The 54,817-nt window shown below is 66.8% G+C and carries 61 protein-coding genes and 1 pseudogene (1 of these 62 cut by a window edge); 24 read left to right on the plus strand and 38 right to left on the minus strand.

Features of this window, described 5'->3' with window-relative positions; genetic code table 11:
* The 14 genes from Q0Q23_RS09535 to umuD all read right to left on the minus strand — a co-directional run.
* The coding region (locus tag Q0Q23_RS09535; protein ID WP_295122442.1) for a hypothetical protein at nucleotides 1-234 on the minus strand (234 nt) is incomplete at its 3' end.
* On the minus strand, nucleotides 231-1,100 hold the full coding sequence (locus Q0Q23_RS09540; RefSeq protein ID WP_295122444.1) for an ArdC-like ssDNA-binding domain-containing protein: 870 nt from the start codon (nucleotides 1,098-1,100) through the stop codon (nucleotides 231-233). The genes Q0Q23_RS09540 and Q0Q23_RS09535, both read right to left, overlap by 4 nt.
* 338 nt (nucleotides 1,101-1,438) lie before the next feature.
* Entirely contained in the window at nucleotides 1,439-1,732 is a 294-nt protein-coding gene (locus Q0Q23_RS09545; protein WP_295122447.1) for a hypothetical protein, read from the minus strand.
* Between the two features lie 25 nt (nucleotides 1,733-1,757).
* Complete coding sequence (locus tag Q0Q23_RS09550; RefSeq protein WP_295122449.1) at nucleotides 1,758-2,081, minus strand: hypothetical protein; 324 nt, start codon at nucleotides 2,079-2,081, stop codon at nucleotides 1,758-1,760.
* A 365-nt stretch (nucleotides 2,082-2,446) separates the two neighbouring features.
* Entirely contained in the window at nucleotides 2,447-3,922 is a 1,476-nt protein-coding gene (locus Q0Q23_RS09555; RefSeq protein ID WP_295122451.1) for a ParB/RepB/Spo0J family partition protein, read from the minus strand.
* A gap of 77 nt (nucleotides 3,923-3,999) precedes the next feature.
* Entirely contained in the window at nucleotides 4,000-4,386 is a 387-nt protein-coding gene (locus Q0Q23_RS09560) for a DUF3846 domain-containing protein (protein ID WP_295122454.1), read from the minus strand.
* A 406-nt stretch (nucleotides 4,387-4,792) separates the two neighbouring features.
* Nucleotides 4,793-5,422, minus strand: coding sequence for a DUF6349 family protein (locus Q0Q23_RS09565; protein ID WP_295122456.1), 630 nt, complete (start codon nucleotides 5,420-5,422; stop codon nucleotides 4,793-4,795).
* Nucleotides 5,419-5,778 carry a hypothetical protein gene (locus Q0Q23_RS09570; protein ID WP_295122458.1) on the minus strand — a complete coding sequence of 120 codons (360 nt, stop codon included), beginning with the start codon at nucleotides 5,776-5,778 and terminating at the stop codon, nucleotides 5,419-5,421. The genes Q0Q23_RS09565 and Q0Q23_RS09570 overlap by 4 nt, the downstream gene beginning before the upstream one ends.
* 57 nt (nucleotides 5,779-5,835) lie before the next feature.
* On the minus strand, nucleotides 5,836-6,147 hold the full coding sequence (locus Q0Q23_RS09575) for a hypothetical protein (protein WP_295122460.1): 312 nt from the start codon (nucleotides 6,145-6,147) through the stop codon (nucleotides 5,836-5,838).
* Nucleotides 6,148-6,812: 665 nt separating this feature from the next.
* A complete protein-coding gene (locus Q0Q23_RS09580; RefSeq protein WP_295122462.1) occupies nucleotides 6,813-11,807 on the minus strand; it encodes an SNF2-related protein in 4,995 nt (1,664 codons plus the stop codon).
* Entirely contained in the window at nucleotides 11,783-12,307 is a 525-nt protein-coding gene (locus Q0Q23_RS09585; protein WP_295122464.1) for a hypothetical protein, read from the minus strand. The genes Q0Q23_RS09580 and Q0Q23_RS09585 overlap by 25 nt, the downstream gene beginning before the upstream one ends.
* 339 nt (nucleotides 12,308-12,646) lie before the next feature.
* A complete protein-coding gene (locus Q0Q23_RS09590; protein WP_295122467.1) occupies nucleotides 12,647-13,216 on the minus strand; it encodes a hypothetical protein in 570 nt (189 codons plus the stop codon).
* A gap of 153 nt (nucleotides 13,217-13,369) precedes the next feature.
* Nucleotides 13,370-14,635: a Y-family DNA polymerase gene (locus Q0Q23_RS09595; protein WP_295122469.1), complete on the minus strand. Its 1,266-nt coding sequence runs from the start codon at nucleotides 14,633-14,635 to the stop codon at nucleotides 13,370-13,372.
* Nucleotides 14,632-15,015 (minus strand): LexA family transcriptional regulator, encoded by a 384-nt coding sequence (gene umuD / locus Q0Q23_RS09600; protein WP_295122594.1) that lies wholly within the window; start codon nucleotides 15,013-15,015, stop codon nucleotides 14,632-14,634. The genes Q0Q23_RS09595 and umuD overlap by 4 nt, the downstream gene beginning before the upstream one ends.
* A gap of 169 nt (nucleotides 15,016-15,184) precedes the next feature.
* Here umuD and Q0Q23_RS09605 point away from each other — a divergent pair, with 169 nt between their 5' ends.
* Nucleotides 15,185-15,535: a hypothetical protein gene (locus tag Q0Q23_RS09605; RefSeq protein WP_295122471.1), complete on the plus strand. Its 351-nt coding sequence runs from the start codon at nucleotides 15,185-15,187 to the stop codon at nucleotides 15,533-15,535.
* 18 nt (nucleotides 15,536-15,553) lie between these two features.
* On the opposite strand, the gene Q0Q23_RS09610 is transcribed toward Q0Q23_RS09605, so the two are convergent.
* Both Q0Q23_RS09610 and Q0Q23_RS09615 read right to left on the minus strand, forming a co-directional pair.
* A complete protein-coding gene (locus Q0Q23_RS09610; protein ID WP_295122473.1) occupies nucleotides 15,554-15,823 on the minus strand; it encodes a hypothetical protein in 270 nt (89 codons plus the stop codon).
* Nucleotides 15,824-15,972: 149 nt separating this feature from the next.
* A complete protein-coding gene (locus Q0Q23_RS09615) occupies nucleotides 15,973-16,386 on the minus strand; it encodes an FHA domain-containing protein (protein WP_295122475.1) in 414 nt (137 codons plus the stop codon).
* A gap of 249 nt (nucleotides 16,387-16,635) precedes the next feature.
* On the opposite strand from Q0Q23_RS09615, the gene Q0Q23_RS09620 reads away from it, so the two are divergent.
* Nucleotides 16,636-16,794, plus strand: coding sequence for a hypothetical protein (locus Q0Q23_RS09620; RefSeq protein ID WP_295122477.1), 159 nt, complete (start codon nucleotides 16,636-16,638; stop codon nucleotides 16,792-16,794).
* Between the two features lie 26 nt (nucleotides 16,795-16,820).
* On the opposite strand, the gene Q0Q23_RS09625 is transcribed toward Q0Q23_RS09620, so the two are convergent.
* A complete protein-coding gene (locus Q0Q23_RS09625) occupies nucleotides 16,821-17,066 on the minus strand; it encodes a hypothetical protein (protein WP_295122479.1) in 246 nt (81 codons plus the stop codon).
* A gap of 349 nt (nucleotides 17,067-17,415) precedes the next feature.
* Between Q0Q23_RS09625 and Q0Q23_RS09630 the strand changes: the two genes are divergently transcribed.
* Nucleotides 17,416-17,679 carry a hypothetical protein gene (locus Q0Q23_RS09630; RefSeq protein ID WP_295122481.1) on the plus strand — a complete coding sequence of 88 codons (264 nt, stop codon included), beginning with the start codon at nucleotides 17,416-17,418 and terminating at the stop codon, nucleotides 17,677-17,679.
* Between the two features lie 31 nt (nucleotides 17,680-17,710).
* On the opposite strand, the gene Q0Q23_RS09635 is transcribed toward Q0Q23_RS09630, so the two are convergent.
* From Q0Q23_RS09635 to Q0Q23_RS09645, 3 genes are all read right to left on the minus strand, one after another.
* Nucleotides 17,711-17,962 carry a hypothetical protein gene (locus Q0Q23_RS09635; protein ID WP_295122483.1) on the minus strand — a complete coding sequence of 84 codons (252 nt, stop codon included), beginning with the start codon at nucleotides 17,960-17,962 and terminating at the stop codon, nucleotides 17,711-17,713.
* A gap of 62 nt (nucleotides 17,963-18,024) precedes the next feature.
* The gene (locus Q0Q23_RS09640) at nucleotides 18,025-18,570 is read right to left on the minus strand and encodes an RES family NAD+ phosphorylase (RefSeq protein ID WP_295122485.1); all 546 of its coding nucleotides are present in this window, start codon (nucleotides 18,568-18,570) and stop codon (nucleotides 18,025-18,027) included.
* Nucleotides 18,571-18,629: 59 nt separating this feature from the next.
* On the minus strand, nucleotides 18,630-19,208 hold the full coding sequence (locus Q0Q23_RS09645; RefSeq protein ID WP_295122487.1) for a hypothetical protein: 579 nt from the start codon (nucleotides 19,206-19,208) through the stop codon (nucleotides 18,630-18,632).
* 176 nt (nucleotides 19,209-19,384) lie between these two features.
* Here Q0Q23_RS09645 and Q0Q23_RS09650 point away from each other — a divergent pair, with 176 nt between their 5' ends.
* Together Q0Q23_RS09650 and Q0Q23_RS09655 are read left to right on the plus strand one after the other, a co-directional pair.
* Entirely contained in the window at nucleotides 19,385-20,011 is a 627-nt protein-coding gene (locus Q0Q23_RS09650; RefSeq protein ID WP_295122489.1) for a hypothetical protein, read from the plus strand.
* 120 nt (nucleotides 20,012-20,131) lie between these two features.
* Complete coding sequence (locus Q0Q23_RS09655; protein WP_295122491.1) at nucleotides 20,132-20,662, plus strand: hypothetical protein; 531 nt, start codon at nucleotides 20,132-20,134, stop codon at nucleotides 20,660-20,662.
* Here Q0Q23_RS09655 and Q0Q23_RS09660 read toward each other — a convergent pair.
* Together Q0Q23_RS09660 and Q0Q23_RS09665 are read right to left on the minus strand one after the other, a co-directional pair.
* Nucleotides 20,659-21,510 (minus strand): HNH endonuclease, encoded by an 852-nt coding sequence (locus Q0Q23_RS09660; RefSeq protein WP_295122493.1) that lies wholly within the window; start codon nucleotides 21,508-21,510, stop codon nucleotides 20,659-20,661. The genes Q0Q23_RS09655 and Q0Q23_RS09660 overlap by 4 nt on opposite strands.
* 68 nt (nucleotides 21,511-21,578) lie before the next feature.
* Nucleotides 21,579-21,869 (minus strand): hypothetical protein, encoded by a 291-nt coding sequence (locus Q0Q23_RS09665; RefSeq protein ID WP_295122495.1) that lies wholly within the window; start codon nucleotides 21,867-21,869, stop codon nucleotides 21,579-21,581.
* Nucleotides 21,870-21,935: 66 nt separating this feature from the next.
* Between Q0Q23_RS09665 and ligD the strand changes: the two genes are divergently transcribed.
* Nucleotides 21,936-23,813, plus strand: coding sequence for a non-homologous end-joining DNA ligase (gene ligD, locus Q0Q23_RS09670; protein WP_295122498.1), 1,878 nt, complete (start codon nucleotides 21,936-21,938; stop codon nucleotides 23,811-23,813).
* Here the strand turns inward: ligD and Q0Q23_RS09675 are convergent.
* The 8 genes from Q0Q23_RS09675 to Q0Q23_RS09710 all read right to left on the minus strand — a co-directional run bounded on the left by Q0Q23_RS09675 (nucleotide 23,810) and on the right by Q0Q23_RS09710 (nucleotide 31,258).
* Nucleotides 23,810-24,298 carry a hypothetical protein gene (locus Q0Q23_RS09675; RefSeq protein ID WP_295122500.1) on the minus strand — a complete coding sequence of 163 codons (489 nt, stop codon included), beginning with the start codon at nucleotides 24,296-24,298 and terminating at the stop codon, nucleotides 23,810-23,812. The genes ligD and Q0Q23_RS09675 overlap by 4 nt on opposite strands.
* Nucleotides 24,298-24,960, minus strand: coding sequence for a ParA family protein (locus tag Q0Q23_RS09680; protein WP_115697622.1), 663 nt, complete (start codon nucleotides 24,958-24,960; stop codon nucleotides 24,298-24,300). Before Q0Q23_RS09680 ends, Q0Q23_RS09675 begins: the two co-directional genes overlap by 1 nt.
* A 343-nt stretch (nucleotides 24,961-25,303) precedes the next feature.
* A complete protein-coding gene (locus tag Q0Q23_RS09685) occupies nucleotides 25,304-26,695 on the minus strand; it encodes a hypothetical protein (RefSeq protein WP_295122504.1) in 1,392 nt (463 codons plus the stop codon).
* Between the two features lie 835 nt (nucleotides 26,696-27,530).
* Nucleotides 27,531-27,785, minus strand: a complete 255-nt coding sequence (locus Q0Q23_RS09690; protein WP_295122506.1) for a hypothetical protein — start codon at nucleotides 27,783-27,785, stop codon at nucleotides 27,531-27,533.
* Nucleotides 27,786-27,941: 156 nt separating this feature from the next.
* Complete coding sequence (locus Q0Q23_RS09695) at nucleotides 27,942-29,075, minus strand: S9 family peptidase (RefSeq protein ID WP_295122508.1); 1,134 nt, start codon at nucleotides 29,073-29,075, stop codon at nucleotides 27,942-27,944.
* Complete coding sequence (locus Q0Q23_RS09700) at nucleotides 29,072-30,034, minus strand: hypothetical protein (RefSeq protein WP_295122510.1); 963 nt, start codon at nucleotides 30,032-30,034, stop codon at nucleotides 29,072-29,074. Before Q0Q23_RS09700 ends, Q0Q23_RS09695 begins: the two co-directional genes overlap by 4 nt.
* Nucleotides 30,034-30,570 (minus strand): hypothetical protein, encoded by a 537-nt coding sequence (locus tag Q0Q23_RS09705; RefSeq protein WP_295122512.1) that lies wholly within the window; start codon nucleotides 30,568-30,570, stop codon nucleotides 30,034-30,036. The genes Q0Q23_RS09700 and Q0Q23_RS09705 overlap by 1 nt, the downstream gene beginning before the upstream one ends.
* A gap of 4 nt (nucleotides 30,571-30,574) precedes the next feature.
* Nucleotides 30,575-31,258: a helix-turn-helix transcriptional regulator gene (locus tag Q0Q23_RS09710; RefSeq protein WP_115697629.1), complete on the minus strand. Its 684-nt coding sequence runs from the start codon at nucleotides 31,256-31,258 to the stop codon at nucleotides 30,575-30,577.
* 88 nt (nucleotides 31,259-31,346) lie between these two features.
* On the opposite strand from Q0Q23_RS09710, the gene Q0Q23_RS09715 reads away from it, so the two are divergent.
* The 12 genes from Q0Q23_RS09715 to Q0Q23_RS09770 all read left to right on the plus strand — a co-directional run bounded on the left by Q0Q23_RS09715 (nucleotide 31,347) and on the right by Q0Q23_RS09770 (nucleotide 45,290).
* Nucleotides 31,347-31,796: a hypothetical protein gene (locus Q0Q23_RS09715; protein ID WP_115697630.1), complete on the plus strand. Its 450-nt coding sequence runs from the start codon at nucleotides 31,347-31,349 to the stop codon at nucleotides 31,794-31,796.
* Entirely contained in the window at nucleotides 31,793-32,587 is a 795-nt protein-coding gene (locus tag Q0Q23_RS09720) for a hypothetical protein (RefSeq protein WP_295122515.1), read from the plus strand. Before Q0Q23_RS09715 ends, Q0Q23_RS09720 begins: the two co-directional genes overlap by 4 nt.
* Before the next feature lie 213 nt (nucleotides 32,588-32,800).
* Nucleotides 32,801-35,455, plus strand: coding sequence for a hypothetical protein (locus Q0Q23_RS09725; protein ID WP_295122517.1), 2,655 nt, complete (start codon nucleotides 32,801-32,803; stop codon nucleotides 35,453-35,455).
* Nucleotides 35,456-35,526: 71 nt separating this feature from the next.
* Nucleotides 35,527-36,714: an ATPase, T2SS/T4P/T4SS family gene (locus Q0Q23_RS09730; protein WP_295122519.1), complete on the plus strand. Its 1,188-nt coding sequence runs from the start codon at nucleotides 35,527-35,529 to the stop codon at nucleotides 36,712-36,714.
* Nucleotides 36,711-37,817, plus strand: coding sequence for a type IV pilus twitching motility protein PilT (locus Q0Q23_RS09735; protein WP_295122522.1), 1,107 nt, complete (start codon nucleotides 36,711-36,713; stop codon nucleotides 37,815-37,817). Before Q0Q23_RS09730 ends, Q0Q23_RS09735 begins: the two co-directional genes overlap by 4 nt.
* A 105-nt stretch (nucleotides 37,818-37,922) precedes the next feature.
* Complete coding sequence (locus Q0Q23_RS09740; RefSeq protein ID WP_295122524.1) at nucleotides 37,923-39,083, plus strand: type II secretion system F family protein; 1,161 nt, start codon at nucleotides 37,923-37,925, stop codon at nucleotides 39,081-39,083.
* Complete coding sequence (locus Q0Q23_RS09745; RefSeq protein WP_295122526.1) at nucleotides 39,076-39,576, plus strand: prepilin peptidase; 501 nt, start codon at nucleotides 39,076-39,078, stop codon at nucleotides 39,574-39,576. Before Q0Q23_RS09740 ends, Q0Q23_RS09745 begins: the two co-directional genes overlap by 8 nt.
* 70 nt (nucleotides 39,577-39,646) lie before the next feature.
* A complete protein-coding gene (locus Q0Q23_RS09750; RefSeq protein WP_295122528.1) occupies nucleotides 39,647-40,048 on the plus strand; it encodes a hypothetical protein in 402 nt (133 codons plus the stop codon).
* 58 nt (nucleotides 40,049-40,106) lie between these two features.
* Complete coding sequence (locus Q0Q23_RS09755; protein ID WP_295122530.1) at nucleotides 40,107-40,916, plus strand: hypothetical protein; 810 nt, start codon at nucleotides 40,107-40,109, stop codon at nucleotides 40,914-40,916.
* On the plus strand, nucleotides 40,913-42,526 hold the full coding sequence (locus Q0Q23_RS09760; RefSeq protein WP_295122532.1) for a hypothetical protein: 1,614 nt from the start codon (nucleotides 40,913-40,915) through the stop codon (nucleotides 42,524-42,526). The genes Q0Q23_RS09755 and Q0Q23_RS09760 overlap by 4 nt, the downstream gene beginning before the upstream one ends.
* A complete protein-coding gene (locus tag Q0Q23_RS09765) occupies nucleotides 42,523-44,550 on the plus strand; it encodes a hypothetical protein (RefSeq protein WP_295122534.1) in 2,028 nt (675 codons plus the stop codon). Before Q0Q23_RS09760 ends, Q0Q23_RS09765 begins: the two co-directional genes overlap by 4 nt.
* Nucleotides 44,547-45,290, plus strand: a complete 744-nt coding sequence (locus Q0Q23_RS09770; protein ID WP_295122536.1) for a hypothetical protein — start codon at nucleotides 44,547-44,549, stop codon at nucleotides 45,288-45,290. The genes Q0Q23_RS09765 and Q0Q23_RS09770 overlap by 4 nt, the downstream gene beginning before the upstream one ends.
* Before the next feature lie 111 nt (nucleotides 45,291-45,401).
* On the opposite strand, the gene Q0Q23_RS09775 is transcribed toward Q0Q23_RS09770, so the two are convergent.
* Together Q0Q23_RS09775 and Q0Q23_RS09780 are read right to left on the minus strand one after the other, a co-directional pair.
* Nucleotides 45,402-46,658, minus strand: coding sequence for a hypothetical protein (locus Q0Q23_RS09775; protein WP_295122538.1), 1,257 nt, complete (start codon nucleotides 46,656-46,658; stop codon nucleotides 45,402-45,404).
* Nucleotides 46,659-46,781: 123 nt separating this feature from the next.
* Nucleotides 46,782-47,003: a hypothetical protein gene (locus Q0Q23_RS09780; protein ID WP_295122540.1), complete on the minus strand. Its 222-nt coding sequence runs from the start codon at nucleotides 47,001-47,003 to the stop codon at nucleotides 46,782-46,784.
* Between the two features lie 164 nt (nucleotides 47,004-47,167).
* Between Q0Q23_RS09780 and Q0Q23_RS09785 the strand changes: the two genes are divergently transcribed.
* Both Q0Q23_RS09785 and Q0Q23_RS09790 read left to right on the plus strand, forming a co-directional pair.
* Nucleotides 47,168-47,386 carry a hypothetical protein gene (locus Q0Q23_RS09785; RefSeq protein WP_295122542.1) on the plus strand — a complete coding sequence of 73 codons (219 nt, stop codon included), beginning with the start codon at nucleotides 47,168-47,170 and terminating at the stop codon, nucleotides 47,384-47,386.
* A 191-nt stretch (nucleotides 47,387-47,577) separates the two neighbouring features.
* Nucleotides 47,578-49,656, plus strand: a complete 2,079-nt coding sequence (locus tag Q0Q23_RS09790) for a cell wall-binding repeat-containing protein (protein ID WP_295122544.1) — start codon at nucleotides 47,578-47,580, stop codon at nucleotides 49,654-49,656.
* Here Q0Q23_RS09790 and Q0Q23_RS09795 read toward each other — a convergent pair.
* From Q0Q23_RS09795 to Q0Q23_RS09815, 5 genes and pseudogenes are all read right to left on the minus strand, one after another.
* The gene (locus Q0Q23_RS09795; RefSeq protein WP_295122546.1) at nucleotides 49,635-49,787 is read right to left on the minus strand and encodes a hypothetical protein; all 153 of its coding nucleotides are present in this window, start codon (nucleotides 49,785-49,787) and stop codon (nucleotides 49,635-49,637) included. The genes Q0Q23_RS09790 and Q0Q23_RS09795 overlap by 22 nt on opposite strands.
* Nucleotides 49,788-49,794: 7 nt before the next feature.
* Nucleotides 49,795-50,229 (minus strand): annotated as a pseudogene (locus Q0Q23_RS09800) (single-stranded DNA-binding protein); the annotation flags it as partial.
* 14 nt (nucleotides 50,230-50,243) lie between these two features.
* Nucleotides 50,244-50,630 carry a hypothetical protein gene (locus Q0Q23_RS09805; protein WP_295122550.1) on the minus strand — a complete coding sequence of 129 codons (387 nt, stop codon included), beginning with the start codon at nucleotides 50,628-50,630 and terminating at the stop codon, nucleotides 50,244-50,246.
* An 11-nt stretch (nucleotides 50,631-50,641) separates the two neighbouring features.
* Nucleotides 50,642-50,905 (minus strand): hypothetical protein, encoded by a 264-nt coding sequence (locus tag Q0Q23_RS09810; protein WP_295122552.1) that lies wholly within the window; start codon nucleotides 50,903-50,905, stop codon nucleotides 50,642-50,644.
* The gene (locus tag Q0Q23_RS09815) at nucleotides 50,902-51,027 is read right to left on the minus strand and encodes a hypothetical protein (protein WP_295122554.1); all 126 of its coding nucleotides are present in this window, start codon (nucleotides 51,025-51,027) and stop codon (nucleotides 50,902-50,904) included. Before Q0Q23_RS09815 ends, Q0Q23_RS09810 begins: the two co-directional genes overlap by 4 nt.
* 197 nt (nucleotides 51,028-51,224) lie before the next feature.
* On the opposite strand from Q0Q23_RS09815, the gene Q0Q23_RS09820 reads away from it, so the two are divergent.
* The 3 genes from Q0Q23_RS09820 to Q0Q23_RS09830 are packed head-to-tail and all read left to right on the plus strand — an operon-like array spanning nucleotide 51,225 to nucleotide 53,988.
* Nucleotides 51,225-52,022 carry a DUF2637 domain-containing protein gene (locus Q0Q23_RS09820; protein WP_295122556.1) on the plus strand — a complete coding sequence of 266 codons (798 nt, stop codon included), beginning with the start codon at nucleotides 51,225-51,227 and terminating at the stop codon, nucleotides 52,020-52,022.
* Nucleotides 52,019-52,783: an RNA polymerase sigma factor gene (locus tag Q0Q23_RS09825; RefSeq protein WP_295122558.1), complete on the plus strand. Its 765-nt coding sequence runs from the start codon at nucleotides 52,019-52,021 to the stop codon at nucleotides 52,781-52,783. Before Q0Q23_RS09820 ends, Q0Q23_RS09825 begins: the two co-directional genes overlap by 4 nt.
* Nucleotides 52,783-53,988 (plus strand): hypothetical protein, encoded by a 1,206-nt coding sequence (locus Q0Q23_RS09830; protein ID WP_295122560.1) that lies wholly within the window; start codon nucleotides 52,783-52,785, stop codon nucleotides 53,986-53,988. Before Q0Q23_RS09825 ends, Q0Q23_RS09830 begins: the two co-directional genes overlap by 1 nt.
* Here the strand turns inward: Q0Q23_RS09830 and Q0Q23_RS09835 are convergent.
* Nucleotides 53,978-54,307 (minus strand): hypothetical protein, encoded by a 330-nt coding sequence (locus tag Q0Q23_RS09835; protein ID WP_295122562.1) that lies wholly within the window; start codon nucleotides 54,305-54,307, stop codon nucleotides 53,978-53,980. The two genes, Q0Q23_RS09830 and Q0Q23_RS09835, sit on opposite strands and share 11 nt — an antisense overlap.
* 108 nt (nucleotides 54,308-54,415) lie before the next feature.
* Here Q0Q23_RS09835 and Q0Q23_RS09840 point away from each other — a divergent pair, with 108 nt between their 5' ends.
* Nucleotides 54,416-54,817, plus strand: the 5' portion of a protein-coding gene (locus Q0Q23_RS09840) for a hypothetical protein (protein ID WP_295122564.1). 207 nt of this gene lie beyond the right edge of the window; 402 of the gene's 609 nt are visible here — the first part of the coding sequence; its start codon is at nucleotides 54,416-54,418; its stop codon lies off the right edge, out of view.

A 54,817-nucleotide genomic window follows, 5' to 3' on the forward strand; every position in this document is an offset into this window, starting at 1 on the left:
GTCGTATTCGTCTCCGAGCCCGACCAGTCGGATGCAGCGGACGCACACCGACTCCAGCGACCAGGGCCGGGTGAGCGTTGCTGCGGTGAGGCGGACGGTCAGCTCGGGGTCCATCACTTGGATGTGCGCCCAGTTGTTGGGCTGCGGGATGCGGCCGCAGAGGGTCTTCAATCCGTCGTAACTGAGGTGCGGGTGTCCGTCCCCCTTCCGGATGGCGACGATCTCGGCGGTCATGCCGCCTCCTGGATTTCGTCGGGGGTGAAGACGTCTGCGATGGTGTGCGCGGCTGCCAGGACGCGGGCGGCGGTAGCGCGGACGACGTCCGCGTTTCCGTCGGCCCATCCGGCGATGTAGCCGATGCTGTAGGCGCTGGTGTCGAATCCGAGCATCCCGGCGACGACGTAGGCGACGGACTCGGCTTCGGTCTCCATGCGGCCGCGGTGCGCGCGGTACTCGTCGGCGTCGTCGACGTGTCCGAGGGTGATGTGCGCGGCCTCGTGGATGAGGGTCTTGGCGGCCTGCTCGGGCGCGAGCTCATCGTGCAGGACGACGGTGTTCCGTTCCGGGTCGGCGTACCCGTTCGGGCCGTTCAAGTGTTCGGTGGTGACGGTCCACCCGATGGCCTCCAGATGCGCGGTGAGGGGGACGAGTACGCCGTGGTCGTCGGTGCCGGTGAGCTGCGCGACGGGGTTGAGGATTTCTGCGCCGTCGATCGGGTCGGTCTGGTCGATGTCGAACACGGACAGAACGGGGAATCGGGTGAGGCGCTTCTCCACCTCGTCGCCGGTCTCGGGGTCTTCCTCGGTGATCTTCTTGGTCGAGTACCCGAAAATTTTGATCGCCTTCTCGCCGCGTCGGACCTGTCGACCCTTCGCCTGCCACTGACGGAATCCCGCGACCGCGGATGCGTCGGGACGCTGGGAGAGGATCAGTAGGAGGTTGTTCAGGCTGTAGGTGTGGAAGGACCGGGTGAAGTCCAGGAACTTGCGCCACTGGTCGCTGTCGGTGAGCTGCTGCACCTGGTCTGCGATCGAGGCGTGAAGGGCCTCCGCCTGTGCCTTGCGCTCTTCCGGAGTCCGGCGGGTGACCTGCTTGCCCATGATCGTGGTTTCCTCTCCCTCGTTGTTTTGCCGTGAAGGCACGTAGTGCCGTTCAGGGAGAGCGGCCGGAGTGCAAGAGGTCGTGGAATACCGGAGTGAGTGAGCGCAGCGAGCGAGGGAGGATATGCCGCGAAAGCCTCTTGCGCGCAGGTCGCCGACCGTAGAATGCCGCAGGCTTCACGGCAAAAGAACTGGGGCCGAAGGCCTGGAGGGTGCCGCCGTAGGCGGCTCGTCGCGGCCGTTCCATCGGCCGCCGCCGGCGTCCGCCGGCTACTGGGGGAGCGCGAGGGGGCGGGTCCCCCTCGCGGGGCCGACCGGAGGCCGGCCCCGCTGCCCAGTCACTCCGCGATGTCGAGTGACTCGATCGTGTCGATGACGGCGAAGGTGTAGGTTTCCCAGCCGCCGATCATCTCGATCGCCAGCGACGAGCCGATGATGCTGTCGGTGTCGCGCAGACCGTCGGCCAGCTCGGTCTTGACCTCATCGCGAACGAATCCGACGACGGCGAAGATGCCGGGGTCGTCGTCGTCGTGGAGGTTGTCGGCTCCGCGGAGAACCTTGCCGTCGCTGGTGAAGTCGACGATGAACTCGCGGAGGGTCCCTTGGTGCATTGCGGCGCGGTAAGCGGTCATGTCGTTGTCCTTTCTGGTGTGCTGCTCAGGAGCGGCGGCGGGGGGCGCGTTCTGTCATCAGGTCGATGTAGGCGACGGCCGGGAGGATGAAGAGGAAGGTGCCGAGCGCGACCAGGAGGGCGATGCGGGTGCTCTCGGCCGCTGCGGGGTTACCGGTGTGGATGAAGTCGATGAAGGAGGCCGCGCCGATGGCGAGAGTGATGACCTCGGCCAGGATGATGGCGGCGTAGCTGGCGCGGAAGACGCGCTGCTGGTTGCTCCGCGTGCGCCGCGCGGCGACGACGATGCGTCGGAGGGCGACGACCTCGCGCCGCGTGACCTGGGTGGCGGGAGTGCTGGTGTTCGTCATGTCGGTTCCCTTCGTGTCGTGAGCCGGGGCTGGGTGCTGAGCTGTCCGCTTCAGAACCCCCACCACGTTTTCTGCCGATTTCGGCCCGAAGGGTCGCTCCGCGGAGACCGCAGCCGTCAAGGGTGCGCGCAGCGCATCCCGCAGGGACGCCGGAGGCGCCCTTTACGGCTGCGGGCGGAGTGGAACGCTGGTCCAGCGAAATCGGCGAAAAGATGGTCGCGCCGCAGGCGCTCCATTGCGGGCGCTCCGTCGACCGCGCCGGCGGCCGCCGGCACCGGGGGGAGCGCGAGGGGGCGGGGCCTCCTCGCGGGCGTCCCAGCGGGACGGCCCGGGGCGACGACCGGTCAGGCCGCCGCCCCTTCCGTTCAGTCCTCGACCGGCTCGTCGTCCTCGTCGTCGCTCGACTCAACGGGGGCCGGGTCGTCGTTCGGCTCGGCGTACCCAGCGGCGATCCGCTCGACCTCGGTGAGGTGGTATCCCCAGGACTCCAGCGTGAGCAGGTAGGCCTCGTCCGTCTTGTTCGGCTGTCGCCAGGAGAACTCGCTGGTGTGGTTCTCCCGACCCGAGAGGGCGACGGCGAGATTGACGTGCTCGGCCTTCGCCGGGTTGTTCTCGACCAGGGTCGCCGCCTGGTTGCGCTCGTCGTAGCCCTCCAACCCGAGCAGCTTGCCGAGGATGGAGCTGTGCTCGCTGTTGATCGCCTCGTAGCGGAAGCGCGTGAGCGTGAAGGCGACGAACACATTCGCGTCGGCCGGGAGCTTCTTGCGGTTGACCAGTTCGCTCAGCCACTGCAGGCGGAGCTTGGTGGCGGAGCGCCACATGCGGTTGTACTTGACGACGCGGCGTCGCTCGCGGCGCTGGGCGTCCTTCTCGGCGTCCAGGCGCGCCTCGCGCTCCTCGTCGGTCTCGTCCACGGGGCCGGCGGTCGGGCGTGCCACGCTGGTGCCGATGCGCGGCTTGTGAAGCTCCGGGCTGCTGCACAGCTGGTCCAGGCGGTACCCGGTGTCCTCGGTTCCCCAGACCCGCAGATAGTAGATCGCTCCGGGGCAGGTGGCGTGCGACTCGGCGTCGAGCGAGGGCCGGTCCTCGGCGTCGACATCGGCATCGGTGAGGCTCCAGAGCTGGACTCCCGCGTTGTAGGAGCTTGCGATGGTCTTGCCCTCGGCCTGCAGCTTGGCGATCAGCGCCTCGGTGTACTCATCGAGTTCGCGGCGGTCGCGGAGCTGCTGGGCGATGAATTCCAGCTCCTCCTCGTCGGCGTCCGCGATGGCGCAGAGGGCGTCCTCGTCGTCGCCGAACTCGGCGGCATAGAGAGCGCGGTCGAGGGTGAGCTGGTAGGTGTCGATGGCGCGCAGCGCGACCTCGGACTTGGCCACCTTCACCGCCGCGTTGACATCGTCCTTGGACTGGCCGGTGCTGCGTGCAATCTTGGCGACGGAGACGCCTTCGAGGGTGAGCTGCTCGACGGCCTTGACGCGGTCGACCAGGTTGAGGTCTTCGCGGGTGAAGGTGCGGAGCTGGTCCAGGATGCGGTCTGCCTCGCTTCCGCTGTGGTCGCGGAGGCCGAAGACGGCGAGCATCTTCTCGACACCGGCTTCGCGTGCGGCGAGCAGTCGGCGCTGGCCGTCCCAGACGTACACCTCGCCGTTGTCGCCGCGACGTGCGCGGACCGGCTCCTGGACGCCTACCTCGCGGATGGAGTCGGTGAGGGTGTCGAGACCGTCCAGGCGGGAGCGGACGTTGGGGTCCAGCTGGGCGGTTGCGGTGTCGATGACTTCGATGGTGATGGTGCCCGCCTGGATCAGGGCCGGGAGGTCGGTGTGGGCTTCGTGGGTGTTCATCGTGCGATATCCTTTCGGGAGTTGGTCGGGCACCAAGGCACTTGCACTGCCTTGGTGCCCGACCTTTTTCTGTTCGATCAGTGGGCGGTGACGGCGACCGGTGTCGGCTCGACCGACGCCTCTCGCCAGGCGGTGACGACGGCGATCTGCTGCTCGGTGGTCAGCGAGGTCGGGGTGCCGTCGGTAGGGTCCACGCCGAGGAACAGACCGCGACCGTGGATCGGTTCGGACCATTCGGGGTACGCCTTGCGGACCATGGCCGCGAGCAGGTGGTTCCGCTCGGAGCGGTAGGGGCCTTCGTCGTCGATCCAGACCTCGATGCCATCCGCGAAGCGCAGGGCGTACGGCTGTGCCGACTCCACCTGGTCTCGGATTCCGGCGGCCCGCTGCGCGTCGCTGGTGTTGTCCAGCTTCACGGCGCACAGGGTGTTGTCCAGGTCGATTCGGACGCCAGTGATGATCATTCGTTCTCCTTCTCCGTCGATCGTTTTTTGTTGCCATCTCGGCGAGACCTAACCTCTCCGCGGAAGGAGTGGAGGCCATAAGCGGGTTCACTGCGGAGTTGCGGGAAAAGTTTTGACGGATAAGGCGCTTGCGCCCCGGCAAAAGTTTTCGTGCAACTCCGCAGCGCCCGGAGGGCGCCCCGTTGGCCGGAGCGACTGGAGCGGATAGGTTCGGGCTGCCGTGAATGGCGGCAAAAGCAAAGAATCAGTGCCGGCCCTGGCCGGCTCCGCGCAGAGATAGGGGTCCGCCGCAGGCGGTCCTCTTCCGTCCTGGGCTCTGATTGCTGGGCGGCGACGTCGGCGCCGAACGCGCCCCAACGAGCGGGAGGGCCGCCCCTCGATGGGGCGGCCCTCCCGGCGGCGGCCGTCAGGCGGCGAGATCGAATCCGCCCCAGGGGCTTCGGCCTGCGATGTGGCGGGGGGCTCGCGTCGGGCGCTCGGTGCGGATCGGTGCACCGTCGAACTGCCACGCCTCGGGGTAGCGGTCGAGCCACGCCTGGCCGCGGTGGCTGCTCTCGCCGCTCTGCAGCTTGATCCGCAGCGACTCGGGGAGGATCGGCAGCGATCGCCATCCGGGCATCGCGTGGTCGTGCCATGCCTCGACGACGCCGTTCTCGTCGGCGGCGATCGCATGCCAGCTGCACTGTTCACAGATCCCCTGGTGCATGAGGTCGCCGAGGCAGGTGCACGGGGTCTCCGACTGCCACCGGTGTCCGTCGCACAGGTAGCTGTGGCGGAGGTCGGCGGTGAAGGAGACGAGGGTGTGTCCGTTGGTGTCGGCGTGCGCGCCGGTGAGCCCGGTGCGGTTCCACATGTGGGAGAGCGGGACGCAGCCGAAGTGTCCTCGCTCGACCTGGTAGCGGCGGAAGGCCGCGTCGAGCTGACTGGGCGTGTAGTAGTCGGTCGTGAACCGAAGGGGCGCACCGTTCCAGGCGGGCATCTGCTGGACCTCGACCTCGTGGATCATCGCGTCGATGTCGAAGGCGAGTTGACTCACTTGTCGCCCTCCTCGGCCTCGTACCAGGTCCACACCCCTGCGCCGATGGCGTAGAGGGTGACGTCGTCGACGTCGTGCCCGGTGACGACCTCGGGCTGGTAACCCTGCGACTCCAGGTCGGCGCTCTGCAGGATGTAGCCCTGCAGCTCGTCGTTCCATCGCACGAGCGTGCGGTACTCGTCAGGATCCCGTGCCTCCTGCGCGGCGAGGTCGGCCGCGAGCTGGTCCGCGACCTCGCGGGTGAACGACGGGAGGATCCAGCCGTTCCATCGGTGCGGAGCCACGGTGTGGGCGATGTAGACGCCGTATCCGTAGGTGACCGGGACGTTGTGGCGGATGGTGTCGGTGGTGTTCATGTCTTCTCCTTGAGGTTGGCGGGGGCCGCCAGCGCGGCCCCCGCGAGGCTGAGCTGGTCAGATCGAGCGCCAGGCGCCGCTCTCGTCCCGGTACTGGATGGTGACCGCGCCCGCGTTCGGGGCGCCGTAGCAGAAGAGCGGCTGAAACTCCCACTCGACCGGGTCCCACGTCTGCTCGCGCTCGTCCTCGAGGATGCGCCCGTGGTAGTAGACGAACCCGTCGTCATCGAGCATCCGGAAGGCCCGGCCTTCCCCGGCGGCGAGCCGGTCGAGCGTGTCCTGCTGCGCGTCGCTCGGTCCCTGAACGCCGAAGCCGTAGCCCTCCTCGTCCTTCCGGGTGATGACGTCTCGTGTGATGAGGAATGCCATGTGCCGCTCCTTCCGCTTTTGGTCCGTGGACCCCTGATCGTTCTTTTGCCGATTTCGGCGCGGAGTGCCGATCCGCGCAGCGGACGGCAGTCAAGGGTGCGCGCAGCGCATCCCGGAGGGACGCCGCAGGCGCCCTTTACGGCCGGGCGTGGAGCGGAACGCTGGTACAGCGAAATCGGCGAAGAAGATGCCGCGCCCGGAGGGCGCTCCTTCGCGGGAGCTCCGTCGAGCGCGCCCGGCGAAGCCGGCGTCGGGAGCGCGAGGGTCGTCCCTCGCCGGCGTCCTGGAAGGCGCCGGGCGCAGCTGAAGGGCTCGTGCCGCGCATAGGTGTAGTGGAGGACGCGCCCGCGCTCTCCCAGCTGAACACCTAGAACCGCATACAACGGTCGTCTCACACCCGAACGGCCCTTGCCGCGCATAGAAGGAGGGAGAGCGCATGTGCGGTCTCCCGGCTCAGCTGGTCAATCCGAGTGCACCTGGAGGCACATCATTCAGCACACCATTGTCATCAACGAGTTCAACGAGACGGTGACCGCCCTCGGCACCGACATGGTCGACGTCGAGCGATTGAGCGTCGCCGGAGAAGCGGTGACGGAGTATCGGACGACGTACTCACCCGCGAACCCCTAAGCGAGATGGGGCGGCCCATCGGGTCGCCCCATCGCTCATCGACCGAATCGGCTTCCCGTCGGCCGGCCCTGGCCGGTCGTATGAGGTGAGTTCGGGAGGCGGTTGCTGACCACGCCCGCGTGCGGTTTGGCCGGGACATCCGGAGCTTGCGGTCGCTCTGCTCCTTCTCTGGCGTCTGCTGCGGCGAGGGCGGCAAGGTCCGCCTCGACCCGGTCGAGACGTTCCTGAGCCGTCTGCAGCTCGTCGGCGTACTTGAAGGGGCGTCCGATGCGCTGCTCGGCCTCCGCGATCGTCTCCAGGGCTTCAGAGCGGCGCTGCTTCTGCTCATCGAGCAGACGCGGCAGCGAGTTCGCGAGGTTCTCGAGCCGGGTGACCATGCCGGACATGCCCTTGGTGAAGGAGTCGCGGGTGACGGCGATCGCCGCTACGGGCGCCTCCGACACCTCGGCGACGATCTGCAGCCCGAGAGTGCTGTACTGCGCGCGAGCGTTGATCGTGTACCCGCCGATCTCCGCCATCGTGCCCAGCTTGCGGTCGGTGTAGGACGGCAGCGAGGTGATGTAGTTGCGGTTCGCCCAGCTCTGCAGGGCGTCGGCTGCGTCCGTGCGCTTGGTGACGGTGCGCCCGTCGATGGTGGCCGCGAAGTGGTCGCCGTCCGTCGCGCGGGCCTTGGGGATCGCCGCCTCGAGCTCAGAGATGTTCCTGTCGATCGCGTCGAGCCGTCCGGTTGCCGATTTCTTCTGGTCGATCATGTTGCGCTGGCTGCGGGAGTGCGCTCGGTTCAGTCGCTGCAGCTTGGCGACCTCGTCGCGGGCGAGCGCCTGCTCGAGAAGGAGAGGGTTGCCGCTGGACAGTGCCTTGGTCTCGGCTGCGGAGAGGGCGACGTCGCCGATGTCGTCCATCTCGCGCACGTCGAGCTTGCCGCGCATGATCTGGGCGATGAACTTCGCCTTCCGTTCAACGGCCTGCCACATGTAGGCGTCGAAGGATCCCTCGACCACGTACCGGTGGATCTCCACCTCGCTGTTCTGGTTTCCCTGTCGAACGATCCGGCCGTCGCGCTGCTGGATGTCGGCCGGGCGCCACGGGCAGTCGACGTGGTGGAGTGCGATCGCGCGGGCCTGGACGTTCGTCCCGACGCCCATCTTCTGGGTCGATCCGAGGAGGACCGCCACGTGGCCGGCGCGGGCGGCGGCGAAGAGGCGTCCCTTCTCGGCGTCGTTCTTCGCCTGGTGGATGAACCGCACCTGGTCGGCGGGCATCCCGCCTGCGACCAGCAACGACTTGAGCTCGTTGTAGGCATCCCAGCGCTGCGGGTCCGGCGTCCCGAGGTCGCTGAACACCAGCTGCAGCGCGCCGGGCACTTCGGAGAGCTGCCCGCTGACGGTGTCGGTGTAGCGGTTGCCGCGGTTGGCCTCCCAGATGGTGAGGATCTGCGAGGCGACGGCCGTGAGCTTGTTCTGGTCGGTCTGCTCATCGAAGCCGACCATGCGCATGTCCAGCGCGGCCTTCCGCCCATCGGTGGAGATTTTGAGCATGTTGTCGACCTCGGGCTTGACCATCTTGTTGGCCACCTGATCGGCGCGCTCGGCGATGTTCTCGATGTAGCGCTGCAGCAGCGGGGTGGGCGCCAACACGTGCGTGACGGGCAGCCGCTGCCCGTCAGGGCGTTCACGGAGGTCCGGGGTCGGGAGGTTGAGGTCCTCCGCGGTCTTCACGTCCGCGAACACGTGCCACATGCGCAGCATCTCGGGGACGTTCTGGAACTTGGCGAACCTGGTCTTCAGGCGGAAGTTGCCGCCGCCGGTCGGAGCCATCTCCATCTCGGTCACGGTCTGGCCGAAGGTGGCGGCCCAGGCGTCGAAGTTGTGGACGCCGGCATCGCGCAGCAGGTCCGGGCGCAGGTACCGCTGCATGACGTGGGCCTCGGTGACGCTGTTGGCGATCGGCGTGGCCGTGGCGAGGGTGGCGACGCGGCCGCCGTGGCGGTGGCGGAGGTACTCGAGCTTCATGTGCAGGTCGGTGGCCTTGCCAGCGCCGGCGATGGATGCGCCGTCGATGTTGGAGTCCGTGGACAGGTTCTTGTACTCGTGCGCCTCGTCGACGATGACATAGTCGATGCCGGTCGAGTCGAAGGTGATGCCGGGATCCCGGGGGCGGTCGATCATCGCCTTCTGCTTCTCCTCCAGCCGCAGCAGCTTCTTCTCCAGCTGCTTGGTGGTGAGGCGGTCCTCGGCCTGGGAGCTTTCGACGACGGCGCGCAGCTCGTCGACGGCGCTCTGGATGTACTCCTGCTCGAAGTCTGGGGAGACAGGCAGGCGCTCGAACGCGGTGCGGGTTGCGATGATGGCGTCCCAGTCGTTGGCCGCTGCGCGGGCGACGAATAGGCGGCGCTTGTCGCCGGTGAGGTCGTCACTGGAGGCGGCGAGGATGCGTGCCTGGGGGTAGATCTGAAGCCACTCTCGGGCGAACTGCTCCAGCATGTGGTTCGGCACGACGACGACGGGCTTGGTGATGAGCCCCATTCGCTTGAGCTCGGTGGCGCCCATGACCATCTCGGCGGTCTTGCCGGCTCCCACCTCGTGGAAGAGACCAACCGCGGGTTCAGCGATCATCCGCGCGACGGCCGCCCGCTGGTGAGCGCGCGGGTTGAACGTGGCGGACATGCCGGGGAAGGTGAGGTAGTCGCCGGCGTCCGTGTAGTCGCGCAGCACGATCGAGTTGAAGCGGCGGTTGTACTCCTCCGTGAGGCGGGCTGCGCGGTCGGAGTCCTCCCAGACCCATTCGGAGAAGCGCTCCTGCATCTTCTCGGCCTTTTCGGTTGCCGCCTGCGTCTCCAGCGGATTCAGCACTCGACGGGTGCCCTCGGAGGTCTTGATCTCGTCGTAAACGGTCAGGCTGCGCTGCTCGAGCACGGCAGCTGCGATGTCGGGGGCCGGCCGTCGGGTGGTGCCCCACTCGTCGGTGGCGAGGATAGTGCGCCGGTTGCCGCGAACATCCCAGGTGCCCGGCAACGGGTTCTCCACGGTCAGGGACCGATCGCGCAGGATCTCCTGCAGGAACTCGAGGTGGGTGCCCTCGTCGATCCACACGGCGCCCATACGCGCCTGGATATCCTCCATGGTCAGAGGTGCGGGGATCACCTTCTCGAGTGCTTCAACGTTGGGACGGAACGCGGGATCCTCGGTAGCGGCCTGGCGGGCGGCGTCGAGCTTGACCCGGACGTCGCCGGAAAGATATTCGGCGGCCGCGACCAGCTCGTGGCTGACCGGGTCGTCATAGACCAGGGATCCGAGCGCGGTGCGCGCCTCCGCCTCTTCTTCACCGAGCAGATGAGCGATGGTCGGCAGGTCGATGCGGCCCAGACGGTCAAGGCTGACGGCGATCGCCTCGGCCGGGGTATCGACTCCCTGCACCTCGGGTCGAGTGCTCACGACCCGTTGGGTCAGGATCGCGGCGGGCTGCGCGATCTGCTTCTCTTCATCGAACAACTCGAGCGCCATGACCACAGGGCCGAACGGATCGGAGCGGAGGATGCGGGTAGCGGTCGGGGAGACCCGTGCCAGGGTCTCTTCTCCGGTCTCCGGATCCACGCGGCCGGTGTTGCGGAGCGTGAAGCGGTTGAGCGGCCCGTACTTGGCCGTGTAGGCGTCGTACTGCGACCGCAGGTCACTGCGCGCGGCCGCGAGCTCTGCGGTCTCCTCGCGAGTTCCTGCCTCGGTCTCGAGCAGCTGCTTCGCGGTATCGCGGAGGCGCAGCAGGTGCCGCAGCTCGACGGAGACGGTCTTCGGGACCTTCAGCGGGTGCTGGCTGCCGCGCTCGACGGTCGTGAACGTGCCATCGGGCTGCGCCAGGATTGTGCCGTCCCAGAGCGTGGCGTCGGCGGGCCGGTAGGCCGCGAGCTGCGCCTCGGAGCGCTCGGAACGAGGGGTCATCAGCTGGCCGTTGTGTCGGGCATCGGCGACGACGCTGTCAAGAGCGCGCTCCAGTCGTTCGGGCACGGTCGCCAGATCCGACGTCACGTGGAGCGTGTCGTTGCCGAACATGCCGGTGCCGACGCTCAGCTCACCGAGGATGTGCTCAGGGCGCGTGTCGAAGTACGCGTTGATCTTGACGACGCTCTCTCCCACCTTGTGAGCGGAGACGGTCTCCCAGATGTCGGAGCGGGGCGGCTCGCCGACCTCGCGGCGACGGAAGATGAGGAGGTCGGTGACGACCTCGGTGCCGGCGGTCCGTCGGTGGGCTCCGGTGGGCAGGCGGACGGCGCCGACCAGGTCGGCCAGCTTGTTCATCTCTCGGCGCGCGGCGGGGTTCTGCGCGTCCATCGTGTACGAGCTGGTGAGGACCGCAACCAGGCCTCCGGGGCGCGTGAGCGCGAGGGACTTGATGATGAAGTGGTTGTGCAGCGAGTGACGGCCCGCGTTGTGGATCGGGTCGTGGAGCTGGACGTTCCCGAAGGGGACGTTTCCGACTGCAGCGTCGAAGTAGCCCTCGGGCAGCTTCGTATCAGCGAACGACTCGGCGCGGATCTCCGCGCCCGGGTAGAGCGCGGCAGCGATGGTGGCGCTGGTCTGGTCGAGCTCGACGCCGACCATCCGCGCGTGCACAGGTGCCATCCCGATGAAAGTGCCGGATCCCGCGCCGGGCTCGAGCACCGTGCCGCCCTGGAAGCCGAGAGTGCGCATCGTCGACCAGATCGCCTCGACGTACGCGGTGTCCGTGTAATGGGCGTTGATCGTCGTGCGCCGGGCCTGGGAGTACGCCTCCTCGGAAAGAAGCGACTGCAGGAGGGCACGTTCGGTCGACCAATTCGCCTTGCTCTCGTCGAAGACGTCGGGGACGGCTCCCCATGAGGAGAACCGCGAGAGAATGACCTGCTCGCCGGGGGTTGCCGGTCGACCCTCGCCAGCGAGCCGGTTGGCGACGCGAATGGCGTCGATGTTGGCGTCGAAGCGAGCCTTCGCGCCGCTCGGGGTGAGGTGGTCGCCGGCGTGCGGACGGAACGCTACTGGGGCGTGCTCGCCTTCCACCGAGCGAACCGTGCCGCCTCCGACTGCTGCAAGGTCTCCGTGCTGTTCAACAGGAACGTATACGGCTGCTCCTGCTCCACCAGGTGCTGCAGGAACGTGCGATCCAGCATCCACTCCTCCGCGACCATCTCGATCGGCTTCGCCCAGTCGGCCCCGTCCCTGGTCGCTTCCGCCCAGTCCGCCAGCGAGTCCAGCGACGGTTGCGTCGCCGCCCAGTTCTCCCGTACCTCCGCGTCCGTCTGCTCGGGCTGAACGGTCACCAGGTTCTCCCAGGCCACTTCCTCCGCCTGCTTCCGGGCGGCGTTCAACCGTCCGACCTTCTCCAGGTAGCTCTCGCCCTGCCTGTCCGGACCGGCCAGAGTCTGCTGCAGCTGGTCGACGACCGTCAGCATCTCCTCGCCCAGCTCCGTGAAGTACGTCTCCGGATCCTCGATCTGCCGATACTGCGTCGGAGCTACCCTCCGCCAGTGGTCCTCGATCCGCGTCCCGTACTGGTTCATCCGTCTCTCCTGCCGTTTGCTTGAAGAAGTCGTCAAAGCTCAACTGGCCATCGATCAGCGCCGCCTCGGTGCTGCTCGGTGCCGCCTCGCGTGCGTCGGTGACGCGTGCATCGGCGGCCTCTTCGGCCAATCCCCACAGGTCCAGTTCGACCTGATCGTTGGGGGTGGTCTTCTTGGGTCGTCGGCCAGCCATTCACTCGCTCCTCGTTGTCAGCTTCGTGGCCGACGTTAACAGAATCGAGTAGCTTTTAACAGACCCACTTTCTAGGGAAATACCTGATTAGCGCGGATTTTTACGCTTAGCACCCCCCTTATGTGCCGACCCTCGTGCCGCGCGCATCAGTCGACCTCCAGATAGCCGATGGGGCCTCCGGACGAGGTCCGAATTCGCGACGACATGATGGTTCGAACGTCGCTTTCGGACAGTGCAGGGGAGGACCGGACGTCCAACTCGAGAGTGTCGCCGAGCCGAGCCAGCAGGGCGCCGGCGAAGCGGTGGCGATCGAACTCTTCGTCACCAAAGCGCCGCTGATCGACGTGTTCGTGAAGCAGATAGAGCGCCACGGGGAACTCGGCAATCGTCACCACGAACAGTTCGTTGTACAGGACGCGGGCGGGTTTGCAGCGCCACCACCGCAGAGAGGCGTCTTCCAGCTCGACGTCCGTCATGGTGACGTCGAAGCCGAGCCACCTGCGCGGATCTTTCGGATAGACCGGCGGCGACGGCTCCTTGCTGTCCGTGCGCAGGACGGTCAGCTCACCGCTGGCGAGACCCAGAAACGGGCGACCCTCCCAGCGGGCTACGTCGGCGTCGGTGGGCGAGTCGGGGAGCAGCCCACAACGCATCATCTTGCGCAGCCCTCCGGAGGCGTTCACGTCCAATCGGCGGGCGGCTTCCGCTCGGGTCACCAGCCTTGTCGGGTCAGCGCCAGACGAATTGCGCGGCGGCCTGATCGTAGGAATGGGCACTCGCTCCTCCTTGCCTTACACAACGCACCGTTGTGCGTTGTGTAAGGCACGTTAGCAGAAGGCCGGAATGGTCGCATCCCAGGCACGTGGACGTCACCGTGCGTGCGCGGTGACCAATTCCGCCCAGTGCGTCGTCGCTCTGGGGGAGAGCATCTCCCGTCGCATCTCGAAGCCGGCTCCGAGGCGCATTCCCGCCATGCCGAGTCCGATGACCTGCTCGCCGTGGCGGCGGTGCACCTTATCGAGGAGGTCGCCAACTCCGCGGTGGTCGTAGCTCGGCTGGAACATCGGGAGGAAGGAGTGCGAGCTGGCGGGGGAGAGTGCGTTGAGCATGACGCCGGCGCGGACGTACTTGACGCCGGGTCGCAGCTTGTCGCGCAGGCTCCCCGCGGCGGCCTTGGCGATCGCCACCGGGTCGTCGGTCGGCATCGCGAACGCTGCTTGCCCCCAGGCGGAGGTGTAGTTGTCCGCGTACGGCGAGGACGCAGCGAATGCCGAGACGAGGCCGGCAACGGACTTCTCCCGTCGCATGCGGGCCGTGGCGCGCTGCGCGTACACGGAGAGCACGTGCTCTACGGTGGCGGGATCGGTGACCGGGTGCCCGAACATCCGGGAGGAGATGATCTGCTGCTTCGCCTTCCGCTCCGGCTCGATCTCAATGCAGGAGATCCCGTTGAGCTCGTAGACGATGCGCTGCACGACGACGCCGAACGCCTTTTTGATCATCGCCGGGTCAGCGTTCTTGAGGTCCAGCATCGTGTGGATGTTCCGCTCGGCGAGCCGTCGCTCGAGGCGGCCGGCGATACCCCAGGTTTCGCTGGTCGGGTAGGAGGCGAGGATGCGCTCCTGCTGCTCGGCGGAGTAGTCCGTCCACGCGCAGACACCGTCCAGCTGCTTGTTTCGCTTGGCCCCGTGGTTGGCGAGCTTCGCCAGGACCTTGCTCGGCCCGAAGCCGACCGACACCGGGAGCCCGACGTGGCGACGCACGGCATGGCGGATGTCTCGGCCGAGCTGCGCGAGGTCGGTGCGTTCCTCGTTGACGTGCAAAAAGCACTCGTCGATGGAGTATTCCTCGACCCAGGCTCCGAACCGCCCGACCAGCTCGTGCATGCGGGCGCTCAGGTCGCCGTACAGCTCGTAGTTGCTGGATTTCGCGGTCAAATTCCAGTGATCAGCGGCGCCCTTGATCTTGAACCAGGGCGTCCCCATCTTGATGCCGAGGGCCTTCGCCTCGGCCGAAAGCGCAACGACGCATCCGTCATTGTTGGACAGCACGACGACGGCCCGCGAAGCGAGGGAGGGGTCGAACACCCGCTCGCAGCTCGCGTAGAAATTGTTGCAGTCGACGAGTCCGATCATCGGTGGCGGTGGATGTTGAAGGTGACGACGCCCCAGATCACCATCTCGGTCTCGCCTTCGAGCGGGATGGATCGGAACGCGGGGTTCTCGGCGCGGAGGATCCAGCCACCGCTCGAGCGCGCGAGCGTTTTCAGCGTCAGTTCGCCGTCGACGATCGCGACTACGACGTCGCCGACGTCGGGTTCGATGCTGCGGTCGACCAGGATCTGGTCGCCGTCGAAAATGCCGGCCCCGATCATCGAGTCGCCGGCCACGTTCAGGATGAACGTCGAGGTCCGGTCGAGGATCAGATTCTCGTTGAGGTCGATGGGACCCCGGTAGTGGTCCTGGGCAGGGGAGGGGAAGCCCGCCGAGACGGCGGCCGAGACCGGAGTGAGCACCCCACCTGGTGGAGCGAGCTCGTCGACCCGCCCGAGGACCTGCAGCACGGCGACTCCATCTTTGAACACTCGAACGTTTGTTCGATACTGGGGAGTGTACGTCGCACCATCGACACGTCAAAAGTGGACAGGCGCGGGCTTGTCTGCATCACGCCACAGGGAGGTCAGAATGCACGTGCTGCGGCCGGGGGAGCGCGTCTGGCTGGTGCTCGACGACTCTCTGAAGATCCGGTTCCAGATCGAGTACCGGCTCGCGGTGCGCACGGACACTCACGAGTCGCTCATGATGTACCGCGTCGATCACTGGGTACTTCAGCGCGATCAGCGCTGGCCTCTCGGCTTCTACGATGAGTTGTCGCAAGCACTCGACGCCTGCGCCTTGGCGCTGGGGATGCCGAACTTCTTCACTCCGGCAACGGCCCCGGACGGCTCGATCGTGACTCCCGAAGAGCAGCGCGCCCGGTGGCGGGCAGGGTTGGATCCGCGGACTGGGCGTCCGCGGACGCCGGCGAGGTCGTAGCGTTCGCTGGCCGCTTTGCTAGCGGGCCTGTGTCGGACGCTCGCGGAGCCAGTCGAGGAGACCGCAGAGCACTGCGCCAGCGATCGCGACCACGGCAATCCAATGCGCGACCATGAGGTAGACCGGGACGAGGACCGCTGTGAGGGATCCGCTCTGCCAGCTGGGCAGGAGCGTGCGAGTCAGGAGAGGTACGCCGAAGCCCATGGCGACTGCGAGCAGGAGGAGGCCGGGCCAGTCGAGCTCGTCGACGCCGAAGAGTGTCGCTCGCTTCGTCTGATTCTTGGCCACGGTCTGACCATAGCTCTCGCCGTCGCTGCCACCTGTATCCGCCGGCCTCGCCTTCCCAACGGAAGTCGTGTCCTCCTTGATCCCTGCGGTGTTAGGCGCAGGGGCCGGGGGTGCGGGGATCGGTCCCCGCTGGTCGGTGGTCGGCCGCGTCACAGCGTGCTCACGATGAACGTCACGTCGCCGATTTCTACGGTGCTGCCGGCCTCGACCTCGTACCGGCGCCCCGGGTCGCAGATCCGGCCGACACCGTGCGGGGTGACAAGGACCGTTCCGTTGGAGGACCACCTGTCTGAGATCCAGAGGGTCCCGTTCTCGATTCCCAGCTCGAGGTGGGTCTTCGATACCGAGCGCTCGGGATCGGAGATAGTGATGAGCCGGGGCGACTCGTCTCCGGGCTGCGGTGTCGGTCGTCGACCGAGGATCGAGTGGCCGACCACCTGGTGATCCTCACCGTTCCCGAACGTGAGCCGGAATCGCACGCGCGGGGTGCGCACCACGATACGGGTCTGGTCGACCCCGTCTGCGAGCGTGGTGGGCGTTGGCTCGAGCAGTGCAGGCGGCACGAATGCCTCCTGCTGTGGTTCTGGAAGTGCAGGTTCAAATGACCGTCCCCGTGAAGTCGGGGCCGGCTCGACGTCGGTGATGGGCTCCGCTTCTGGCATCGGGTCCAGGCTGAGCAGGGCGGCTGCACCAGCGGTGTGCGCGGTGGCTCGTTTGGGGAGTGCGGTGACGTTCGTGGGACGGGACTTCGATGCGCGGGAGACTCGGGCGGGTCGGGGTTCGACCGCGGGAGGCGAGCTGATGGGCACCTCATGGGCTGTCGGGATGGGCTGCTCATCGGCCTCGGCGACGGGAGCATCGTCATCCTCGGTACGCAGTTCGAGCCGGGTGGTGGTGGCGGCATCGCCTTCTGCCGCGCGAATGAGGAGGACCGCGCTGCCGCACTCGATGCAGCTGCGGGCGGCAGGTGAGAGCTGGCTGCCGCAGACTCGGCAGTTCATCGGTGTGCCCCGTGGCCGGCGCGGGCGAAGAGCCCCAGCGAGGGGTGCTCATGACGCCAGTTTTCGTTGTTCAGGTGCACGGCGGGAGAGTCGACGTGTGACCAGACTTCGTGATGGATCTGGTCGAAGATGCCGCGCGCTACCGCGTTGCCGGGTGCCGGGAACGAGACGTCGCTGCGGAGCTGTACTTCCACCTGCGCGACGGTAAGCCCCGTCTCGGTGGCGATCTCCTCGTGGGTCATGTGTCGGCTGAGCTGCTTTACAGCGTTGCGGAGGGCGAGGTCGCACGCCTGTCGACTGGCCCGTCGGAGGACCGCCGCCCGGCGTGCTGCCTCGACCAGGTCGTGAGGGTCCACTGCGTTCATCGTCCCGCCTTTCGCTATAGGAGCCGTTGGGTCCGTATCGCTGGTTCTTGTCGGCGACCCCCCGAAAGCGGCGCGCAGACTTTCGGCGGGGCCGGCCGTGCTGCATGGGCGGATCGGTGATCGATCCAGCCCGGGAATGACCCCCGCAACATCCCGGGCGGACAGTAGCGACGGTGGTCCGATCTAGCCTGAATGCATGCACATTCGGGGCCTAATCCAATCAACCGTGGTCGACGAGGTCACGGCCGAGGCCGACGATGCTCAGTCGGCTCGCGCGCTGATCGAGGCGCAGGTGCCCGCCGGGTACGAGCTGATCCAGGTTCATAACTCCATGCCGCGAGGCGGCCGCGTCATTGCGACCGGACGCATCCGTAGCGCAGCCACTCGTGAGCTCGACGCCGAGGGCCAGGACTACCGCAGCGCTCGCGAGGCGCTGGAGGCATCGATTCCCGCCGATCACCGGCTGCTATACGTGCTCTCTGTCGATTGAGCGAAGCGTTTCCGGCGAGGAACTCGAGCCGTTAGTCCTGGCTCTGCCGCGCTGCGAACTTGCGGCGGCCCACCTCGACCAGCGCGAAGCCCGCTGCCAATGGCACTGCGCCGATCGCGGCTGCGATCAACACGTCGGACGATGAGAGCGCGCCGACCGCAACGTTCCGGGCCAGGGCGTAGCCGAAGCCGAGAGCGGCGCCGACGACGAGGCCAGCGTAGGCGAAGGCCCACCACCCGGAGTCTTCGGGTAGCTCGACGGTTTCCTTCTTAGATCGCAGCACAGCGGGATCCTTTCACGAGGGGCGGACATTGCCGTTTGGGCGTTGCCCAGGGGAAAAGACGCCTAGATGACGGTCAGAGACTTGAGCGTGGGTGGGCCGGCGACGACGATGCCGGACGCTTCGCAGGCCTCCGGGCCGGTCATGTGGCGCGCCTCAGTGAAGCGTGGGCCCGGCGAGCCGGCGCTACCGAACAGCGCCAGAGCCGTCGCGCTTCCGGTGGTGTAGGCGGAGGCGTAGTAGATCCCCTCGAACGAGTTGGCCTGGATGGTCTCAGCCCACTGCTGCGGGATCGCGTAGTTCTCCATGGTGACCAGCTCGCGGACGATCCCGAATCGGACCGCGCGCTCGGAGCTGACGGCAGCGCACTTGTAGTCGACTGGTGCTGCCATGGTCGAGACCTGGAAGGAGTCGGCTAGCGCTCGCGAGACGACATTCGACTCGCTCACGGCGTCTCGGACCTTCTCGCGCACCGCGGTCTCGACCTTCGTAGCCGCGTAGCAGGTTCCCGACGGGGCCGGGAGGTTGAAGCGGCCGTTGCGACTGCTATCAAACCACCATGCGCCGCGCGCAGTGTTGTGCGCCCGGTACATCTGGGTCTCCGCGGACACTGTGTGTCGCGGCATCCTGCGGTAGTCCTGCCCTGGGACCGGCGCCCCTTGAGTGGCGGTCACGCGGCCCAGCTCGCAGCCGTGCGCGCAGCAGACGTGACGACCGCGTCCACCTCGCCGGCGATCAACCGGTCGATGTTCCGGCGGCGGTTGCTCACATCCTCGGAGGACTGGTCAGGAACCGGGGTGTTGAGCCACTGCGCCCAGGTCCACTCGTCGTCGATTCCCCGCCGGAGTTCGCTGAGCACCTCACGCATGCCGGGGACAATCGCGCCGTTCACGACCTGGAACGCCGGATACACCGTCTGACCGTCCGCGGTGCGCAGCCGCAGCAGCCGCAACTCGGCGACGGCTTTGGAGACGGCCGCGCGGCCGCGTCCCAGCTCCTTTTGCAGCGATCCACTGGTGTAGCAGGGCCCAACGATTTCCACCCACGGGCTGACCGCGATCGGCAGCCGCTCGACGACCTGCTCGGCGACCTCATCGGCGTCGCCGAGGTTGGTCAGTTCTTCGCCACGGTCGACCCGCTCGAGAAGTCGTGCCCGGACGGCGGCCACGATCTCGTCCACCGCGTGCTCCTGCACCTGGCGCGGCCCGGCCGTCCGCCGGCGACGACGTTCTGGTGCTGCAGTGCTCATGGGTGACCTCCCAAGTCAACTATGTCAACCAATTCTCTCAGTCGCATGTCAACCATGTCAACCGCCGTGAGGGCGAAAACCCCTTTCGCGGATAACGGATAACGCACGTTATGACAGCTTTGGAGCATCCTGCTAGTCCACTAGCGATATGCCCTTTCGCTTGCTAGCGTGTTCCTATGGCGCGTAAACGACTCCCCCTGCAGCAGGACCTTCTCTCCAACCTGCTGGTGATCACCCGCACTCGCGAGGACGTTGAGCATCTGCTCGAGCACGTGACGAGACTGCAGTCCGAGGCGATCGCTGTGGCGGCCGCCTACGGGGTATCCCAGACCGAATTGGCTGATGTCAGCCTGCTCAGTCGCCAGCGGGTTGGACAGCTCGTCAACGCCACCGAAGCTTCACGGGTCGACATAGGTGCACTCATTGACCAGATTCAGCAGGTCGATGACCATCCGCAGGATGTGATGGGCGCAGTCTCGACCGAGGCGATCCTGGCGTTGGATGTCGACGTGAGAGACGCGCTTGTGGACCGTCAGATTGAGGTGGTTTACGGGCCTGAGGAGTCCGCCCGTCGGGCAGGGTTTCGACGGAAGGCTCGTGAGGATGCCGAGCATGACCCGGAGCGTCGTGCAGCAGCTGAAGAGCGCGCTCGGCGTCGAGCACGAGCCATTTTTGGGAACCGGGAGCCAGCCCGGGAGGCGTTGCGCCCCGTGCTCGCTGTCTACTTCCCCGAGCCTCCTGCCGCCTGCGCCGGGGGCACCTGTGGCCGGTGCGAGGAGTGTTTGTCGAGGGGCGAACAGTGATCCATCCGTCCACGCCAGGTTCCCGAAGACGACGGGACCTCGATCATGGTTGAGCTACCTCGCCCCGGCCGACCGGATCCGTCGAAGCCGCGCGTACCACCGAGTGACACCGATCGCATCGTGATGTTCCTGTCCCTCGCTGACGAGTACGCCGGCCTTCTGGACTTCCTGAACGCACCTAACCGAGTCGTGATGGGACCGCCACGAACGGAGGCCGATCGTACCGCGCACTGGCACCGCCTTCTTCGCGCAGCTGTCTCCCGGAAATTCATCACGCAGGGGGACGGCGCCTATCTCGGCGACGTGTTCACCAGCATGGCGAGGCTTCGATCTTCCGAGTCCCCTCCCGTGGCGGTCCAGGATCTGCAGGAGCGGCTGAACCGCATAAGAACCGACTCCCTTGGAAGCTACGTCTTGGCGGGTCACCCGCCGACGTCGGAACCGGAGATCTTCTGGGACGTAATCTACGGGCAACTCATGCATGGGGACTACGAGCGCTGGTACCGGAGCAATGCCCGCGCCGGCACCGGCTGGGATGTCAATGCGGTCGCGATGGTCCTGTCTCAGGTAGAGCAACTGGTCCTCGGGACGCGAACCGCGATCGTAGAAGGACTCGAGCGCGGCTACCTGCGACTCGGAGGGAGCACTTAGGCGTCGGCGCCGGCAGACCTGGCCGCACCTTCGCGCTTGAGAGAAATCAGCATCCTGTCGAAGAGACCCGGCTCAAGCGGCCAGTCCACTCCGACGAAGCGGTTCAATCCGATCGCACGGATGGGAGCACCGTTCTTACGCTTCCCTGTGAGGAAGGCGACCTCACCGGGGATCGGTTTCTCGGCTGTGCGCGCCAATGTGACTCGGGAAGCTACTGGGCCGAGCTTGAGCGAGGATCGTCGCGGGAGGTCTCGAGCCGCAACGAGTTCGGCTCGAAGGGCGCGCGCCTTCTTGGTCACTGGCACCGTTCCGAGGATCGCGCAGGCGATCAGATATACGGTCTTGGCTGCAGCGATCGTCACGGCGGCCATGTCGTAATCTCTGCCATGCATGCTGACCCGTCCTCCTTCGAGCACCTGCTGTACGGCCGGGTCTCCTCCCCCGACGCCGAACAAGACGAACTCTCCTTCTGGGGTCTCGCGGTAGAGATACCGCCCGGCCTTGCGTGCGCCCGGAACGGTATCGCCCTCGAAACGCACCGGCGGGAGAGCCAGCTCATACCAGTCCTTGAACTCGGCCTCATATCGCGAGCCAAACTCGTTGTTACAGCGGGCACACGTCGTGACCAGCGGCCGTCCCCCGATTCCGTCCGGCGGAACGTGGTCGATGGTGGTGGGGTCGGCCGCACCGCAGATCGGACACTCGCTCAGCTCCAGCCTGGTCAGCTGCACCGACCAGGTCTTGAGCTCCGTCCGCTCCCCTTGCGGCTTGGGCATCTGGATGCTGAGGCCGTCAGTCAACTCGCCGCTGAAAAACTCCGGGATCGCGCGATGCTCTGCTCTCCCCACGACCGAACTGATGCGAGCGTCGCGGCCGCGCGTCGGCTCTGGCCTTCGGAAGGATTCTCCGGAGCCAGTCATGGCGCGCCCGGATCGTGAGTGTGTGCAGCAATGTGGTCGATTAGCTGTGACCACGCCGAGTGGGCCTGACCGACGTCTAGGTACCTTCCAAGTCGCCAACGCCCTTCGGGCAGCCCCTGAAGCTTGTAGTCGACCACCAGCTCGACGTCATGCTCGCCCTGCAGGGTGACCGGAATGAGACTGGTGATGTGGTCTGGGTTGATCCAACGCGACGGCGGCGGCCCTCCGAGGGCGGCATGCACCAGCGGTGCGTCCGCAGCTGCCGGCGGGATCGGGATGAGCGCCACGCGCCACAGCGTAGCGGTAGCCCGCGCAGCCTCCCCGTTTCAGGTGGTCGGCGGTACGGTCGTGCCATGCCAGCGACACCGCTTGTCGACGTCGACGGCAGACGTTTGCGCCTAACGAACCTGGATAAGGTGCTGTACCCGGAGACGGGGACCACCAAGGGCGATGTCATTCACTACTACGCGACCATCGCACCGGCACTCCTCCCCCACCTGGCTGAGCGCCCAGTCACGCGCAAGCGCTGGCCTGACGGCGTCGGTTCGGCCACCGCGCCCATCGAGGCATTCTTCGAGAAGGATCTCGGCATGGGCGTGCCGAATTGGGTGCTGCGCCAGACGATCCTTCACTCCGGCGGCGAGAAGCGCTATCCGGTGGTCACCGATCGCGCGACGCTCGTCTGGCTCGCGCAGAGCGCGGCGCTCGAGCTGCACGTGCCGCAGTGGCGCTTCGACACTGATCGCCGGCCGACGCGGATGGTGCTCGACTTCGACCCTGGAGAAGGAACCGGTCTTGCCGAGTGCGCTCAGGTGGCGTTGTGGGCGAAGGCGATCCTCGACGACATGGGGCTTCCGACTTTCCCCGTGACTTCCGGCAGCAAGGGCGTCCACGTCTATGTTCCTCTCGATGGCCGGCTCTCCTCAGACCAGGTGTCCGACGTCGCCCGCGAGCTCGCTCGGGCGCTTGAGGCTGACCACCCCGCCGAGGTGATCTCGACCATGCCGAAGGCACGTCGAGTGGGCAAGGTGTTCATCGGCTGGTCCCAGAACAACGCCAAAAAGACGACCATCTCCCCCTACTCGCTGCGCGGCACCGCGCGACCGTTCGCGGCCGCGCCTCGCACCTGGGAAGAGATTGCCGCACCAGGACTCGAGCAGCTGGACTTTTCCGAGGTCCTCGACCGATTCGAGGATGCGGGTGATCTGCTTGCCGCCCTCGACCACTCCCCCGCTGTACGCCCGCCTGAGCCTCTGCGAGGCCAGATCGACCTAGCTCTCGCCAAAGCCTCCGAACGCGTCCCAGAAGCCGCAGCGCTGCCCGGAGGAAGCCGTTACGAGCCGAAGCTGGACGGTTGGCGGACTGCGGCGGTCGTCGACGTCGACCGGGTGACACTCTGGTCGCGCCAGAAAACGAACCTAACCGAAGCGTTCCCCGACGTCGCCACGGCGATCGCCGAGCAGGCGGATGCCGGCGTCGTCCTCGACGGCGAGCTCGTGCGCTGGAACGACGGGCGACTCGAGTTCGACGCCCTGCAGCGCCGTTTCGCCTCAGGCAAGCAGCGCCGCCGGCAGCTGGTCGATGAGGAACCGATCGACTTCGTGGTCTTTGACATCCTCGCTGCAGGTGGCCGCGACCTGCGCGGCCTGCCCTACGACGAACGTCGCCACGCCCTCGAACAGCTCGCGGCCGGCTGGCGGCCGCCACTGAGCTTGATCGCCGCCACTACCGATGCCGATGAGGGCAGGAGGTGGTTCGAGGAGTTGACCGTCCGCGGGATCGAGGGCGTGGTGGTCAAGGGCGGCGCGCAGCCGTACCGCGGCGGCCAGCGCGATTGGATCAAGGTGAAGCACCGCGACACATTTGAAGTCGTTGCGGGCGCGGTCACCGGTACGTTGACTCAGCCGGGCGAGCTGATCCTCGGTCGGTTTGAGGGCGACGAGCTGCGGATCATTGGCCGCACGACACCCCTGCGGCCTACGGCTGCCCGCGCGCTCACTCCCCTACTGCGACCCGCACCTGCGGATCATCCGTGGCCCGACGTCATCTCGTCTCGCACCTACGACCGCTTCCAGCCCAAACGCGAAACAAAGCTCACGCTGATCGAGCCACTCACTGTCGAAATCTCTGCGGACACTTCGATCGTTGGCGGCACAATTCGCCACGCAGCACGGTTCGTCAGGGCTCGCCCAGAGGTATCTCCCGACGAGGTGAGTTGGCCGCGCTCCTAAACTCTGTTAGTTACAGAGTCCCGGAGTTGCGCCTCGTCGTTTCCATTGAGCTCGTTGAGGTGCGGGATCAGGAGGTCGATCGCGATCCGGATGAGGGTGTTCTCGGTGATCCGCTCCCCCGCCCCAGGCGTCTTTGCTCGATTCAGCTTGCGCGCGTACTCCGTGAGCGTCTCGTACTGCTCCTCGCGAAGACGCGTCTCCTTGCGAACGAACCGCAGATACAGGGGCTCTCCCCCGGCCGGCGCCGGGACGACAGGGGCCGGCGCCGCGGCCGCGGCGGGCTCGGCAGTCTTCTTGGCCTGTGCAGGCTGCCGCTTTCGAGGCGGCGCTGACTTGACCCGGGGCGTTTCGACCTCCGGAGCGGCTACCGCCTGCGGGGCCACGGCAGGGTCAGAAGCCGGCGATGCGTCGCCCTGTCGCTGCAGCGGTTCGACGTCATCAGTGTCGATCTTTTCGAGCAGCGTCGAGAGGTCCTTGCGGCTCATCAGATTGCTCCTGCCTGAACGGGGGCGTTTGCCCAGATGGATTGAAGCTCGAGCGCGACCGAGTTGTAGTCGAAGATCGCGGCCCGGTTCTGTCGCGTATCCGTGTAGTCCGTTACGACGCGACCATTTACGGGCGCGTCAGTGACGCTCGCAGATTTGCGGACGTGGTTCTTGAACCGAGCGAGACCCAGGTTGTCGACGATGGACTCCCACTCCTGGAGGTGTGCGTCGCCGCGTCGTCGGTCGATGTTGTTCAGCAATACGCGATAGTCGAGCTGACGAGGCTCTACAAGGGACTTCACGGTCCGCACCAGCGGCTGGATCGCAAGCGGCTCAGGGGCGAGAGGAAGGATGACGAAATCCGCGGAGTCGAGGACGGCAGAGAGCGTCGCGGTTGCTTCCAGATTGCCGGGCGTGTCGACAAAGACGAGGTCATAGGGCAGCTCTCGCAGGCGAGCGAGGTTCTTGGGATCTACGTCGGGAGCGAAGTCGAAAGGTAGGTCCTCCCCCGCGTTGCCGGCCCACCATGTGGTCGACCGCTGCCCATCGGCGTCAACCACGAGGACATCATTCCCGGCCTTGGCGAGCACAGCCGGCAAGTTCATGACCGTCGTCGTCTTGCCTATGCCGCCCTTCTGGCCCGCTACAGCAACGATTTTCATAGTGACATCCAATCTGTAGGTTCGGAAGTTACAGAGTTGCGCCCGCGGCGTTTTGCAAACTCTGTATGTTCGTGAGTTTGGAAGTCTGCGAGTTCGCGACTAACAGACTTCGAGAGTTCGTGACTTTGTAAGTTACAGATAGTACCCGGGACTACACTCTGTAAGTTCCGAAGTCTGGCACTTCCGTACTTCCGTACTTCCGTACTTCCGTACTTCCGTACTTCCGTACTTCCGTAGTTCCGCACTTCCGTACTTCGGAACTCTGTAACTCCATGAGTAGGCTACCACGCGCGGAGCCCGAAGTTACAGACTTCGTGACTTCGTGACTTACAGAGTTTGTAACTTACAACTGACGGAAGAGTTCGCCGAGGGTGACAGCTCGGTCGCTGTGAGCAGATCCGGCCTTGTTCACTACGTACGTGTCGTGGTCATCGGCGGTCGCCGGGGGAGCGAAGCGGATCGTAGTCGAAGTGTTCAGATCAGCTTCGTCTGGGATCTCAGCCTTCTGCTCCGGGTTGATCCAGACGATGTCGCCGTGGTCGAGCTCGACGTGGTCGAGCTGCCAGCCCCGGGTGATGAGGAGTTCGTGTACCTGCTGCACTTCCGTGTGGAGCTTGCGTACGACGGCGGGGAAGTCGGCGGGATGCATTCCTTCGCCGAGGAGCACGTCGGTGATGCGCCGCCGTTCGGTGGCGCGCCGTGTGCGCTGCGCCTGGAGCTCGTCGGCGCTCTGCTGATGGATCTCGCGGATGGTGGTGTCGACCGTCTGGCGTTCCGCGGCTGTCGGCGCCGGCGGCCGGCTTCCGTCGTCTCGGGCGGGGGAGGGGGTGGCGTGCTGGACGGGGGTGGTGCGGATGATGGTGCGGGGCCTCTCGCCGGGGGTGATGACCTGTTTGACCATCCAGATGAAGTAGCGCAGTGGGTCGGCGGCCGCGGTGATCTTCTGCTGGGCGGTGGTCTTGTCGCCGGAGTGGCGGGCGTCGACCAGGTCGGCGATCTGCCACCAGGTCCAGGCGTCGAGGTCTACGCCTGCGGCGGTGAGGGCGTGGTCGAGCTGCCCGATGTGGCGGGTAAGCAGCTTTCCGGTCTTGCCGAGTCGGGGACCGGCGAGAGAGCCGCCGTAGTGCCGGTCGAGATGCGCGAGAAGTCGCAGTCTGTCGAGGGATCGTGCCTTCTCGGGGACGTTTGCTGACTGATCGTCAGAAAAACCCCTGTTCCTATTTGGCCTGGCGCGCGTAGCGCGCTCCATTCCCCTTGGGGATTGTTGTTCTAGATCTACCGAGGAAGAAGGTTTTGACGGGACGGAAGCGGTTAGGCCCAAAACGGGATCTACAGATGCCGGGTTATCCACAGCCTTGGGGGCGGGGAGCGTGAGCGCCATGACGTTCGCGGCCTGCTCCTGGTGGCCGCCGTGCGTCTCAAAGGCTTCGGCCTTCTCCTCCCGGGAGAGCAGGTTCCGGCCGGTGGCGTGGACGTGGACGAACCCGCCGGCCTCGAGCGTGCGGATGGCCAGGCGCACGCTCTCGTCCGCCTTGAGTCGGATGGTGCGCCCTTCAGCGGCCTCGGTGTTGGCCTGCACGCGGGCGCGGATGGTGGCGTAGGAGAGGGTGACGTGGCGTCCGGTGGCGGGTTCGGCGGCGTAGCGGAGCACGTGCGCGATCGCCAGCAGGGTGGCGTCGGCGACGTGCCAGCGCTGCCGGGCCTTCTCTCGCTCGGGGGTGAGCATCCAGTCCATGAGGGTGTCGAACCAGTGCGCCCCGGACCACCAGGCGGGGATCTTCGCCCATTCCTCGGCCGGGACGTGGATCGCCCAGCTGCGCGGGGCCGGCTCATCCTTCAGCGAGGGGGGCTGCACCGTGTCATGTGCCTCCTGAGCGTGGAGGGCTTCGGCGACCTCGGCCGGGGTGGGGAGCCATGAGCGGTCGCCAGCGTCGGCCGCGCGACGGCGGCCGCGCATCGGGGCGACGGGTGTTCTCATGGCTTGTGGTGACCTCTCCGGCCTGAAAATGGGCGCAGCAAAGCTGCCGGTATGTGCTCGGCTCTGTTTTTGGGCGCACCAGAATCGCCGACTGTGACTCGGCGTTCCTTCGATGCGATGCGTCGGGGCCGCTGTGCGGGTCCGACCGGTGCGGGTGAGGGCGGGCGTCGGGCGCCGGCCGCGGTCTCTGCGCTAGATCAGGTGACCGTCCTCCTCACCATGAGGAGCTGCGCGCACGCGCCGTCGACCAGGTCGATGGGGCGTGCAGGATGTGACCCGTCAGCGGCCGCGCACGTCGTTGTGGCGGGGCGGGACGGGGAAGTAGTGGGGGAGAGGGACAGCGGAAGCTCGACGTCGACGAGACGGGCGACGGAGCGGGGTGCGGCCGACACGCCGACACGCGGATCGCGTGCGCACGTGCAGGAACCCGAAATCTGGGTTACGATGCTGCCAACTCCTCTCCGAGGGTACGGAAAAGCCTCCGGGCATTTCCGGCTTACTTAGGGAAGAAGCTCGAACCTCGCTCCCGCCAAGAATTGAGGGTTTGAGCTCCAGATTTTCCGGGCCCGCCGCAAGGCGGGCCCGATTCTGTTTAAGCGGCTGCCGTGGTCGACACCTCCGTCGTCGTGATCAGGGAGGCCGGTACAGGCGGAAGGGCGCCGTGCTCTGCGACGTAGTCGCGGATGAACAGCTCGAGGTACAGCGCGGGGGAGTAGTTGCCCGACTCTTCCGCTGCAGCGTTGACCTGGTCCCGGATGAAGCCGGAGAAGGTCAGTTCGGAGTGCCACGCGGTTTCGTCGCCGCGAGCGAAGACGTTGCGCTTCTTGCCTGCGTTGCTACCAGCCATGCGCTCATCTTGTCCGGTTAAGACCGGCTTTAATGGAAGGCTCGCGGGCGTGTTGGATGCCTGGTCTACGTCTTCGGGGTCGAAGAGGGCCTCGTGATGCATGACAGCACCTTATCCGATATGGGTAGACAGGCCTGTATCTGTATTGGTAGAGGGTCAGCGTGTCAGCTGCTGCTGGCACCAGGCGACGATCGCCGCGTTGAAGCCGGCTGCGTCGACGTTGTACTCCCACGCGTGGGCCGCTCCGGGGAACTCGGTCAGCGTGACGATTCCCGGATGCGCTGCAGCGAAGCGGCGAGAGAGCTCGACGGGGATCTCTTGGTCGCCGTCTGAGTGGATCACGAGCGCAGGTACGGACAGCCGGGCGAACCGGGTGAAGTCGAGCGCATCGAAGTCGATGGGGAAGGGGAGGCCGACGATGCGGCTGATGAGGCGTCCCTGCAGCGCGTGGATGGCCGCTGAGCCGAGGAATCGGGGAAGGTGGGCCTTCTGCGCGCCATGCCGGATTGCGGTCCGCCAGTCGGTCGCGGGAGCGATCAGGATCAGGCCGGCGATCGCGTCGCGGTGCGCGCTGTGCTCTGTGAGCTGCAGCGCGATGCTGGCGCCCATCGACCACGCGAACAGGACGACGCGCTGCGCGCCGTGCGCGAGTGCGTAAGCGATCGCGGCGTCGACGTCCGGCCATTCGCCGAGGCCGAGAGTGGATGCGCCGTTGAGGACCTCTGGACCTTCGGTATCGCCACGGAAGGAGACCACGAGCGACGTGTAGCCGAGTTCGTCGGCCGCGGGGACCGAGCGGAGGGCGGTGATGCGGGTGGTCCGGACGCCGTGGATGTGAATGGCCCAGGTCTCCGGCTGAACCGGGTGCTGCGGTCTGATGAGCCACGCTGGAGCGTCTCCGCCTGGAACCGAGACGTCGACGTCCTCAACGCTGAGCTCGAGCGCGCGCGGATGGGGGAACACGTGTCCGGTCCAACGCCCCTCGCCAGCAGCCAGCTCTCCGGCTGTGACAGTGAGGATCTGCCGCGTGACGGTGCCAGCCGCGGGGTCGCGGGAGAGGACCGGGCCGATAAGGGCGTGGCCGTCCTGACCGAACCAGAGCCCGAATTGGCCGGCGTGATCCGTCTTCCCGTCGTCCTGGAGCGTCACGGTTCCGTCGCCGGCTTCGTGAATGGTGATGACCCTGGGGGAGCCGGGCATGACGACGCGGCGCGCAAGCAGGATAGTCAGCGCGCCGAGGGCGAGGGCGAGAACGACGAGGATCGCCAGGATGACGATGATCCAGATCATGATGTGGCTCCGTAGCTGAGGGAGTACGAGTCGGGCGTTGTAGGGGCGTTGCTGGCGAGGTGTCGGCTGATGATCCGTTCGGATCGCTTCACCAAGCCCAGCTCGGCGGGGATAAGCGTCAACTGCTGCATCGCCTGGCGATCGCGGATGGCGATGACGTGGTCATACACCGCTCCGAGAAGGTCGCTCCGGTCTTCCACTGGGGGAGGGGTGAAGCCCCGCCGGAGGAGCACTCGTCGCAGCCAGAACAGCTTGTGGCGCAGGTTCAGCACCCGAAGTGCCCGGACGACGGTGAAGGAGGCGATGCCGGCGACGATGAGGATCACGCCGACGTAGAAGAACAGGTCGAACAGGCGATACAGCACGTCCACCACAATCCCCGGGCCGAGGTTGAACCGGGCGATGGTGAGGTATGCGATTTCGTCCACGCACGCCAGGATTACGATGGCCGCGCCGACGCGGAAGAAGCGGTAGGCGCGGGCAGGGCGCCCGCGGACTCCGAGGATCAGGCTGACGGAGATGCTGGCGATCGTCGCCATGTAGATCGAGGCGTAGAGCCACATCGCCGTCTGCCCGGTGCGGTGAGGGATGAAGTAGTAGTCGGTCGATCCGCGGTCGACGATGAAGAGGAAGGGCACGGTGAAGGCTGCGAGGGCCGCGATGAGCGGCCACCAGCGCAGTGTCCGTCGACGTCCATCCTGCGAGATAGCAGCCTGTGTGACCAGCCAGAACGCGACGGTGCAGAGCACGTTCTGCACCAGATTGAGCCAGTTCTGGCCGCCGATCCAACCGTCCAGGACCGGCTGTGGGATCGCCGTCCCGAGGGTCAGCAGCGCCAGCGTCCCCGCCCCGGACGCAAGCCACGACAGCCGGCTTCGAGGCTCGCGCACGGCGGACACGGTGCGAGCGAGGAAGACGACTGCGAGGATGAGGAGGGCGGCGGTTTGCAGCCCGCGCATTACCCGAAGATCCGCTCGTCCGCCTGGTGGCGCGGGCGCAGCAGCCGGCGCGCGAGAAGGTAGGCGAGGCTTTCGGCTTCGCCCTCGATGATCGCTGACGCGCCCTCGACCTCAGTCAGCTCGCCGCTTTCGAGGGCGAGGATCCGCCCTCGGACCTTGTCGGAGAAGTCGCTGTGGGCCATGGCCGGCGCCGTCGCCTTCGCTGTGCGACAACCGGGGTGGTTGTAGATGACGTGCGCGAGCTCGTGGAGAATACAGTGATTCTGGTAGATCTCTGAGTCGTCGTGGCGAATCAGGATGTTGGCGCTCTCGGCGGTCTCGACCAGAAGAGCCGTGAGTGTTTCCCACTTCTCGTTGCCGACCGGCTCGATGCGGATGGGCTTTCCGATCCGCTCCTCGGCCCGCCGAATGACGTACGCGAGGTCGGCATCCGGAGTCAGATCCAGCGAGGAGAACTTGTCTGCGGAGCGTTGCTTGATTTGAGCCGCTGTGGGCCAGATGGTTTGTTGCCTGACGTCACCCGAATTGACGTACATGAACCTAGTTTCGTTTCGTAATGTCCTTGATCGATTTCGCTACTTCTCGGAGAGCCGAGGGTGACATCTCTCCGAGGGACCGCGCGGACACGCTCTTGGCTCCAGCCTTGTGGAGCGCACTCTCGAGTGCGAGCTCTGCCTCTGTTCGCTCCGTGACCTCCACGTGGTGGAAGTTCACGAGGTAGAGGGGGTCGACGCCGAAGAACTCGGCGATCGCCACCATGAGCGACTCCGCAATGCGGACGGGCGCGGTCTCTTCCGTGAGGGAGGACCAACGCTCGGCAGTGAACGCAATTCCCCGGTCTTCCAGGCTCTTCGCGAGTGCCGCAGCGCGGAACTCGTCGCCACCTTGGACGGGGGCGCTTGCCAGCTGGCGGAGTCGTCGGGCCAACTCCGGGCCATCAAGTCGCAGGATGGGGTCTTCGGTCGGAACCGCAGTGAGGTCATCGGGTGTGACACCCAGAGCCTTCGCCAGTGCGGTGATGTCATTGACGTTGAACGGCTTCTCGTACCGCATGCGAATGTAGAAGTAGTTCTCGCTGAGGCCGGCTGCTTTCGCAAGGTCACGATTGGTGAGAACGACCTTCTTAGTCCGGTTCGTCTGCTCGGGATTGTCGCGGAAGCGCTCGATGTTGAGCACGATGCGACGCGAGAACTCATCTGCGCCGTCGACCTGTGCTCGAACCATGCCAAAAACCTACCGGCAGAGTGCACCGAATCACGGTATCTCTCTGATTCGGTAGACATGTCTCTATCTATTTCGGTAGAGTGCTCGCGTGCGGGGACAAACTGACATCCAATCCAGCGATTTGGAGCTGTGTGCGGAGCGCCGGGAAACGGTGCTGAATTGGGTCAGGGATCCTCGCCTAAGCACGGCGGAACGTAACAGCATCCTGAAACAGGTCGAACGGTTCAGCAATCCCCAATCCGGGGACCGTGCCTTCAAGCGCGCGGAGGAGCTGTACGCCAAGGCGATCCTCGCCCCGTCGACACTTGCCGCGGCCGAAGATGCCCGCAAGGTCGACCGAGTTGTGGAGGGGCTTTCGCGCATCGAAGCGGTCGTGTCTCAGACCAGCCCGGACGAGTTTGCGGCCGCCCTGCTCTCGAGCAACGAGAACCTGATGGACTGGGAAGCCACGATCAGCGGCTTCATGCGCGTTCTCGAGTTCCACGACCAGGTGTCCCGGCATCTATCTCTGCACGCCCCGGCATCGGTGAGCGCGTGAACGCGGCGCGCGAGGAGCAGTTTCGCGCCTCGATCGCCCGCCTCTCCCAGGACCCCTCCGCGTTCCTGGCGTCCGACGATCTCGCCCCTTTCATCGAGGACCTCCGCCGCGAGCTGATTCCCTCGGTGCACCTCATCACCCAGCGCAACGGACCCCGATATCGGAAAGAGCACGACGACGACGACCTCGTCAACCTGCTGCTCGTCGCCATGATCGGCGACCCGGAGAAGTGCCGATACCTGGCGGAAAACGCTGCGTCCCCGTTCTCCTACGCACGCACCTTCCTTCCCGTCTGGCTTGGCGCGGAGACCGGTCATCGCCGCAACAAGGTCTCCATCGTCATGGAGTGGGTCGAAGACGCCAGCATCGTGATGCCAGCCTGGACCGTTCTGGATCCCGTCGAGATTGTGGAGCGCGAGGGCGCGACGGTGGATGAGGCGGTGGCTCTCACCGTCCGCACCCTGCTCCCCAGGACACCCGCCGGCCTCGCCGAGCAGCTTCCCCGAATCGTCGACTGGATGACCGACAACACTCCCACGCACTCCGGCCACGAAGGCGCGAAGCTCGAAGAGGCCGCGGCGATCTTCCCCAGCGTGAGCAAGATCGAACTGCAGGCGATCGGCAACATCACCTGGGGCGGCCGCGGCCGCGAACGCGAAACCTCGCTCCTGGGAGCGTTCCTGCTCAACCGCGACTTCGATCCGCGCACGTCCGCGACACATCGAGTCGCGCTGCGTCTCTACGCCAGCCGCGTCCGCCAGCTGAGGGTTCTCGCCGGTCTCGCTCGCTGAAAAGTGTGCGACTGCGCGCCTCGGCCCATCTAGAGGTGAAGGCGGGAACCCTAGCTCCTGCCCTGACCTCCGCCTCCACCCGAGCGGGAAAGGACCAGTCGCAGTATGAAATCCGGGAACGAGAACATCCGACGGCGCCGGTTTGCCGGCCTGTCACCCGAGCGAGGGCGGCACACGCCGCTACCGCGACGCCGGCATCGCAAGTCGCCGATCATGAAGCGACTGCAGCGGCTCGCGCTCAGCATCGGCGCGTTCGCCGTCGTCGGCGCCATCGGCATGGGGACGCTCGCTCCCGCTGAGGCAGCATCCACCGGCGCCGGCTACAGCGGGATCACTCCCGAGGGCGGGTACCTGGGCAACTACATCGTCCCGGACGGCTCTCGCGCCTACTGCATGGATTCGTCAGCTGACTGGCCGAGCGGAGCCACCGGGGGCGCCTCTCTGGTCGGCGCGCTGACCACCGAGATGGGTGACCCTCTGAGCAGCTCCGTGCTGCAGCGGCTCAACTACGCACTCACCAGGTGGGGCCAGACCGCCGACGCCACCCAGGCGGCCGCGGTGAACGCCTACGTTTACGCGTACACGTCCACCTGGGCGCACTACAACGGCCAGGGCTACAACACCGGCGTCCACTACATCGACGGCAACCAGACAGTGCTCGGCGCGTTCAACTACATCTGGGACCAGACAGAGACCCAGTACAACCAGCCCCAGAACGTTCCCGCCCTAACCGGCTCGATGAGCTTCAGCGTCGACAACAACAACTACACGGGCTCGCTGCGGGTGGTGAACCTCCCAGCCGGAGCGACCGTCAACCTGCAGCTGACCAACGGCATCTTCACCGATTCGGGGAGCAGCGCCAAGAACGGTGTCGGCAACGGCACCTACCCCGTCAACGGCGTCCCGACCGACGGCACCCCGTTCTACAAGATCAGCGCCACGGGCAACGTCAACGCACCAGCCGGGTGGACCTACGACGGCAACGTCACGATCTACTACACCGGCGGCCAGCAGCGCGTCATCAAGGCGGGAACGACGAGCCCGCAGCGCGCCAACTACACCATCAGCGCCAGCGACCCCGTCGAGCGCTCCACCCTGTTCTCCCCGGTCGTCACGACCGCCGTTCAGGGCCGATTCGTCGCCGAGGGAGGCAGCTTCACCGACACTCTGCAGGCCGACGTCGCGGCCGACTCGCAGCCTTGGCGGCAGACCACGTCTGGGCGCTACATCCCCGTCGTTGCCAAGGGCACGCTCTACGGGCCGTTCGCCGACCAGCCCACGCCGTCAGCGACCGTCCCGGTTGATGCACCGGTGGCCGGCACCGCGACGGTGACCCTCAACGGCCCGGGCCAGTACACGGCCCCCTCCGTGCTCGCAGCCAACCACGCGCCCGGTTTCTACCAGTGGGTCTGGGACATCGACGCCACCGATTCGTCTGTCGGAGCGCAGCTGTTCATGCCTGACGGATACCGGTGGGCCGATCAGTTCGGCCTGCAGGCAGAAGCGCACGTCGTCGCCGCCAAGCTCTCCGGGGTCTCGAAGGTGTCCGCGGACGAGGTCGGGTTCGGGCACGAGGTCTCGGACACGCTGACCGTTTCGCTCGACCAGGGCCTGTGGCCGACCATCGGTGGCGCACCGATCCCTGCGCACTTCCAGAACAAGACGTACTGGGTGGAGGGCGACGCCGCGCCCACTTCTGGTGACAGCATCCCGGCCGAGGCGAAGCTGTTCCACACGACGGACGTCACCGTGACCGCGCCCGGCGACTACAGCTCTGACAAGATCACCGCTCCACCGACGGCTGCTGGCTACCTGGTGAACGTGTGGTCGATCATTCAGGACGGTCCCGGGGCCGGGTACTTCGCGGACTGGACTGACGGATGGGCGACTCAGGGTGAGGTCACCAAGGTCTCCCCGCCCACGGTGTCGACGGAGGCGATCGCCTCGGTTGCGCTCGGCGACGAGACGAACGACACCGCCATCGTTGACGGCCAGATCCCCGCCCCTTACTGCGGCACTAGCCAGCCTGCTGACGGTGCAACGAGCTGCCCGAGCACGGTCACTTTCGCCGCCTACCTGCAGCACGACCTGGGCGACCAGCCGGTGTGCGAGGCGGACAACGAGGTGTTCAACTCCGGATATGTCCCTGAGGCCGAGCAGCCCGTTGCGCCGAACGCTGCGGCCGCAGGAACGCCGTCGCCCACGCCGACAGCTCCGGTCGAGCGCGACCCGGTGTACTTCTACAACAAGCCGGTCCCTGTCGATCAGGCGGGACGGTTCCCGTCCGCCGACGTGATCTTCAAGAAGGTCGGCGTCTACTACTGGGTGGCCACCTTCCGGACCGGTGACGGCACCGTCATCAACACGGGGGAGTGCGGCGACCAGAAGGAGAAGACCGTCGTTGCGGAAGACGACGTGGTGACGAAGGCGACGCCTCGGGTGAGCATCGGCTCGAAGGGTCACGACACCGCCATGGTCACCGGAGTCATCCCGAAGAACGCCACGATCGAATTCGCCGTCTACAAGCAGCAGGGCTCCACCCCGGTCTGCACGGCGACGAACGAGGTGAAGGTGGGCAAGCCGCAGCCACTTCCCGCCACCGGCGAGTACGCGTCGGACGACTACACGTTCACCGACGCGGGCACCTTCTTCTGGGTGGAGACCGTTCGCAATGCGCGCGGCGAGGTCACCCACCAAGGCAAGTGCGGTGCCGACGGTGAAACCACCATCGTCGACGCCCTCGCCCAGACCGGTTCCGACGAAGCGGCCTACCTGCCTATCGGTCTGGCCTTGGTCGGGATCCTCGGAGCGGCTGGGACCGTTCTCCTGGTCGCCACCCGTCGCAGCAAGCGCACCTCCACCAAGTAACGAGACCAGGGCGCGGACGGCCACCACCGTCCGCGCCCTCTGGTCTCATCAGCCACACGGAAGGATCAACCATGACTCTGCTCGAAGACACCTATGCACCGGCGGTCGCCCCGGCAGTCCCAGCGACGGAGACCCCGTTCGACGCGGCCCTGGCGCAAATCCGGGACGGGTCACTCTCCGACTACACCGGCGATGTGTTGTCTGCGCTGATCGAAGCCGGAAGCCATGACGTCCACCTGACCATGAGCTCCGGCAAGGCCGGCACCCGTCAGATGCGGGTGCAGGTGCGATTCGAGGGCGAGATTCACGACGTCGTTACCTACGACGCGGAGGCTTCTGCTCGCCTGTTCGGCTCCGTCAAGAACCAGGCCGCCCTCGGAAGTCAGGCAGACTCGCCCAACTCCGTTAGCGGCAGCCTGCGCTTCACCCACAACGGGCGCGAGGTACGGGCTCGCGCCGAACGACTCCCGCTCGTCGACGGAGGGGAGAAGGTGAACCTGCGTCTCCCGGAGTCTCGTCCGCTCCGTTCCATCGACGAGCTCTCCTTCACGACCATCAACCGGGCGCAGGTGGACGCGTGCCTCCGCATGCCGCGTGGCCTGTTCCTCGTCGCTGGGCCGATGAACGAAGGCAAGTCATCCACGGCGCAGACCCTGCTTCTGGACACCCTCAACCGGATCGGGGGAATAGCCGTGTCGGTGGAAGACCCGCCGGAGCGCATCCTCCCGGGCGTCGACCAGATCCCAGTCGTCGACACCGGAGACGCGGCCGCTACCTACGCGCACCACCTCGAGCACATCGTCCGGTCCGATGCCGACGTCATCTACATTGGCGAGATCCGCAATGCCGCGACTGCGCGCATTGCGCAGCAGCTGTCCGAAGCGGGACGGCTCGTCATCTCCACGATCCATGCCAATGACGGCCTGACCGCGATGCGACGCATGCTCGAACTTTCCGAAGCGCCGCCCCTGGCGACCCTCAGCAGCATCATCGGCGTCCTCTCGCAGCGCCTCGTGCGCAAGGTGGCCTCCCGCGACGCTGGCAGGCGATACGTGGGGCGGCAGCCCATTCACGAAGTCCTGGTCAACAACGACCAGCTCGTCGACGCCATGGTCGAAGGCACGTCCGCCAGCGTGCTGCGCCAGATGACCGCGGCCGCGTCCACGTCATTCGACCAGAACCTGCAGGAGCTGATCCGCGCCGGCGTCACCGATCAGGATCAGGCCGTGCGCACCATCGGCCGAGAGGTCGCCCTGTGAGCATCGCCCAGATCACCGAATGGATCGACCGCTTCGGCCGCGCGGACTACTCCGACCTACACCTGCTGGAGGGCCGCGCATTGTTCGCTGTGAAGCACCAGCAGACCCTCGCGGCGACCGAGGAGCCCCGGCTGGCCGATCATGCGGTCCGGGAGCTGGCGGACCTGCTCGTGCCCGGCGGCGCGTCCGCCCTGAATGCGAGCGGCTCGAAGCAGGCATTCGCATCGTTCGACGGCGGTCAGGCATTCCGTGCCCGCGTGACGTTCCGTACGGAGCTCGGCGGCCTCATGGCCACCTGCCGGCTCATCAACCGCTCTCTCCCGACGATCGAGAAGCTGGGGATCCCGTGGGCCATCGTCGAACAGGCAACCCAGCCCTCCGGGCTGATCCTGTTCGCCGGGCCGACCAACTCCGGCAAGTCCAGCGCAATCGCCGCGATCGTCAACGCGATCAACCTCGAGCACGCCGTGCACATCACCACCATCGAGGAGCCGATCGAGTTCCAGTACCCGCACGCCACTGCCCTGGTGACCCAGCGGGAGGTGGGCACCCACGTCGACAGTTATGCCTCTGCCATCGAGAGCGCCAAGGGCGCGAATCCGCGCATCATCGTCGTGGGCGAGATCCGCAACACGGCGATCGCCAAAGCGGCGCTGTCAGCGGCGCTCTCCGGTCACCTGGTCATTTCCACCGTCCACGCCGGATCGGTCGAGGATGCCATCGCCGCGATGATCGCCTACTACCCGGCCGATGAGCAGCACCTGGCACGCGTCCAGCTCGCCCAGGCGCTGCGCACCGTCGTCGTTCAGAACCTTGTGCGCAAGGACGGCCCTTCGGTCGGCCACGACGAGCATCCTCTGGCCATGGTGCGCGAGTACGCCTTCAACGACCTCTCCCTGGCCGCCATGATCCGCGGCGGATCCGGCAGCGACCTGCATCACATCCGGCAGCACCTCCACGGAGAGGGCCGGAAGCGGGGAATGGTCACCAAAGAGGCGTCGCTGGCCGAGCTGGTCCGCGCCGGGAAGCTCAACGAGGCCACCGCGCGTGCACAGCTGACCGACCCCGACCGGCTCACGTCGGCGCTGCTACGGGCGGCCTGACTCCGGAGGCATTCGCTCAGAGCACGAAAACGTGCTGAGTGCGCGGGCAGGCACATCTAGAGGTGAAGGCGAAGGAACAAGCAGCCTGCACCCGGAAGGAAGCCCATGAGCGACGTACTCACTCTCGCCCGCCCGAGCGATCCCGCACCCGAGGCATCCTCGGACGTGACCATCGCGGCTCCTGCAGCTGAGGCCACGACGGACGCGCGAAAGAAGCGCCGACGCAAGACGCGGCCCCAGGACATGGCCCGCGTCCTGAAGGATCTCGCCAATCAGCTCGAGGCGGGTGTGCCCGAACGGGATGCATTGCAGAAGCTGGGGGAGCGGTCCAGCTCCGAGGTGATCGCCAGGTCGTACCTCGCAGCTGCCAAGGCCATGGATGCTGGCGACTCCATCGCCGACGCCCTCGGCGCGCAGACGGCCATCATCCCGCCGGTGGCGCGCGAGCTCATCAAGGCGGGTGTGACGCCGGCGACGCTGCACGCCAACCTGCGGCGCGCTGCAGAGAACATCATCAAGTCGGCCGACGTGCGCGGAACGCTCAACCGGCAGCTGCGCAAGCCGATTGGCCTCCTGGCGCTGACCATCGCCACGTTCTGGGGCATCATCTCCTTCGCCTTCCCGGACACGACGACGATGGGCAGCCAGACGGAGCTGATCATCCAGATCATGCGTGCGACAGCCAACACACTGGTGGTCGCCACGATCGCGGCACTGGTCATCGGCCTCGCCGTCCGCGCCTGGTGGAAGGCGTCCGGCAGCAAGAACCCGGCCTACCAACTCAAACTCGACCGGCTCCAGTTCCGGATCCCCACGGTCCGGGACATCCTGCGCCTGGACGCGGCATCGAAGCTGAGCGCGGTCCTGGCGGCCGCGCTCGACGCGGGACTGCCCGAAACAGAAGCGCTCCGGATCGCAGGGGAGGCCTCCGGCAGCCCCGCCGTCGCCCACCATGTCGCCGCTCACCTCGAGCGGATGGAGAAGGACGGTGCGCCACTGGTGGAGGTCCTCGACACCGAATACCTGCCCTGGACTCTCGCCGACCGAGTTGCCGGGCAGCTGACCCCCGCCAAGCGCGCCGAGGTGTTGTTCGCCTGCGCCGATGACTTCCAGACGCAGGCGTTCGAGGAGATGGCGGACTTTGGCAAGAAGGTCGCCGATCGCGTCGAGACCACCAGTCTGGTGCTGCTCGGAGCGATGATGATCGCGGTCATCGTCCCCCAGGTCATGGCGATTCTGTTCCAGGTGCAACAGATCAATGTCTGACCTCGTTGCGGGCGCTCCGCTGGCGGTCCTCCTGGTCACCGCCGGCCTACTGGTCGTCGCGGTGATCGACATCAAGACTCACGCGATCCACGGCGTCACGATTGTGTGCCTGGCCGCGGTCGCCATCCTCGGCCTCCAGGTCGACGGAGCATCGCCCGCGCAGCTGACCACCGGAGTTGTCGCCGGTTTGGCCGCGGTGGGCCTCCTGCTCGAGTACACCATCAACGCTCAGCCAGCCCTCGACGCACAGGGGCGCGGCACCGAGCAACAGATTGGCGCCGGTGACATCAAGGTGATCGGGATCCCGGTTGCTGTGTTCGCGGCCAGCAACCTCCCACTGGCGGCCATCTTCCTGGCGCTCTCGACCACGCTGCAGGCGGGACTGATCCGCGTCAGCGGCTCCCGCGCGCTGCCGATGGGGCCCGCGCTGGCGATCTCCGCGTGCGTGAGCCTCTACTGGCTCACCCACGGCCTGTTCGGGGAGGTGATCTAACTCCCCGACAGCGACCAGCACCCACCCGACCAACCCGACAAACCGACCCATCCACTAAGGAGAAACCCACATGCCCGCACTCAACTCAAAAGAAGGCATCGTCATGATGATCGTCTCCGCGATCATCATCGGAATCGTTGGCTTCGCCTTCGGTCCCGGCTTCATCAACAGCTTCAAGGACAACGGCGCGTCGTCCTTCGTGTCCTCGGTCAACAGCCAGGAGAAGCTCTACAGCTCGACCCACGACGGCTACGCCGACGCGTCGACGCTCACCAGCACCGCCAACGGCGCCCCGCTCGTCGAGGTGCCCAAGGGCTACACGCTGAACGTCGCCGCCAGCGACACCGCCTTCTGCGCGGCCGTCAAGTCCGACAGCGGCCGCACGTTCTGGACGCATGGCAACAGCTCCAAGTCCTTCGACAGCCAGCCGTCGGCCGCGGACGCGGGGATTGCCTGCCCCGCAGCAGCCTGACCCGACGCCTTGGGGGCCGGCCTCGGCCGGCCCCCATTCAGCTTGCAGAGAGGACACGATGAACAAGCAGACCAGGACCGCAACCGGCACCATCCGGCGCGCCCTGCGCGGTAACCGCGGCAGCATCCAGGACGTCATCTTCCTGGCTCTCGTCGGTACGCTGATCGCCGCAGCCAGCACGCGCGTCCTGCCGGGCGCGGCAGCGGTCCTCACTGCAACGGGGCTGCAAGCTGAGCGGCAGGCAGCGATCGACGCGCTGGTCAGCGACAAGCGCAACGACACCGACTGGGGCACGGCCGCCGCGCCCACGACAATCCCGCTGACCGTACCCAGCGGCAAGAGCGTCAACGCCGCGGTATGGGCAACCAGCGACACGACAGGCATCACCTACTTCGCGGCCGCACCGAAGGAGCGGACCCCGAAGCCGGGGGCGTGCACCGGACCCTCGGCCGGTATCGATGACACCTGCCTGCACGCGCAACTCTTCCGCGCCTACGACGCAACCACTCTCATCCCCGCGCCGATCGTGCGCAAAGACCCGTCCGCGCCTACTGCGATCGGCACGGTAAACACCAGCGTTGCCACCACCTCACCGATCCCGACCGACTCCTCGGTGCTGTCGCAGGTCGCGCCGGCGACCCCGCGCGCCTGGCGCTACCTGCTGAATGCCGCCTCCGTCGGCGCAGGCGGCGAACTCCGCTTCATCCAAGACGGAACCGTCCTTGCGACGATCCCGCTGGACAACACGGCCTCGAACTACTTCGGCACCATCCCGGCCCGCCCTGGCGGCGGAATCTGGCTGCAGGTCTCCGATGGCCCCGTACTCGTCAAGACCGTCCTCATCTACGACGCAGGAGTCATCTCATGAGCCCTCTCACTCGCCGCCGCGCCCTGACCGGCCGCGCTGGGACCATGATCGGCGGGGTCGCCCTCTTCCTCGCCTCCACCCTGGCGATCGGCACCATCGGCGTCACAGCCTTCTCCGCCGCCACCCAGGCCAAGCGGACCGCCACCTACGACACCCTCGCCCTCGCCGTGGAGAGTCGAGCGCAGCATTACGCTGCCGCGCTCGACTCGTCGTTGAGCGCTCCCGCCGTTCCCTATAGCGGCCGCGACTGCGTCCCCAGCGGCAGCGTCTGCACGACCGTGCTCCCTGACCCGCTGCCCGCCACCGACACCACACGCACCCTGCGCATCCAGGCCGACGACATGGACACGCATCTGACCATGACCCGGGACGTGCAGCTGCAGGCAACCGCCGCGACACATGTCACCGCGATCAGCTCCGACGGAAAGCCGACGTGGGCGGCCGCCGAGGAGGGCCACGTCTTCACAATCTGGGGAGTCGCCGGCGGGACCGTGACCAAGGTCACCGCGAGCCAGATGTCAGGACCGGCAGCGGGCACCCGCTGGGTCGACGCGTCGCCGCGCAACGGGATCGACAGCGCCGGGCGCGCCTGGGTCTACGGAGCCAACAACGCCTGCCAGGCGGGAACCGGGGCGACCTCGACGGGTGTGGCCGCCACAGCCCTGACGGCCCCGCAGAATGTACGCGACGCGGTCTCCAGCGCCGATTCCGCCTTCTTCCTCGACGCGAGCGGCACGGCGTGGGGCTACGGGGCCAACTCGAGCGGGCAGCTCGGCCTCGGCAACACATCGACGGCCTGCAGCCCTACAGCGATCAAGGGAATCAAGTTCATCGCGGTCGCCACGGCGAACGGATCAAGCTTCGGCATCGACATCACGCACCGACTGTGGGCCTGGGGCAACGGGACCGGCGGCCAGCTCGGCGACGGGAAGAAGACCTCGTACCTGGTCCCGACTCAGATCGCCCCGTCGACCAAGTTCGTCGCCGTGGCGACCAACGGTGCGAGCAGCTGGGCAATCGACGAGCTGGGCCGCTTGTGGTCGTGGGGCAAGAACACGTCTGGTCAGCTCGGAACCGGGACGACCGTCGACTCCGCCACGGCGACGCAGCTCAGCACCTCCACCATGTTCACTCGCATCGCCGCCGGCGCAGCCAGCATCTACGCGCTCGACAAGAGCGGCCAGCTCTGGGCAGCCGGGGAGAACAGCACCGGCGAGCTCGGGGACACGACGACAACCGATCGGCTGAGCCTGACCCGGGTCGGCGTCGGAAAGACCATCGTCGACGTCGCCGCCGGCCGCAGCCGCGGCTTCGCGCTCGACAGCGCGGGCCACCTTTGGGCCTGGGGAGAAGCGAGCTCCGGCCGACTCGGCATCGGCTGGGACGCCACCGTCGTGAAGACCCTGACCCCCGTGAACTCGGCCACGACCTTCCGCTCGATCAACGGCGCCCCGGACCTCGACACCGCGGCCGCCGTCGACACCGACGGCAACCTCTGGGGCATCGGAACCGGCGGAAATGGCCTGTGGAGCGCATCCCTGGCCACGAACCCGCTGACCCCCACGCGAATGCCGCGACCCACCGGCTTCACCGCACCGATCTGGAAGTGAGAGAACCCGTGAAGAGCAACTTCCTCTCCCATCGCCTGCGCTTCCTGCGTGGCCGCGCTGGTATCAGCGTCAACGCCCGCGAGGAGGCGATCACCACACCGATCCGCGCAGCCCAGCTGTTGCTGATCGGTGGAGTCGTCGTCGCACTCGCAGGGGCGGGCAGCATCCTGGGTGCGTCTGCCAGCGTTTCGGCCCACGCCGACGCATCGCGGATCCAGTTCGAGCGGGATGTCCGTGCCGCCTCCGTCGTGCGCGGTCTCGATGACGACACGGTCGCCCTGTTTTCCCCTGACGGCGCCTCGTGCAAGATCACGACATGGTCAATCGCGGGAAGCTCGCCGGAAAGAACCGTCCGCGTCAGCAGCGACACCACCGCGGGCGCCTGCAGTAGCACGACCCCGATCGCGCGTCCGGCAGGTGGCGACATGCAGGCCGACCAGCTCGCCGCCGCCGCGTTCACGTACGAGAACCTCGGGCATCGGACGCTGACCTTCGATGCATCCGGCGCTCCCCACCTTGAGTCGGGAGCGCGGCCGGCGAACGTCGCCGACGCCGACTGGAACGACCTTCGCCCGTACAGCGTCAGCCTGACGATCACGAGCGCAGTGAAGGACCTGACGGTGGGATCGCGCGAGCGGGTCTTCACCGGCACCACGGCCATCACGAATCTGCCCGCCGCAGACCCGAACCTCCGCTACGTCCCTCCGACTTCGCAGATACCCACCCCGTCCACGCTGCGCATCGCCAGCATCGTGCGCTCACAGGCCACCGGTACCGCCTACTCCGGCGCCCGTGAGGGAATCACGGTGACCTTCGTCGGCGGGGTGTGCGCCGCGCAGCCCACCACCCTCACGCTCGCGTACGCGGCAAGCGCCCCAGCGGGCCTGGCCCCGGTCAACACGGTCACCGCGATGAGCTTGACCGGCGCAGCAGCGAGCCTCGAGCTGGCCGGTGTGCAGAACGGCAGCAGCGGCCTGGTCACCATCACCGCGGCGTGCGGGACGGGCAGCATGACCACCGACGCATCCGCCAACTACCACCAGGACCTCCCCTCCGCGGTTCTGTCCGTCCGACAGGGCGCGAACGACTGGACGCACACCGTCAGCTGGACGGCAGTGTCGAGTCTCCCGACGACCTTCCAGCTGGGCCTTGGGTCGAGCAAGGTCCCAAGCGTCGGTGCTCCGGTCATTGCGACAACGACCGCTCTCACGTACAACGTGCAGTGGACGCAGGGCTGGACGTACGGAGCCGACGCCAACTACTACCTGACCGCGATCGTCGACTCCGACAGCGCTGCCTCGACTCCTGTCGTCTTCACGACCCCGTGGCCGACCGCCCCGGCGGGAGCGAATATGACCTATACGCGCACCGGCTACAACGGCAACTACGCATCGGGCAACGTGAAGTGGAACTTCACCGGCACCTGCCCGGCCGGGACGACGCTGCAGGCGTCTCAGCTCGAGAACCACGCGGGCACCACCAGCAGGACCTACAACGACGCAGTCCAGTACCAGGGCCCCTTCACGAACAACCTCACCCAGGTCAACTGGGGGCCGTCGTACGCGATGCAGGGCTACCCCTATGGGATGGGCCTCCAGACGCGCTGCGCGTCGCCCAACGGGCTCTACAGCCCCGTCGTGCAGGTGCAATCGCGCGAGTGGATCACGCCGATGGCGCAGCCCGGCGCGCCGGTCTGGAACGCGTACAACATCTACACCTACACCGCCCCGATCTACTGGACGCATTCGACGTGCAACGCGCCCAGCGGCTGCTCGTCGCTCGCGGTGAACTACCTCACCTACTGCGCCGCCGGGTCGAACCTGAACTCCAACGGCTGGATGTCCACCGACTGGAACGGGTCGACCTACTGGCACAACTTCGGGTTCGGTGACTACTGGGACACCCGGGGCACGCAGCGAAACGTGACGTATACCAACGCCCAGTACAACTGCGCGACACCATGGGGCTACGTCAGTCCGATGAGTCCTCTCGGTGGCGGCGTGACGGTGACGGTGTTCCCGTGAGCGCGCACAGGAAGGGAATGTCGTCGCGGCGCAAAGCCTTTGCCGTGGCGGGGGTCGCCGCGGCCGTTGTGGCGGCCGCGGCCGCGGGCCTCTACTTCGGTGTGGGTGCGCTGAGCGCTCAGTCCGCGGCGGAGCGCGTGTACGCGCAGCACCATCCGGTGGGGGAGACGGAAGAGACACGCGCTGCGGCTGAGCTCAAGGTGAAGCAGGAGGCGGCGGCAGCGGAGAAGAAGCGTGAGGAGGCCAATGCGAAGTCGGCCGCGACTCCGGATTCGGTCTACACGCCGCCTCCGCAGCCGCAGGTTGCCTCGAACCGCACGCTGCCGGTAGGTGCAGCGGACCCGACGTCGCCGGCGCGGTCGACGACGGGTATCTATGCTGACTCGTTCGCGAAGGAGCTGTTGATGGCGCGCGCGATGGTGAGCGGTTCCGCGGCGCAGCCCATTGCGCCGGCGCTGGCCCCGGATGCGTGCATGGAGTCCTGGGTTCGTGAGCATGTCCACGACTACGACGGACGGACTGCCTTCGGCGTCTCGCCGGTGTGCGGAAGGCAGGTCGCGTTGATCGCGGGAGCTGGCGGCATCGACGAGAAGATCCTGCTCTTCGGCTCTGCGCAGAAGGACGGCCCCGCCGATGTGCGGCAACTGCTCCTGGCGTCGACGGGCACCGAGGTGTCATTCGCTTCGGCGTCGACGGAGGACGGTCGCACCGTGGTGATGATCGCGGCCGTCGCGTCCTGACCCGAGCAACAAGAGAACCCCGCGAGCCACTGGCTCGCGGGGTTCTCTTGTGGGGGTGGCGCCCCGCCAAGGGGGAGGACGAGGCGCCGGGCGCCGCTTGCGCGGCGCGGCTTACATGCAGGCGTAGACGGTCAGGCCCCAGCCGTCGTCCGTGCTGAAGGTGCTGTAGGAGTATGGGTAACCGACGTTGATGACGATGGTTCCGCCGCTCGAGGTGGTCTGCGAGTAGGCCTTCGCTCCATCGCAGCCGGGCGAGTACGCGCCGTTGGCGACGACGTGCGGAGTGTGGTCGACCGCCGGCGGAGTGTAGCCACCACCGCCACCGCCACCGCCACCGCCACCGGACGAGCCGCCGCCACCAGCGGAGCCGCCGCCACCGCCACCGGACGAACCGCCGCCTCCGCTGGAGCCACCGCCACCCGACCCGCCGCGGCCACCACCGCCAGGCGTGGGGTGCGTCGTGCCGGTGCGCGGGTCGGTGTAGGTGGCCTGTCCAGCCCGTGCTGCCGCCTCTGCAGCGGCCTGCGCGGCCGCCGCTGCTTCAGCCGCGACGGTGGCGTCATGCGACTCGTGCACAGCCTTGGCCTTGGCAAGGAAGTCCAGGAGGAGCGGAGCCGGGCTCTTGCCTGCCTGGACAGCCTTCTTGGCGGCGGCCGCAGCGCTGGTGAGCGCGTCCTTCTGGCCCTGGCCGGCCTTGGCGAGTGCGGTGATCACGCCCTTCGCGTCGACGTCAAGCGCGGGAATCGCTGCGGAGTCGGCCGACTTGTCGAGGCCGGTCACGATCTGCGCGAGCGCGCCGTTGACGGTCTTCACCTGGGCGGCAATCCCCGGTCCTCCCTTGAGGGTGTTCCCGGCCGCCCCAGCCTGCCGCTCGACCAGGGCAGTCAGACGCGCGGTCTCCTGCTTCAGCTGCTCCGTGGTGGAGGACGGTTCACCGGCCGGGTGCGGATCCTGAACCGGTGCGCCGGCCTTGAATCCGGCGTACATCTTCAGCTGCGCCAGCTGGGCGGCCAACGCCTTCACCTGGGCGTCCGGCAGGTACTGACCGGCCTTCGCCTGGTCGTGGATCTGGGTGAGCTGCTTCTGCAGTTCGCCGGCAGACGCGATAGCGGCCGCGAAAGCCTTCTGAGCCTTCGCGTCCTGGCGGTACTGAGCGACTGCTTTGATCCGTGCGGCCTGGTAGGCCGCGTCGGCGTCGGAGTGCTGTGCAGTTCCGACGGCGGCGGGGATGCCGACGGCGGCCGCTGCGATCACGACGGCGGCGCCGGCAGCGACAGCGATCGCGGAGCCGCGATGCGACCGCGCCCACGCCCACAGGCGGTTCAGGCCACGTGGACGCGCGGCATCGCTGATGTTCTCGGTGCTCAAGGTGATTCCCCCTTGGTTAGGTTAGAGCGCTCGGCTCTCGTGATGCGCCACAGAGGCGCGCTGGTGAGTGGTCGAGAGGCGAGATGGATCTCTTCTCTCTGTCGGCCGTGCAGCCGCGACCGGTTAGTTGACGGCGTAGAGGCGTGGCGACTCGTCGGCCCGGTCGGGGGCCACGAGCTTGTCGACGATGTAGTAGTGACGGGAGCCTTCGTGATAGTCGCCGCCTTCGTAGCCGATATGACGCCAGCCGCGCTCCTGGAGGGAGCGGAGAGTGGCGGCGCGGGTACGGAGCAGTTCGGTGCGACGCTCGGACCCCATTCGGTCACGGGGGATCGACTGTGTCACCAGGCGATCGATGATCGGATCCTTGTCTATCTGCGGCGATCTGGTCGCCGCTTCCTTCTTCTGCTTCAAAGGTCACCTCCCGGTTTCTGTAGACCAATAACTGAAACCGTAGACCAATAACGACGAGAGTGTCAACGTTTCTGGTCTACGGATATACTCGCGTCATGCCACGGCCACCGAAGAAGGACGACGAGCGGCTCTCCGCCGACAACCATGTGCGAATGAGCGCGCTACAGCAGGCGTTCATCGAGCGGGCTGCGGCGCGCGCCGGGGAGAAGCCGTCACCGTTCTTGCGGACGGCGGGACTATCGCGCGCGAGCGAGGTCTTGGGGGAGCCCATCCCGGGAGAGGCCCCGACAGGCGAAGCTGCCGCGGAGACCTGAGTCTCGAAGGTCGCGAACGTTACAGCTGCTGCTCATCTCTCAGGAAGGCCCACGTGCAACCGTCGACTGGTTCGCTGTCCAAGGCAGGCTCGCTCATCGCTGCCGCCGCACTGCTACTCGTAGGAGTGATGGCCTCGGCTCCAGCGGTAGCCGACACCGGGACATTCCCGGTCGGCAAGAACCCTGCGTCGGTGGTGTACTCACCTGACGGCTCGACCGCGTATGTCACCAACGACCTCGACGCGGAGAACCCCGGCAGCGTGTCGGTGATCAACCCGAACACAGGTCAGGTCGCAGCCACCATCCCCGTGGGGATCAACCCCCACGGCGTGAGCGTGAGCAAGAGCGGCGCCAAGGTGTACGTGGCCAACTACGGCAGCCACACCGTCTCGGTGATCGACGCCGCCAGCAACACGGTCACTGCAACGATCACCGGGTTCAAGTATCCCGAGCGGATCGCACTCACCGCTGATGGTTCGACCGCCTACGTGAGCAACGGCTCGCCGGGGACCACTCAGCAGGGGACCAAGACGGTGTCGGTGGTGAACCTGAGCACCAACACCATTACCGCCGCCATCCCGGTAGGGGAGTGGCCCACGGCGCTGGCGCTGACTCCTGACGGCACCCAGCTGTATGCGCTCAACCACGTGGACTCCACCATCTCGGTGATCAGCACGGCGAGCAACACGGTCACCGGCACGATCACGTTGCCCTGGTATCCGCAGGACGTGAAGTTCTCTCCTGATGGGAGCAAGGCATACGTCTCGGAGCAGGGCGCGTCCAGCAACTCCTACACCGCCTCGCTGTCGGTGATCGACGTCGCCACCGCTCGGGTGATCCAGACGATCAGCTACGCCCCTGCGACGTACTTCCCGACTCCGAACGGCGGAGCCGACCGAGGACAGCTGGCGCTGACTCCCGACGGCCAGAGCGCCTACATCACCAATCTGGTCGCCGGCACTGTCTCGGTGATCAACCTGGGCACGATTAAGGAGGGCGCTCCCGTCGCCGCCGGCAAGTATCCGCGGGACATCGCCATCGCGCCCACTGGGAACGCGGCGCTGGTCACCAACGGCGGCTCAGCATCGGTGACTCGACTCTCGTTGGCCTCCACCGCGCCACCGGCGACCGCGCGAGTCAGTGGAGGGGATCGCTTCACCACTGCGGTGAGCATCTCCCAGAAGTCCTATCCGAGTACCGCTCCGGTGGTCTACGTCGCCTCCGGCCTCGGTTACCCCGACGCGCTGGGCGCAGGCCCTGCCGCGGTCAAGCAGGGCGGCCCGCTGCTGCTCACCACAAGCTGGTCGCTTCCTGACGCCACTGCGACGGAGATCCAGCGACTCCAGCCCAGCCAGATCGTCGTTGTGGGCGGCCCGAACAGCGTGAGCGACAGCGTGTACTCAACGCTTTCCAAACTGGCCCCGTCGATCACACGCGTCACCGGCGGGGACCGGTTCGCCACCAACAAGGCGCTGCTCTCCTACGCGTTCCCTGGCAACAACGACACTGTGTACGTCGCCTCGGGCCTGAACTTCCCCGACGCACTGTCCGCCTCCGCCATCTCCGGGTCAACCGGTTCGCCGGTGGTGCTGATCAACACCAACCTGGGGCACATCGATGCGGAGACGATGAACCTGATCCGCTCGATGGCTCCGTTCAACATCGTCACGGCGGGTGGAGGTATCAGCATGCCGCCCTACCTGGTCAACGATCTGCGCAGCATCGCTAACGTGACCGAGAACGATGGCTCTGACCGCTTCGCCACCTCGCAGATGCTCAACGAGGGCAAGTACAGCGCGGCGAACCCGCCCAAGAACGTGTATCTGGCCAACGGGCTGAACTTCCCCGACGCGCTGGCCGGGGGAGCCCTGGCAGCGAAAGAGGGTTCCGCGCTGCTCACGGTGCCCGGCTGGTGCATTCCGCAGCGCACTTTGGCCGACATTCAGGGATGGGGCATCAAGAGCGTAACCCTGCTTGGTGGCAACGCCTCGCTCAGTACAGAGGTGGCCAACTTGACCGCCTGCGGCGCGAACATCGGGGGCGCGACCTCCGGGGCTGTACCCATCCCGGACAAGCCGACACGGGCCGCCTACGCGGGCATGAACAGCTACTACCTGCCGTTCTCGCAGTGCCCCGACCCGGTCCAGTTCGCGACTCACGATCCCGGCCCCCAGGGCAACGCCTACGAGTCCTATGACTTCAGCTTCCCCTGGAGCTACAACCTCAGCGGAAGCACCTTCCGATTCTTCTACTGCTTCAGCGGGTTCTGAGTCGCGGGCCGCCCGCGCTCGGCGGTCGTCCGCCGGCGAGAGACGTGGTCTCTCACGTACCAACCGATCATGAAGATGGCGATACCGATCGTGAGCCCGAGGCCGACCCAGTCGCTCCAGTGCACCTGCATCGGATCAGGCTCCCAACGGCTCGTCGCTGGCCTGCGGGTGGTTCCACATGTCGCCGGGGTCTCCGTCCGCGGCCGGGGACTGGGCGCGGGTGACCTGTGCGGTGGCGTAGCGCAGCGACGGCCCGATCTCATCGATCTCGAGCTCGATGCTGGTGCGCTTCTCGCCTTCCTTCGTCTCGTAGGAGCGCTGCTTGAGGCGGCCCTGCGCGATGACGCGCGACCCCTTGGTCAGCGAACCGGCGACGTGCTCCGCGAACTCGCGCCAGACGCTGGCGCGGAGGAACAGAGCCTCGCCGTCCTTCCACTCGTTCGCCTGACGGTCGAACGTGCGGGGAGTGGACGCGATGGTGAAGTTGGCGACTGCCAGCCCGTTCTGCGTGTAACGCAGCTCGGGGTCGGCGGTGAGGTTGCCCACCACGGTGATGACGGTCTCGCCGGCCATCGTGATTCCTTTCGTTAGGCGCCGACGGTGCGACGCGATCGTGGGGTGACGACGGTGTCGTCGTCGACGGGTGCCGCCTCTGCCGTAAGAGAACGAGCGGGAGTGTTTGCGGCTGCTCGAGAGCGCACGGGTGCCGTTCGATAGCGGACGGTTATTACGCCCCTGTCGAGCAGGACTTCGCGGATGGGGATCGCAATGAAGAGAGGCCCGGTTATCGCCGCCGCCCACAGGGCCGGCCCAACGGGCACGGTCCACAGGATGATGAGCATGGACACCCACCAGGGCAGCGAGCTCAGCTCCTTGGAGGCAGAGAACGCGGTCGGCGTCAGCAAAAAGACGAGGGCGAGCACAGCCAGCCAGCACAGAACAAGGGCGACGGCGAGCTGGCTCGAGCGGATCACAGACCCGTGGCTCACTGGTCCGGGCACTTGTCCTCCGGAGCCAACTCGACTCGTCGCAGCTGATTGAAGATCCGGTATGTTCCTCGGCGCCGGTCTTCCATTCGGTTGACCTTCACCAGCTCCCAGCCGTCTTCCTCCAGCTGCTTCATCTGCCGGTCCCAGTCGTCGACGAGAGCCCGTTCGACTCGCTTCTTGTCGTCCGACGCTGGTTGCAGCGGAATTTCGGGGGAGAGGCGGGAGATCTCGTCGACGTCGTAGTCGAGCGTCGCCCTCATTGGCAGCTGTCGCACTGCAGGAGGTCCATCGGATCCACAGGGACCGCGTAGCCGCCGGCTGTCGTCAGGCCGGCGTCCGCGGCAGGGGCGGTGTTACCGCCCGGGTCGTGCACGTCGCTCATAGGGATCCTTCCTGTCGCTGCGGGTTCTTTCCACCGCCTCACCTCTAGATGCGCCCGCCCGCGCAGTCACCACATTTCGTGACGTGTGCGAGTGCGCGCCCAAGGCCATCTAGAGGTGAAGGCAGCCGTCCGGCCTCGCCTTGGCAGTAACCGACGGGAGTTGACCAATGCAGCAGACGCAACGGAAGGCGTCAGACGTGCACCGACGGACCACCGGAACGTTCTTCTGGCGTGCGACTAGCACGGGAGTTACCGCCATCGCGGTCGGCGGCTTCGTGCTGTCTTTCTCTACGCTGCGCGACCTCGCGATCCGCAGCGGCATCCCTCCGGAGCTCGCCTTCATCTGGCCGCTGATCGTCGACGGATTCATCCTGGTCGCCACGGCCGCCGCGTGGGCGCTGCGAAACCAGGCGCGCGGCACGTGGTATCCGTGGGCGGCACTTGTCCTGTTCTCGGGGATAAGTGTTGCGGGAAACGCGCTGCACGCGAGCATGGTCCGCACGGTCGATGTGAACTACTGGGTCGCGACCGTCGTCTCGGCGATTCCCTCGGTCGCGCAGATCCTGGCCTCGCATCTCTTGGTTGTGATGGCACGTGCGCGCGAGACGCAGCGACAGGTCAGCCAGGAGACGGCGTCTGAGAGCGCGCCCGTAACGATGCCGGCGACGCCTGAAGCGGATGCGCGCCCTGCGCTTGACTCCCCGCCGCGCCGACCTCTCGAGGCTGTGACCACGGCGGAGCAGCCGGCCGCCGCGAGGGTGCCGCGGACGCCGACCGTGGCGGCCGTCTTGAAGCAGAGCGAGCCGTCCGTCGATGACGAGCTGGCCCAGCTGGCCGCTCGCGTGCGCGAGGCGCGTTCGGGCGGTGAAGAGGTCAGCGGCGCGCTGGTGGCTCGTCTCGCTGGCGTCTCGGAGCGCACGGGACGTCGCCGACTGACCGAGTTGCGCAGCTCGTTCCCCGACCTGTTCACCGAGCCGGAGGAGGTGTCGGCGTGAGCCTGCTCAGCCTCTCCACCCACACCCTCGATACAGACCGCATCGAGACCGCCGTGCGAGCGACCCGGCCGTTCGTGATCCGGCGATTGCTGGAAGCGGGATGCGGCGGCGAGGTCGACGGCGCCCTGCAAGAGGTACGCGAAGTGCTGTGGCGGCGCGCGGGCGACTTCGACCCGGCACGCGGAACACTCGATGCGTACACATTCGGTATCGCACGCAACGTCATCCAGGCGACCGTGCGGACCACGTCCCGACAACGCGCTCAAGTCGAGCTGCCCGGGGGAGAGGAGACGTGGACCTCGCAGACGGATGATCCGCTGGAGTCCATGGTGGACTCGTTCGCCCAGCGGCGTCTGCTGGAGTACATCGCCGACGCGGTCAGCGCCCGCGATTGGGAGATCGCCACTGCTTTCGCCCTTGACGAGGGTGCATCACCGGCTGCGGTCGCCGCGGAATTCGGCGTGTCCGATCGCCAGCTGCGCGCGTCGCGGGCATGGGTGCGTCAGGTGGCCTCCACGGCGCGCGCTGCGCTCGAGGCGGCAGATGCGGGGAAGCGTCCGGATCGGGCGCTGATTCTCGGCTGCCTGCCCGACAGCGACGGTCTGAGGACGGTCGCTGTGTTCGTGCCCGCGCTGCAGCACGCCGTCTCGGTGATCGCTGCGCAAACCGGACTGAGCGAAGGCCGCGTCCGTTCGCGGTTGCCGAAAGCCCGGGCGCTGCTGCAGCTCGCGGAGCGCATCCTCCACGCGGAGGGGTGCTGATGGCGGCCGCGGCGATCGGCAAGGCGGCGTTAGCCGTCGCAAAATCGAAGCGGCTACGCCGAGCGATCGGCGTCATTCTCATTGCGCTGCTGGTAGGGCTGATCATGTTCGCCGCTCTGCCGGCGTTCATGGTCGCTCTGGTCGCACCGTCCGCCTCTGCGGTGACGAGCGCCTTCTGTAACGCTGCGGGGGGCGCTGCCCCAGGAACACCGCAGCCTGTCGCACTCACGCCGGAGCAAGCGACGCTCGTGGCCCAGATCCGCCAGGCAGCCATGGCCGCATCCGAGGACCCCAAGGCGCAGCTCGCGGCTCTGACCGCCGCGTTCGCCGCGACCGGCCTCGTTCCGCCAACGGCGCCCGCGACGACCGAGGACAGCCCTGTCGGCGTGTACGGCCTCACGGCTCGATCCGGATGGGGGACGGGCGACTCGATCAGCGACGCTGCGAAGGCCACCACCCTGATCCTGAAGGGCCTCCCCAGCAAACCCGGGATCCTTGGTCTAGCAGCATGGTCAACGCTGCCGTCCGGACGCTGGCTGTCCGCCGTTGGAATCAACAAGAATCCCGACCAGGTCGCCGCCGCCGAGACGACCGCCCGAACCGTTCTGCTCCAAGTGGACCCCTCCCTGAAGGAGGAGGACCTCCACAGCGGGAGCGCGTGCGGCTTCGTTCCGATCACGGGGGATGTGAAGGCTCTCGCGACCGCGCTGATGCCGGCGATCGCCTCGGGCAAGCTCTACGGCTACTCGGGCGTCGACCAGATCAAGGCGATCGCGGACGGGACGGCGACCGCCAAGTGCGGCATCGACGTCCGGATCCTCCAGATTGTCACCATCGCGGTCAACAACTTCGACAAGGTCGGAGTCAGCGACATCAACCGGTACTGCACCGGCTCCCTCGAGGGGGCAGGCAAGGAATCGGCGCACTACAAGGACGGCGGCGGCCACGCGGTCGATTTCATGACGCTCAACGGGAAGGCGATCAACGGCGCGGATGGGTACTCGCTGCAGCTGATTCGCATCCTCGACCCGATCGTCCCCAAGGGCTCACGCATCGGTCAAAAGGATGTGCGAGCCGCGCACGGAGTGAGCATCGCCACACAGAACTTCACGCAGTTCGACGACACCCCAGACCACCTCCACGTCGACGTGCTCTCCGCCAAGGGCGGACTCCAGCTGCCGGGGTCGCCGGCGCCTACCGGGTGACGCGAGGGGCGGCCGCGGCCGCGTGCACCGACTGCCAGTACTGCGCGGCGGCGACGTCGCGACGGTACTGGCGCTTGGGCTTGTTGACCTCCCACAGGCCGAACCCGACGAGGTGCAGAACGAACGTGGTCGCTGCGACAACCGCGGCCGGGACCACGGTCGGGTCGGTCACCGCGGCGAGGATCAGCGCGGTCATCACGACCGCATGCACGAGCAGCCAGCCGAGCCAGTGGGTGAGCGCCCAGATCACCGTGAGCAGCACGGCGATAGGCCACAGCGGAGGCAGCAGCCAGAGCAAGGGCTTCACGGGATAGCGCATGTCAGAAGTGTCCCATCTGCCACCGACGAGCGCGCAAGTCTGCGCGCCGCTTCCCGCATCGCAGGACAAGTACCAGTGAGGGCGGCCACCGCCCAGGAAGGAGCACCGATGAGACGCATTCTCGCCGCAGCGGTTGCTGCAGGGTTGGCCGTGGGGCTGACCGCATGCGCGTCACCGAGCGACGCGCAGAAGCCTGCCGCTAGCCACAGCACCATCCCGAAGCCGACACCGACCAGCACGGGGTCCACGCAACCCGCCGACCTTGCCTCCACCAGCGACCTCGGCATCGCCATCTATGACGCAGGCACCTACCTGACGGGCAAGGACTCCGGATACGCGACCGACGGCTCCAGCACGGATGCGTTCCCGATGCACAGCCGAGTGCAGATGGTCCGAGTCTCGCTAGATGGCTCCTCGCCCGCCGGCGACGTCGACGTCACCGGTCTCACGGTGAAGGACTCCCGGTGGGAGGGCGACCCGAACCTGGCCGTCCTCGACACAAACGAAGGG

The sequence above is a fragment of the uncultured Leifsonia sp. genome, assembly GCF_945957465.1.
Lineage (GTDB): Bacteria > Actinomycetota > Actinomycetes > Actinomycetales > Microbacteriaceae > Leifsonia.

Excerpts from the sequence above, each read along its gene's own strand:
- Q0Q23_RS09605 (WP_295122471.1), top strand. The coding sequence starts at position 15,185 with ATGCACGTGCTGCGGCCGGGGGAGCGCGTCTGGCTGGTGCTCGACGAC.
- Q0Q23_RS09785 (WP_295122542.1), top strand. The coding sequence starts at position 47,168 with ATGCCACGGCCACCGAAGAAGGACGACGAGCGGCTCTCCGCCGACAAC.
- Q0Q23_RS09795 (WP_295122546.1), bottom strand. The coding sequence starts at position 49,787 with ATGCAGGTGCACTGGAGCGACTGGGTCGGCCTCGGGCTCACGATCGGT.
- Q0Q23_RS09575 (WP_295122460.1), bottom strand. The coding sequence starts at position 6,147 with ATGGCATTCCTCATCACACGAGACGTCATCACCCGGAAGGACGAGGAG.
- Q0Q23_RS09585 (WP_295122464.1), bottom strand. The coding sequence starts at position 12,307 with ATGAACCAGTACGGGACGCGGATCGAGGACCACTGGCGGAGGGTAGCT.
- Q0Q23_RS09555 (WP_295122451.1), bottom strand. The coding sequence starts at position 3,922 with ATGAACACCCACGAAGCCCACACCGACCTCCCGGCCCTGATCCAGGCG.
- Q0Q23_RS09690 (WP_295122506.1), bottom strand. The coding sequence starts at position 27,785 with ATGGCTGGTAGCAACGCAGGCAAGAAGCGCAACGTCTTCGCTCGCGGC.
- Q0Q23_RS09695 (WP_295122508.1), bottom strand. The coding sequence starts at position 29,075 with ATGATCTGGATCATCGTCATCCTGGCGATCCTCGTCGTTCTCGCCCTC.
- Q0Q23_RS09680 (WP_115697622.1), bottom strand. The coding sequence starts at position 24,960 with ATGAAAATCGTTGCTGTAGCGGGCCAGAAGGGCGGCATAGGCAAGACG.
- Q0Q23_RS09745 (WP_295122526.1), top strand. The coding sequence starts at position 39,076 with ATGTCTGACCTCGTTGCGGGCGCTCCGCTGGCGGTCCTCCTGGTCACC.
- Q0Q23_RS09760 (WP_295122532.1), top strand. The coding sequence starts at position 40,913 with ATGAGCCCTCTCACTCGCCGCCGCGCCCTGACCGGCCGCGCTGGGACC.
- Q0Q23_RS09810 (WP_295122552.1), bottom strand. The coding sequence starts at position 50,905 with ATGAGGGCGACGCTCGACTACGACGTCGACGAGATCTCCCGCCTCTCC.
- Q0Q23_RS09740 (WP_295122524.1), top strand. The coding sequence starts at position 37,923 with ATGAGCGACGTACTCACTCTCGCCCGCCCGAGCGATCCCGCACCCGAG.
- Q0Q23_RS09750 (WP_295122528.1), top strand. The coding sequence starts at position 39,647 with ATGCCCGCACTCAACTCAAAAGAAGGCATCGTCATGATGATCGTCTCC.
- ligD (WP_295122498.1), top strand. The coding sequence starts at position 21,936 with ATGCCAGCGACACCGCTTGTCGACGTCGACGGCAGACGTTTGCGCCTA.
- Q0Q23_RS09540 (WP_295122444.1), bottom strand. The coding sequence starts at position 1,100 with ATGGGCAAGCAGGTCACCCGCCGGACTCCGGAAGAGCGCAAGGCACAG.
- Q0Q23_RS09560 (WP_295122454.1), bottom strand. The coding sequence starts at position 4,386 with ATGATCATCACTGGCGTCCGAATCGACCTGGACAACACCCTGTGCGCC.
- Q0Q23_RS09675 (WP_295122500.1), bottom strand. The coding sequence starts at position 24,298 with ATGAGCCGCAAGGACCTCTCGACGCTGCTCGAAAAGATCGACACTGAT.
- Q0Q23_RS09830 (WP_295122560.1), top strand. The coding sequence starts at position 52,783 with ATGGCGGCCGCGGCGATCGGCAAGGCGGCGTTAGCCGTCGCAAAATCG.
- Q0Q23_RS09595 (WP_295122469.1), bottom strand. The coding sequence starts at position 14,635 with ATGATCGGACTCGTCGACTGCAACAATTTCTACGCGAGCTGCGAGCGG.
- Q0Q23_RS09700 (WP_295122510.1), bottom strand. The coding sequence starts at position 30,034 with ATGCGCGGGCTGCAAACCGCCGCCCTCCTCATCCTCGCAGTCGTCTTC.
- Q0Q23_RS09815 (WP_295122554.1), bottom strand. The coding sequence starts at position 51,027 with ATGAGCGACGTGCACGACCCGGGCGGTAACACCGCCCCTGCCGCGGAC.
- Q0Q23_RS09755 (WP_295122530.1), top strand. The coding sequence starts at position 40,107 with ATGAACAAGCAGACCAGGACCGCAACCGGCACCATCCGGCGCGCCCTG.
- Q0Q23_RS09570 (WP_295122458.1), bottom strand. The coding sequence starts at position 5,778 with ATGAACACCACCGACACCATCCGCCACAACGTCCCGGTCACCTACGGA.
- Q0Q23_RS09705 (WP_295122512.1), bottom strand. The coding sequence starts at position 30,570 with ATGTACGTCAATTCGGGTGACGTCAGGCAACAAACCATCTGGCCCACA.
- Q0Q23_RS09685 (WP_295122504.1), bottom strand. The coding sequence starts at position 26,695 with ATGGACTGGATGCTCACCCCCGAGCGAGAGAAGGCCCGGCAGCGCTGG.
- Q0Q23_RS09725 (WP_295122517.1), top strand. The coding sequence starts at position 32,801 with ATGAAGCGACTGCAGCGGCTCGCGCTCAGCATCGGCGCGTTCGCCGTC.
- Q0Q23_RS09625 (WP_295122479.1), bottom strand. The coding sequence starts at position 17,066 with ATGACCCACGAGGAGATCGCCACCGAGACGGGGCTTACCGTCGCGCAG.
- Q0Q23_RS09730 (WP_295122519.1), top strand. The coding sequence starts at position 35,527 with ATGACTCTGCTCGAAGACACCTATGCACCGGCGGTCGCCCCGGCAGTC.
- Q0Q23_RS09710 (WP_115697629.1), bottom strand. The coding sequence starts at position 31,258 with ATGGTTCGAGCACAGGTCGACGGCGCAGATGAGTTCTCGCGTCGCATC.
- Q0Q23_RS09835 (WP_295122562.1), bottom strand. The coding sequence starts at position 54,307 with ATGCGCTATCCCGTGAAGCCCTTGCTCTGGCTGCTGCCTCCGCTGTGG.
- Q0Q23_RS09650 (WP_295122489.1), top strand. The coding sequence starts at position 19,385 with ATGGCGCGTAAACGACTCCCCCTGCAGCAGGACCTTCTCTCCAACCTG.
- Q0Q23_RS09545 (WP_295122447.1), bottom strand. The coding sequence starts at position 1,732 with ATGACCGCTTACCGCGCCGCAATGCACCAAGGGACCCTCCGCGAGTTC.
- Q0Q23_RS09550 (WP_295122449.1), bottom strand. The coding sequence starts at position 2,081 with ATGACGAACACCAGCACTCCCGCCACCCAGGTCACGCGGCGCGAGGTC.
- Q0Q23_RS09620 (WP_295122477.1), top strand. The coding sequence starts at position 16,636 with ATGGGCTGTCGGGATGGGCTGCTCATCGGCCTCGGCGACGGGAGCATC.
- Q0Q23_RS09645 (WP_295122487.1), bottom strand. The coding sequence starts at position 19,208 with ATGAGCACTGCAGCACCAGAACGTCGTCGCCGGCGGACGGCCGGGCCG.